This window comes from Lacrimispora xylanolytica, assembly GCF_026723765.1.
Classification (GTDB): Bacteria; Bacillota; Clostridia; order Lachnospirales; family Lachnospiraceae; genus Lacrimispora; species Lacrimispora xylanolytica.
Window position 1 is genome coordinate 4,350,001 of sequence record NZ_CP113524.1, and the last position, 57,671, is coordinate 4,407,671.

Here is a 57,671-nt window from a genome sequence, read left to right on the forward strand (position 1 = left end):
TCATCGTAAAATCATTTTCACCGTCACCAATTGCCATGGTCTGAGCCCTGTCGATTCCTAAAAGGTCTGCTAGGCGGTGAATGGCTTCCCCTTTTGATGCGCCAAGGGCATTGATCTCCAGATTGTTTGGAATGGAGGAGGTGACCAGAATATCAGCCTGCTTATTTAACTCAGCTCTTAATCTGGCCCGGCCTTCCATGTCAGGGAAGAACAGATTGATTTTTTCTACTGGCTTACGAATGTTTCTTACATAGTCTATGATACTGGGATGGAGGTCCCTGGTTTTTTTGACCAGATCCTGCAATGCATCTGTCAGGCAATAGTCAGATAGATTCTCAAAGAATTTAGGTTCTGTGATACCTCTTCCTTCTATATAAGGATCATACATGACGGGATAGTTGTCTACGAACTTTAAAAGCTCCATCGCTTTTTCCCATGTCAGCATTCTGGTATCCAGCACAGTATTTTCCTTTAAGTCATGTATGACTGCACCATTGGTTGCTATGGCATACCGGATACCGTCTATATCTTTTATCTCAGATGGTATGCCGTCTGCGGTCCGACCAGTGCAGGGAACTACTAATATTCCATTTTGAATACATTCAGTAAGTGCCTTACGGTTCTCTTTTGAAAGCTGCTTTTTACTGTTCAGTAATGTTCCGTCCAAATCTAGTGCAATAAGCTTAATGTCCAATTTTATACTCCATTAATATATGAAATGTTCTTCTTTTAAAACCAGAAGTCCGTCTTTATCGTACTTGGAAGAAAAGAGGTTTTTGATCCGTTTTCCAAAGGATGGCTTTTCTGCCCGGTCTGCGGCTTCCTCTATGAGACTCTCTGCTGATGTTCTACTTAATGAGATACCGTCTTCTTCCATGATTTCTATTCGCTCATATAGGGCAAGCATGCTCTTGCCTGTAATGCTGCAATCAATCTCATTGGCATAACGACAGGCATATTGGGCAAATTCATCAATGTCCATTTCTTCATCAGACACGTAGGAAGCTGCTTCCTCCCGCACGGTCTGGCTTACTTCCTGGCTGTATGGCTCATTGTGAGAATCCTTTTTATTTCTGGAGAAAAGCTTTTTACGAGGAGCGGGGTTTTCTTCTACGGGTTCCTGGGGTTCATACGCTTCATCTGGAAGATAATTGTTTTCTTCCTCATAGCTGTAATCTTCCTGATATTCTTCCTCATAATCTCCCTGAGACTGGTAGGAAGCCTGGTCCTGGTAATTGGACTCCTGATAATCGGTCTCCTGATTAGAGGTATTGCCGAAACGCTTCTTTTCTCTATAGGGCATTTCCGTCTGAGGATGTGGAGCAGCCTGGTAGTCCGTAAGCTGTTCCCTTAAAATCTCCGGCTGGGAGACAGGACGTTTTGACGGGGATACAGGATCAACCTCTCCGCTTCCAATGCATTCGAACTTACTGGCAAGAGCGGGGTGTTCCCTATGTAAGGTCTCCATCTGCTTTGGATTGTCAATAAGGACTACGATCATTCCGCTTGTATCCTGGCTCATGATATGGTTCAGCTCATTTAAGGCTTCGAGAGTAAGGTCTCCGGCTTCCTCAATTACAAGGTCTTTTCCAGCAAGCTTCTCTGCGCAGGCTAATACTCCACGCTTGGATAATTTGGAACCGGTGATTTTTGCTACCGGATTGTTGACACCATTTTCCTTATGAATCTGCTTTAAGGCTTCCACTGCCATGGAAAGTCCTTTTTCAGGAGTTCTTGCCTCTATCATAAGATGATTCCGTACCGGAATATCATCTGGTTCATCTTCTTCTTCCTCTTCATAGAGGTCCTCAAACTGAAGGTGGTCCGCGGAAGCGGAGTGGAGCTCTTCCTGAACTGGTTCAAAAAAGCTATGGTTTGAGTTTTCTATTTCTGAGGCGTATGAATCATAGGCTGGCTCAGCCTGGGGGAAATATTCTTCCTCTTCTTCTGCGGTTATGGCAGACTGCTCACCTTCGAACTCCCCGTTTTCGTAAACGTCAATATTTTCCTGATAATTGCCGTCCTCTTGATGATAGTCGGATTCTTCCATGGCGTATTGGGACATATCAGGCTCTTCTTTTTCATACTGAAGATTGTTATATTCCTCTGCAGCGTACTGGGAGTTCCCGGGGTCCTCTTCGCCATACTGGTAGATGCCAGGTTCCTCGGAGAGGTACTGAGCATTCTCAGGCTCTTCTTCCTCATACTGATAGGCACCAGATTCTTCTGTATCAAACTGGGGCATCTGAGAATCTTCCTCAGTATCGAAGCGGGAAATTGTTGGTTCTTCCATGCTGTATGGGGAAATCTCGGAAACATTAAGGGATGGGTCTGTAAAATCTTCTTCGATAACAGGCTCCGAATGGGTTTCCATGCCTTTCGGTCTTTTTACAGAGGTCATGGGACGTCCGACTCTTCGGATGTCTTCTAAGACTCTTGTATGCTCCAGTTTTGTCTCGGGCTGAAGCACCGGTTCATCGTAGGAAATCTTTGATAATTCTCTTGCAAGACTCTCCTGGACAGCGGCTTCCTCTATGGACGCTTCCAGATTAGAGACCATGGGAGTTTCCTGGTAGAGAAATTCAGGCTCCTCTTTCGGAGCTGGTTCTTCATCGTAATATTCTTCCTCTGGCTCTGCATCTTCTGTGGGCATGCCATTTCCATATCTTTGTTCTACGGCACGAAGTCTTGCTTCGTACTTGTCCCTGTTTTCTACAAGGTCCATCTGATAATGGGTGAGAGGGGCATATTTTATCTTAAGGTCCATGGCCTTATCCACGTATTTACCAAGGCCGAACATGAGCATGATACGGTCGCAGGTTTCCACACAGCGATCGGGCATGCCAGCCAGGCTGTATAATTCCGCCAGCTCATAAAGCCATTTCTCGTCAAGCTCTACACTTGTGTAGGACTCCAGGGAATGGATGAGCTGCTGAGCCGGTGCACCTTTTGATTTTAAGATCATGTAACGCAAAAGCTGCTGCCTTGGGTCCTCGGAGGCAAGATCACCGAACTCTTTGTAATAAGCTTCGGCTTCTTCGATGTTGCCTTCCTTGATGGCCAGCTCAGCCAGCTTATATAACAGGCGCTTTCCAATGGGAGCGCGCTCGTAAGCCTGCAGAAGAATGTCCTTGGCTTCCTGATATTCTTTATTTTTCTCATAGACCATGGCTACCATGGACAGTAGATTGGTGTTGCGCACTCTTCTCCAGTCGATCGTATCGGCTATCTTCATAGCCGTCTCATAGTCGTTTTTGCCGACCAGTTTTTTAATCTGTTCAACCTTTATATTAAACTCGTACTTATCCATTCTTTGCATCTCCTAACAAGGCAAATGAGTTACAGTTCGACCCTGCCTTCCAGGGCCCGTAACAATGTTACCTCATCTATGTACTCTAAGTCTCCTCCAACGGGTACTCCGCTGGCTATACGGGTAACTCTGATTCCTGTCGGTTTGATCAGCTTGCTGATATACATGGCTGTTGTCTCGCCTTCAAGACTGGAATTGGTAGCAATGATCACCTCTTCCACGTCTCCCTGCAGTCTCTGCATCAATTCCTTCAGCTTTATGTCTCCAGGTCCGATTCCAAGCATTGGGGAAATGGCTCCGTGAAGGACATGGTAAACGCCTTCAAACTTTCCGGTTTTTTCATAGGCAGCTAAGTCTCTTGTATCTTCCACTACCATGATCACCTTATGACTGCGCTTCTCGCTCATACAGATGGGACATCGTTCCTTGTCCGTCAGGGTAAAGCATTCCTTGCAGTAATGTACATTGCGTTTTGCTTCTGTAATGGATGAAGCAAGGCCTGCCACTTGTTCCTCCGGCATATTGATGATGTGAAATGCCAGACGCTGTGCGGATTTACTGCCAATGCCCGGTAGCTTTGACAGCTCTTCGATTAACTTCGTTATCTGACTGCTATAGTAATCCATAATTAGAACGGAAAGCCTCCGCCTAAACCGCCAAGCCCTCCGGTAAGCTTAGCCATGGCAGAACTGTTCTCTTCCTCCATCTCACGGAAGGCTTCGTTGGTAGCTGCCATAATCAGGTCCTCTAACATCTCGATATCCTCAGGATCAACAACTTCCTGAGACAGCTTTACTGATGTTACTTCTTTTTTTCCGGAAACAGTAACGCTTACGGCTCCGCCGCCTGCTTTCGCGGTGTATTCCTTTTCCTCAAGGGCCTTTGTCGTCTCTTCCATCTGACGCTGCATCTTCTGTGCCTGCTTCATTAAATTGTTCATATTGCCAGGCATTGCGCCTGGAAAACCGCCACGTTTTGCCATGGGATCTGTCCTCCTGATTTTCCTGTTCTATTATTCTTCTATTGTAATATCCATTAATATGTTTGTCTTTAGTTCTTCGTCGCTGACGTAAATGGTATCCAGGCGTTCGCCTCCGCCGCGAATTCTTGTCTTAAAGTCGATGGACTTTTTGTAATGGTCTTCTACATACCCTTTTAACTCTGAGATCACAGCTTCTCTGCTTCCGATCATGTAACTGTTCTGATCATCAAAAACGATGCAAAGACAGCTTTCTCCGGCTGGTTCCACCACTGTTTCCCGGAAGCTGGCCCTGTTGGGGCCTCCTAATTCCCGGGTAATCTTTCCCCATTCGCTTCGGATCAGATTTAAGTCTTCCAGCTGTCCTTTCGGAAGTGAGACACGCTCTGCTGGAGTCATCTCCTCTTTAAGAGGTACATCTTTTTGCACAGCGGCTACCGTTACGCCCTGCTCTAACTGCTTTTCTATGGACTTGATTCTCTCAATGAGGGAGTCTAAGTTTTCTTCCATCTGGGGACGGGTCAGCTTTATGAGTGCGACCTCAATGAGTACCCGTTTCTGGGAGGCATAGCGAAGCTGATTGGATAGATCTGAAAATACACGGATATACCGCAGCAAGGTTTCCTGATCGATCCGGTTACTGTCCTCTTTTAGGATGTTCTGGTTTTCTGTTGACATATCAAGCAGGTTATCTGTATCATCAACAGATTTTAAAATGAGAAGATTTCTCATATACCAGATAAAGTCTACCACAAACTGACCAAGCTCTCTACCCTGTATTACCATTTCCTCTAAAGTAGAGATGCAATCCTTTGTCCGGTTCTCTGTGATGGCACGGAACAAGGTTCCGAAAACAGTGATATCCACAGCACCAAGGACATCCAGAACATTGTCGTAGGTAAGTACCTCTCCATAGTGAAAGGCAATGCACTGGTCTAACAGGCTTAAGGCATCTCTTAGAGCGCCGTCAGCCGCTTTTGCGATATAAGTAATGGCTTTGTCTTCCACCTGTATTTGTTCAGCGGCAGTAAGGGCCTTTAAATGGTCTGAAATGGTCTCCACCGTAATGCGCTTAAAATCATATCTCTGACAGCGGGACATTACGGTTACGGGAATCTTATGCACCTCAGTGGTGGCTAAGATGAATATCACGTAGGAGGGCGGCTCTTCCAGAGTCTTTAACAGTGCATTAAAGGCTCCTGTAGAAAGCATATGAACCTCATCGATGATATAAACCCGGTATTTGCCTTCTGTGGGAGGATACTGAACCTGGTCTCTGATCTCCCTGATGTTCTCAACGCCATTGTTGGAAGCGGCATCGATCTCTACTACGTTAAGGGAAGCACCGGCTGCAATGTTTTTGCAGGTTGGGCATTCTCCGCAGGGACTTCCATCCTCCGGGTGCTCACAGTTGACTGCCTTTGCAAAAATCTTTGCAATACTTGTTTTACCGGTTCCTCTGGTTCCGCAAAACAGATATGCATGCCCGATACGCCCGGAAACTATCTGGTTTTTTAATGTTTGTACGATATGGTCCTGTCCCTTTACATCTGTAAAAGACGGTGGGCGCCATTTCCGATACAATGCCGTATATGACATGCTGATTGACTCCTTATTCGTCCCCAAAGCTAATGCCTATCATCTTGGCTTCCCTGACGATAGAGCATTGAGGATCGACTGTTTTTAATTTTCCGGCAACACCAGAAAGCGGCATCTTAACGATATCATTGTTTTGCACCGCTACCATATTGCCGTATTCCTTGTTCTTAATAAGCAGGGCCGCTTCTGCTCCAAGCCTGGTGGAAAGCACACGGTCAAAGGGACATGGATCTCCGCCCCTTTGCATGTGGCCTGGCACAGTGACCCGTACCTCCTGGCCTGTCCGCTCCGTGATCATGGCTCCGATCTCGTAAGCAACTGATGGATAAACGACTCCGCTCTTTTTTTTCTCTTTCAGCTCTTTTTTACTGAGAGCTGCATTCTCTTTTGAAATGGCACCCTCGGCAACGGCAATGATGGAAAACTTTTTGCCGTTTTTCGTGCGGGTCTTTAAGGCCTCGATTACAACATCAAGATCATAGGGAATCTCCGGAAGGAGTATGATATCAGCTCCTCCTGCGATGCCGGCATAAAGAGTCAGCCAGCCTACCTTATGGCCCATGACCTCTACAATAAAGACTCTTCCGTGGGATGCGGCTGTAGTATGAATGCAGTCAATGGCATTGGTTGCCACGTTCATCGCACTCTCGAAACCAAAGGTCATATCCGTTCCCCATAAATCATTATCTATGGTTTTGGGGAGGGAAACTACGTTAAGCCCTTCTTCCCTGAGAAGATTGGCTGTCTTTTGGCTTCCGTTGCCTCCTAATACCACGAGGCATTCTAATTTCAATTTTTTATAGGTGTGCTTCATGGCCTCCACCTTATCAAGGCCATTGGCATCAGGGGTACGCATCAGTTTAAATGGCTGCCTTGAAGTGCCTAGAATGGTTCCGCCTTTTGTTAATATCCCGGAAAATTCTTCAGGTCTCATAATACGGTAATCGGTATAAATAAGGCCTTTGTAACCATCTTCAAAGCCTATGATCTCTATATCGTCGAACATCCGGTAAAGTGCTTTTGCCACGCCGCGCATGGTTGCGTTTAAGCTCTGGCAGTCTCCTCCGCTCGTCAGCATTCCAATTCTCATCATGAAAGCACACCCCTTCTTTGATTAGATTTGTCTTAGGGAAATAGGTACTATTATACCCATTTTATTCTCAATTATAATACAAAGGGGAATGGCGGGCAAGGGAAAACTTCATTATATAAGAAAAATAAGAATTTTGTAAAAATGAACTCCGGGAATTGTAAAAGACACCGCAAAACATAATATGTTTCCGGCGTCTGATGAATTTTATATTTAAATCCGTGCGTCTCACTTTGAACCGCTATCACAGGCGTTACCCTGATAGTTAACTCAGTCCAGGCACCCTCACGGCACACAGTAACATTCATTTAGTGCTGCTGCATTCCTGCCCTGACACGGTTCACGAAGTACTGTTGCGTAAGACCCAAACGTCATCGCCACTTTTCAGGGGCAGCCCTGCAATAGACAGCCCGAGGTGAGACATCACCCCTGCTAGAGCGGATTGCAGGTACAGGGCACCGCTATCTCCCCGGCTGCACGGAAGCTTTATGACATTTTAGTATATAACCGGAGTTAAGTATACATGGAAACATGGGGATTGTCAAGGATTTACAGGGGATTTGCCTCTTCCAGTTTCTGTTTTTTCTTTTCCCTCAGTTCCCGAAAAAAGTTTTTCATCATTTGGGAGCATTCGTCTAAAAGAACTCCGATTTCTGTCTCCACCTGATGGTTGAACCGTTCCTCATGAAGCATGTCCAAAATCGAGCCTGCGCAGCCTGCCTTGGGGTTCATACAGCCGATGACGACTCTTGGGATTCTGGCCTGGACGATGGCTCCGGCACACATGGGGCAGGGCTCTAAGGTCACGTACATGGTGCAGCCTTCTAATCTCCAGTCTCCCATGTATTTACATGCTTTTTTGATGGCATTGATCTCCGCGTGGGACAGAACATTCTGATCTATGGTACGGCGGTTATAGCCCCGGGCTATGATTTTATCTTCATAGACGATGACACAGCCAATGGGTACCTCGCCGATGTCACGTGCTTTTTTCGCCTGTAAGAGAGCAGCTCTCATATATTTTTCATCACTGGTCATGGTAATTCCTCTTTGCATTTTATTATGGTATAATGAAAGTATAACATGAAACAAAGGAATGGTGAAGCTATGAAACTTTGCGGACTTCAAAAAACTACGCTTCTTGACTATCCTGGCCATGTAGCCGCTACGATATTCCTTGGCGGCTGCAATTTCTTATGTCCTTTCTGCCATAACAGTCAGTTGATAAAAGGGGATGTGACGCCATCATTTTCAGAGAATGAGATGATGGAATTTCTTGAAAAACGAAAGGGGATATTGGAAGGAATCTGCATTACAGGCGGAGAGCCTACCTTGAATGGAGATTTAGAAGCTTTGATTGAAAAAATTAAGGATTTAGGTTATCTTGTGAAGCTGGATACCAACGGGTATCGGCCTGAGGTCTTAAAAGGGCTGGTTTCTCTGGGGCTTCTTGATTACGTTGCCATGGATATTAAGGCGGGGAAAGATAATTATCCAAAGGCCTCCGGTATTGCCGGAATCCGCATGGAGAAGGTAGAAGAAAGCGCTTCTTTTTTAATGGAAAAGCATGTCCCTTTTGAGTTTCGTACTACGGTGGTAAAAGGCATACATACTCAGAAGGACTTCGACGACATTGGAGCATGGCTTATGGGGCCCTCCCTTTTTTACCTTCAAAATTATGTGGAGTCTGAGGATGTTTTATGCCCCGGATATGAATCATTTACCAGAGAGGAATTGGAAGCTTTTCTCGGGAGCTTAAAACCATTTCTGCCAAATGCATCACTTCGGGGCGTTGAACTATAAGAACTGCACACAAGGGGGCTGATTAGCCCCCTATTTTTACATCTGTGTACCAGAAACCAAACCTTCCGTCTTCCACTGGCTGCTCTTTTGACAGAACAAAGTTAGGGAAGCCAAACATAGAAGCCATATACCGTTCATTGCTGTAATAATGACCTGGAACTCCTAAAAGATAACGTGGCATTCCATTTTCATTGAAAAGCTTTGCCAGAATTAAGTAACGGTAATTATAATATCCGTGGAGCAGGAAGCTGTTGTTTCCATACACCCAGGCGTCTCTTGGCAACAGGCCGATGTCCTGGGGCTTGATGGTTAAGATCTCACAGCCTTCTTCATAGTCAAAGGCAAGAATTCTGGTATGTTCCCGTCTCATTCTATCCCATACAATATCATGAGGACTTTCTTCCTGACCTTCATTCCTTAAAAGCCGCTCTAAATCAGCCGGATTGCCAAGCTTTGGAGCGTCCGGGTGCTGCACTGGTTCCTCTTTTAGCGGCGCATCGACCCGGTAAAGCAGGGTTCTGCCAGGGGAAGGAGAGTCTTCGTAGGATATGGCCTCGGCAGGTACTGCTTCTGCTTCCATCTGACCAGTATTATTTTCATAAGCCAAGGTATCAAATGTATCCTGGCTTTCCTCATCCGGGTCGCTCCACTCCTGGGAAACGGGGCCGGTAGCTCCGGTACGGTTTGCCTGAGGCACGCCAGGGGTCGGACCTGTGGAAGATGGCGGCTGCTGCCACCAGCCTGGAATCGGGCCAGTTGTTACGGGACGGGAGCCCGGAACCGGACCTGTACTAAAGGGAGAGGATTCTCCATCCCAGCCAACGGTGGGACCTGTTATTGTGGGACCTGGAGGCGTAGGGCCTGTGGTCCGCGGACCGGTCCCTGGAATCGGGCCTATGAATACTGGATTCGTAACCGGTACTGGTCCTGTAGGGATGGGACGGGTTATTGTCATTGGACCTGTTAAAGTTGGAATTGGCTCATTTACAGGCATTGGAGAAGGTCCTGTCGCACCTGCGGTTGGACCGGTCATTCCTCGATTTGGACCAGTCATTCCCTGAGTTGGGCCGGTCATTCCTCGATTCGGGCCAGTCATTCCTTGAGTTGGGCCAGTCATTCCTCGGGTGGGGCCAGTCATTCCCTGGGTCGGCCCGGTCATTCCTCGATTCGGGCCAGTCATTCCCTGGGTCGGCCCGGTCATTCCTCGATTCGGGCCAGTCATTCCCTGGGTCGGCCCGGTCATTCCTTGGGCGGGGCCGGTCATTCCTCGGGCGGGGCCGGTCATTCCAGGCATACCACCTTGCTGCTGAGCATCCAACATGGACTCTGAATCCCCAACTATGTAGCCTTCGTTATTTTGCATTTCCAAAGAGTCAGCTCCGGAGTCATTTTCCAGAGCATCCTTTATTGCATCACTTTCCAGAGAGGCAACCAGGTTCTCCTCCCCTACTGCATCCTCAGCCTGCTGCTGGGATGTGTCTTTATTTTCTGATGTTTCACTGGACTGCAGTGGAAACTCTTCTTCTATCTCCCGTACAGCCTTTTTTATCTGCTCTTCTGAAATTGCGGGCCGGTCGTCATTTTGATTGGCCGGAGATGCTTTTTTTAATTCCACTTCTGCCGCATGGGATACTGCATCCTCCCATATGGTCGTATAGGAACGCCATGTATTTTTTACGTCGTGGATGGTCAGTCCGAAGCACTGATCCACGGCAATACCGGAATGCTCAATATCACTTGCTGATACTGCCGCTCTGAATTCACCAGAACCACCTCGAATGAAAATATTACCGAGGTAGATTTCCTGCTCTCCGGCTAATAAGTACACCCCTATATCATTGCCACCCACATATACCCGTTTCACACTTACCGTAATCTTGCATTGGATTCCTCTCGTCTCTATCTTGGCAAATCCGATGTTTTTTCCTTTGACTCCGCCTTCATAGGCGTAAATATATGAGATTAGTCTTCGATAGTTAGACATGCCACCACTCCTTTATAATTATTTTATGCAAAATGCCATTGCATGTATGACATAAAAATGTTATCCTGTTGAAAGAATAAAATAAAAATTTTTTCCAATCTTACGGAGGAATAAAAAAATGAAGCTTTATCGCGCCAAAGATTATTACGATATGAGCCGCAAAGCTGCCAATATTATCTCAGCTCAGGTAATCATGAAACCAAACTGTGTGCTGGGTCTGGCAACGGGTTCCACACCGGTTGGTATCTACAAACAGCTGATTGAATGGTACAATAAGGGGGATCTGGACTTTTCCAGAGTCAAGACTGCGAATCTTGATGAATACAAAGGACTTACCAAAGACAATGACCAGAGTTATTATTACTTTATGCGTGAAAACCTTTTTCGCCACGTAAATATTAACGAAGCGAATACCAATATTCCAGATGGCACAGAGACAGACGCGATCAAGGAAGCCGCCCGATATGAGGAAGCCATTAAGGAACTGGGCGGCATTGACTTACAGCTCTTAGGACTGGGACACAATGGTCACATCGGTTTTAATGAACCTTCTAACATCTTCCCAAAGGATACTCATATTGTCGATCTTCAGGAGAGCACCATTGAGGCCAACAAACGCTTTTTCGATTCCATTGACCAGGTTCCAAGACAGGCTTATACCATGGGGATCGGCACCATCATGAGTGCTAAAAAGATTCTTCTAGTTGTCAGCGGGGAGGATAAAGCACAGATTCTTCACGATGTCATCAAAGGCCCGGTAAGCCCAAGTGTTCCTGCTTCGATTCTGCAGCTTCATCCAGACGTGATCATCGTAGCCGATGAGGCAGCGTTATCTAAATTTTAGCCCTGTCTTTCTTGACTTATAGACAGCTGAATGATATGATACTTTAAATTCTTTTAAAAGGAGGTGAGACAAAATGAACCATATTTCCATCGAATTCACTACATTATGGCAAAATATTCAATTCATTACTGTGATTTTCTGTAATTTCGCACTGTCCGTGTATAAGTGCGCCCATTTTTACGAAAATCCCAGCGTCTCACCTCAGATTTTGTCTGACATCCGGTAATTAATTTTGCTGATGAATGACTGATTTTCTGCCCGGACGCCATAGGTGCCGGGTTTTTTTGTGGGTTTTTCGAGAAATAAGAGTACATAACGGACTTCAACTTGTTTAAATACCGCTTATTTAACTGCAAAATGGAGGAATCTCATTCATGAATCAGAAAAAAAATATTCTTTCCGGCTATGGCTCCCTTCTAAAGGCCATACGCTCTACCATGTTTATTTGTACCAAACAAATTTTTGACGGCGGCTTTCTGTTCGTAGCAGGAGGCTATATGATTCAGGCCGTCCAGTTTGTCATGCTGATTTTTATCTGGAAGTCCTTAAATCAGGGGGAGGAGCTACTTACCTATACCTTGATGGCTACCATACTGCACCAGGAGCTAAATATCATTTCCCCCGCCACATCTTCTCTTTGGGAGGGCTCGGTCATCGGTCGTTTTTTAAGGCCCATGCCGGTGGAGGCAAGCTTTATTGCGGAAACGATCGGAAAATGGTGGATACCTAATTTCCTGTTTTTCGGACTGCCCCTGTGGCTTTTGGCGCCATTTATTGGCATCAGCCCTTGGCCTGCTTCCCTGCACCATGGGATACTGGCTTTTATCAGCCTCCTATTGGCTGCTTCTCTTGGCTTTGCCATTGACCTTATTTTCGCTTCTTTTGCCATGCATTTAAAAAATGGCTGCTTTGCCGCTTTGGCCATAAGAGAAGCTATATTTGCTCTGCTCTCCGGGGAGATGATTCCCTTTACCCTGTTTCCCAAGGCAGTGGGAACCATCTTTTCCCTTATGCCTCTTGGTTCCATTGGCCATGGGCCGCTTACCATATATACAGGGCTTGCAGATAATCCGGGTTTCGTTTTGGGGCTTCAGGTTTTTTGGAATCTTACTATCTGGACCGGGGCAATTTTATTTTTCAGAAAAAGCAAAGAAAGGATGATTTCTTTTGGTGGATAATTTAAAAACGGTTTTACGTCTGTATCGACGATACGCTGTCATGGATCTTCTTTGGCTCCTTCGGGATACCAGATATTTTTTCATACAGGTTTTATCGGATGGGATCAGCGGTGGCTGCACCGTCGCCGGTGTCTATCTCCTGTCCTTAAACTTTGAGCATTTCGCAGGAATGGGGCGAAATGAAATATTATTTATGATGGGGTACGCCCTGTTTGTGGAAGGAATCTTTAATCTGTTCTTTATCGGCAACAATTCTGGATTTATCAGCCGGGTCGTGGGCAGAGGTCAGCTTGATCACATAATGATTCAGCCAGTGCCTCTTTGGGCAGAGCTTTTGACCCAGGGATTTTGCCCATTTTCCGGTTCACCCCTCTTTTTCATGGGAGCCGGGCTTTCTTTATACGGTGCTTTCAAGGTTGGAATTACGATGTATGGAACCTGGCTTTTATTATTTCTTCTATACGGCATTTGCTCCTGCCTGCTGATTATGGCATTTCTTTATATCCTCTCTTCCATGGCCTTTTATGCGCCAGCGGCTGCGGAGGAAATTTCCATGGTGGGGAAAGATATGTTTTCTTCTCTTAAAACATATCCCCTGGGAAATATGAACCCAGTGGTAAAAAGACTATTCTTAACCGTTCTTCCCATCGGGCTAACCGCCTGGTTTCCCTCCCTCTTACTTTTAGAGGCAGGGGCAGGAGGCGTGGCCTCACTTCGACTTTTGCCGGCACTCTATCTTCCGGCAGCAACGGCAGTTTTTTCACTGCTTGCTTTATTTTTATTCAGGAAAGGAATGAAACATTATGAACGATATGGTTCTCCAAGGTACTCCGGCTTTGGTTTTAGATAACGTAACAAAAACATATTCTCAATGGCAAAGAAGCGGGAAAGCAAAGGATATTATTAAAAATCTTCTAAAGCCTGAAAAAAAGGTGGTCACAGCCTTAGATCAGGTCTCCCTGACCATAGGACAGGGGGAATTTGTGGCTTATGCCGGGGCAAATGGCGCCGGTAAAAGTACCACCATAAAAATATTATCCGGCATACTTACACCAACAAGCGGTCAGGTGACTGTACTGGGCTTAAGTCCTTTAAAGGACCGGATTGCTCTTATGAACCGGGTGGGAGTTCTTTTTGGACAGCGGACAGAATTGTGGTGGGACCACCCGGTCATTACAAGCTTCCAGTGGAAAAAGGATGTCTGGAATATTCCCGATGAGGTTTACGAGAGAAATCTTCAAATGGCTACAGAGCTTTTGGATCTGTCTGATATCCTGAAAACGTTTGCCAGGGAGCTGAGTCTGGGCCAGCGGATGCGGGCAGATATTGCCATGCTTCTTTTGCATGGGCCTGACCTTATTTTTCTCGATGAACCTACGTTGGGGCTTGATGTTCTAGCCAAGCAGCAGATGATCGGCTTCTTAAAGAGACTGAACAAGGAGCAGGGGACTACGGTAGTCGTTACCAGCCACGACATGGATGACTTAGAGGAAATGGCCCAGCGGGTGGTTCTGTTAAACAAGGGTAACATTGCCTTTGATGGGGATTTTAACGAGCTTAGAGATGTGATGGGCGGCTTCTACCGGATCTTAATTACCACTCAGCCCGGAATGCCTCCCCTCTCTCTTTTGGATATGAAGCTTTTAAAGTCTGAGAACGATGTTCATGAGTATGAATTCGACCGGACGAAGCTTCCGATTCATGAGGTTTTGGGAAATCTGTCTAAATTCAGCCAGATTCGTGATGTGGAGATTAAAAAGGCTCCCATTGAAGATGTAGTCGCCAATCTCTATTTAAGCTGGAAGGAAAAATAGTAGTTGGATTTTCCTGGGAAATAGTGTAGAATATCAATAAAAAATGGGAAACGGAGACGAATTATGGCATATACATTTACGAAAGATTTAGAGACTGGAAACCAGTTAATCGACAACGAGCACCGTCAGCTGATTGATGCAATCAATAACCTTTTAACCGCATGTTCCACCGGAAAGGGACGTACGGAGCTTGCTAACACTACAAAGTTCTTACAGGACTATACAGCCAAGCATTTCAGCGATGAGGAAAAGCTGCAGCTTCAGAGCCAGTATCCTGACTATGCTAACCACAAGCGCTATCACGAGGATTTTAAGAAAGTGGTTGCCGGCATCTGCCAGAAGCTTGAAAAGGACGGCCCTACCATCTCACTGGTTGGAGAAGTCAACAGCGCCATTGCTGGATGGCTGATCAATCACATTAAAAAAGAAGATGTTAAGGTTGCTAACCATTTAAAAAGCAAAGCTTAATACATACTTTTTGTAAAACAGCAGATTCCATTGGGCTACCCATTGGAATCTGCTGTTTTTTATATTTATAATAATTTTTTTCCTCTTCTCTTTTAATCCTCATTGCTTTTTGATAGAATAGAATTTATGTATAAACTACTACACACTCTCAGAAAGAAGGTACATGATTATGAAGGATCCAAACTGCGCATACTGCATGAAGGGCGATCTGGTTGCAAAATTCGGTTACCCCATTTGTGAAATGGAAACAGGTTTTTTATATTTATTTAAGGAGCAGAGCAAAAAGGGCAGAGTCATTCTGGCCTATAAGGATCATGTCAGTGAAATGATCGATATCAGCGACGAAGAAAGAAATGCATTCTTTGGAGAGGTCTCCAAGGTCGCAAAAGCCATTCATAAGGTATTCCACCCGGATAAAGTCAACTACGGGGCTTATGGAGACACCGGCTGCCACCTCCATATGCACATCGTTCCCAAGTATAACGGGGGAGATGAATGGGGCGGTACCTTTACTATGAACCCGGACAAGGTCTATCTTACTGATAAGGAATATGAGGAAATGGCTGAGGCTATCCGGGAAGCATTATAGGCACAGCTGCGCTCCGTCTGAAAGAAAGGGTCATACCATGTTAGAAGAAATCAGAAACCAGGCTCTAAAGGCTGCAAAGGAGCTTTTGGAAGCCGCACATTTAAAAAAGGGTGACTTAGTGGTGATCGGATGCTCATCCAGTGAAATCGCCAATCATCAGATCGGCTCTCATTCCAGTGAAGAGATTGGAAAAGAAGTCTTTACGGCAATCCATCAGGTGTTCTCTGACCAAGGGATTTATGTGGCTGCTCAGTGCTGCGAGCATTTAAACCGAGCCTTAATTCTGGAGGAAGAGGCGGCTGAACGTTATGGCTACGAACCAGTGAATGTACTTCCTCAGCTTAAGGCAGGAGGTTCTCTTGCAACTGCAGCCTATCATACGTTTTCTCACCCTGTGGCTGTGGAATGGATCAGGGCTCATGCTGGACTTGATATTGGAGATACTCTGATTGGCATGCATTTGCGCGCCGTTGCAGTTCCTGTACGAATCGATACCAAATACATCGGCTCTGCACGTGTGATTGCCGCACGTACCAGAGCCAAGTACATCGGTGGAGTGCGTGCCTGTTATGACGATACCATTGGATAAGGTTACGCATTAAAATCATATGGAGTAAGAAAAAATACGCCTTGGTGCGGAAGCTTTTAAAAGTTCCGATCAAAGCGTATTTTTTACTCTTTATTTAAGAATCATTGATTGGTTTTATTATTTGGTCGCGTACATAAAGAACCAGTATCCATATGGAGAGTGCCAGGTTCCCTTAATGTCTGTATTCTGCATATAATAATCATTTGCATATACAAGCGGGGAAACGGCTGCATCTTCCATAATGATCTTCTCTGCTAAATGAAGCTTCTCATAATGCTCTGCCTTATCCGCAGTATCTCTGGCCTGATTTAAAGCAGCATCGAATTCCGGGTTGTTATACTTACCATCATTGTTTCCGCTTTCAGAAGAAAGAACGTTCAGCATATTAGATGGGTCATCGTAATCGTATACCCAGCCGCCACGGCAGATCTGGAAGTCACCGGCACGACGGGTTGGGGTGAAGGTGGACCATTCTACGATCTTAATATCCATCTTTACACCAAGCTCGCTCCATGCGTTCTGTAAATACTCTGCAACTGCCTTGTTGTAACCTGCATCGTTTGTCATGTATTCAATCACTGGGAAGCCATCACCGTTCGGATATCCTGCTTCTGCTAAAAGTGCTTTAGCTTTCTTTACATCTTCTTCATGATTTTCGATATCAAAGAAATCTCCGCCGTTGAGTTTACGGGTCTCTTCTTCAAATGAGGAACCGTCTTCCTTGTCAGAAATTCCAGGTCCTACAAAGTTAGCTGCTGGAGAAGCTGTTTCCATCATCAGCGTATTTGCAATGTAAGCACGGTCTACGGCAAGGCTTAATGCGCGGCGTACTTTCACATTATCAAAAGGTGCCTTCTGAGTGTTGAAAATAGTATAAGAAGTAGCCATACGTGGTTCAATGTGGAACTCAGGGTTGCCCTTTAAGCTTGGAATCTCTTCTGTAGGTACATCACGGATCATCTGGATTTCTCCGGTACGATATGCGCTGTAAGCTGCGTTAGAGTCTTCCATCAGTACAAATTTGATGGTGTTAACGGTAACTTTATCTGCATTCCAGTAGTTTTCATTTTTTGCAAATGTGATGTGTGAACCGGGAACCCATTCGATCATCTTTAAAGGTCCGTTGGAAATATAGGAATCAGGGCTTAAAGACCACTGGTCACCCTTAGCTTCTACTACATCTTTTTTTACTGGTACCATACTTGCATGGGTAACAATTTTATCAAAATAAACGCATGGAGCGGAAAGCTCTACGACAAAGGTCTTAGGATCTGGTGCGGAAACACCAAGTGAATCAAGATTTCCTTTTGCGGCATCTTCGTATCCTTTTACCATGGAAAGCATGTCTGCTGCATATGGTGCTGCAGTCATTGGATCTGCCAGGTGCTTAAAGGAATATACAAAATCATCAGCCGTAAGGTCAGAACCGTCGCTCCACTTTAAACCTTCTCTTAAATGGAAGGTATAAGTGAGACCATCATCACTTACGTCAAATTTTTCTGCCTGTCCGGGAATGATGTTATTCTTCTCATCAACCGTCATCAGGGTCTCGAATGCGTGCAGAATCATGTTTGCACCATCCATGGAAGAGTTTAATGCCGGATCAATTGTTTCCGGATCTGGTCCGATCTGTACAGCCAGATCGAGGCCGCCAGCTGTGGTTCCTGCTGCTTCTGTGCCTTGGGTATTGTTGTTCTGGGCGCCGGATTTACCGGAACCGCCACATGCTGTTAAAACAACACTGGAAGCAAGAACAGCCGCTAATACGAGTGCCGTTTTCTTCATATTTCTTTCCTCCAAATTCTTTATCTTACGTCCGTCAATCGCAGACAACGCAGTTATTAGCATATCATAGAAAATAACTCTTTGCAACGAGGTAATTATGCCATTTCTCCTTTGTATAGTAGAGTGTTACCGTGATAACGTATAAAAGGGCCAGGCATCTTCCGAAGAAAAATGTCTGGCCCACGAGGACACATTGATTGATAATTAACGATATGATGTTTTTAACGCTTTTAAAAGGACCTTAGGATCATTGAAATAAGGCGTAACAGGACATACTTTTTTCTTTATCCCCATAAGGGTATAAACTGCCATTCTGGCGGCTCGAACCGAGTATTCTTCGGTAAATACCATATCATCAGGAATCTCTACGAACTGACTGACCATGGCAAAGTTTGTGGAGCCTTTGGGGACTACATTAGGACGGTCCGCCATCTTTCTTGGCTGGAACTGAGCATCCACATAAGGCATCATACATGGAATTACATTAACTACGTCATGAAGCAGCTCGTCTTTTTTATCTTCCATATGAAGGTGATGAAGAAGTTCGATAAACATCTCTTCTCCGGTACAGTCCTTCATTGGTTTTTTCACGAAATTGCCTTCCTCACTGGTATAAAGGCCGTAACCCCAGAAAATAGTCTGATCCATGGGCTGGTTTGTAAAATGGGGCTGAGCTGCCACTACAATGCTTAAGAGCCAGTTGGAATCCTTAAAGGTCATAAGCGCACCGCTTCCCGGAACATTGCCGGAGTACCGCTCTATCATTTTAAGAAGCTTATTTCCTTTGCTTGTCACGGTAAAGCTTTCCCAGTTCGTCTCATGAACATCTCCAAAGAAGGGATATGGATTTCCAAGTCCCTGCTTCTTAACCGCTACCTTGCTCCACAGCTCCCCTGAAATTGGGCGAAGTACGGGCTCTGGGGCTGGCGTGTGAAGATCTCCCAGAGTGGCACTGTCGGTCATGCAGGCATTTGTCATAATGCAGATATCCCGATCGGAGAGCTCCACGGTTCGTTCTATGCCATAATCTTTTAGGTGAAGGGCTTTTACCGTAATTCCTTCCCCTTGTGCGAACTCAATATCCTTAACAACACAATTTTCTGCAAATACCACGCCCTGCTTTCTTAAATATAATTCTAAGGGGCGGATTACGCTGTCATATTGGTTGTATGGAGTCCTTGTTACGCCTTCTAAGGTATCAATTCTTGAAAATTCCAGAATCATTCGTCTCATATAGCGGCGGAATTCAAAAAGGCTGCTCCATTTCTGGAATGCAAAGGTAGTCTGCCACATATACCAGAAATTCGTAGTGAAGAAATGAGGCATGTCAGCAAACCATTCTTCTATGGTCATGTCATCAAGCTTTTCTTCTGGCGTGTTCATGAGACGAAACAATGCCAATCGTTCTTTTTGGGTAAAGCCCATGGATTTCACATCCAGGATGTTACCTTCTTTATCAATGAGTCTGGCTTTTGCATTTGTTGGGTGGGCGTGGTCGAAATTTAAGATATCATCTGTCACACTGCGACCGGGGTTCTCCAGGGAGGGAATCGTACGAAACAGCTCCCAGAAGTTCTCATACGTTTCTTCATTGAGCATACGGCCGCCCCGGCAGACAAAGCCTTTTTCCGGCGTTCCGATTCCGTCATTGCTTCCACCTAATATGTGCATACCTTCATAGATGGTAATCTGGTTTCCCGGCATGCTGCAGTCCCTGATGAGATAGGCAGCACCTGCAAGGCTCCCCAGGCCGCCTCCTATAAAGTAGGCTTTTTTATTTTCTGCCTGGGGGGTTTCCTCTTTCTGGCCCTTTTTGCTTTTGTAATAATCGTATGTCTTTTTGGCGGCTATGCCGGTGGCGGCTGCGGCTGCACCTAAGACAAGCATTTTCCCAATTTTCTTTTTTTGTTTCATATGCATCACTCCATTCTATAGCTTATTCACTTCATTGCGTTTCTATTATCATACTTCATTTTTACTCCATCATACATAGGGTTTTTTAATTCCTTGTTACACTAGAAAGAGTCTGACTTGTCAGACTCTGGCGCTGACGCGCGTCACTTTAGTGACATCTTCCTCTTAGGCGTCATGTGCATCCTGCAGGTCGTGCTTTTTGTTATATAGGGGAGTTCGTAGAACTTTCCTATATAATAAAAACGGCACCATGCTAATGGTGCCGAAGGTCAGGCTTTTTACGCCTTTTTATATCTGTTTCATTTGAGTAAAGCAGTTACTTAAACCTGCAAATTCTTTTAATGTTAAGGTTTCTCCACGAACGGATGGGGAAAGTCCCATTTGTTCTATGGCCTCTATGATCTGTTCCTTGGTAAAGGAGACCTCAGGGGAATTGTTTAATCCATTTTGAAGGGTCTTTCTTCTCTGGTTAAAGGAAGCGCGGATGAGGCGGAACATGAGATCCGGCTCCATTACCTCTACAGGAGAAGTTTTATGTCTTGTAAGACGAATCACCGCAGAACCCACTCCCGGACGGGGCATAAAGCAGTTTGGCGGAACATTGGCAACGATATATGGCTCTGCATAATACTGGACTGCAAGGGATAGGGCGCCGTAGTCCTTAGACCCTGGGCCGACCTGCATCCGGTCTGCGACTTCCTTTTGAACCATTACGGTTATATTGTCAATGGGGACGCCGCCTTCAAAGAGTCCCATAATAATGGGGGTGGTAATATAGTAAGGAAGATTTGCCACTACCTTAATGGGGCGTCCTCCGTTATAGTCCTGGGCGATTTTATTTATGTCAACCTTAAGGATATCATCGTGTATGACTGTCACATTATCATAATCTGCAAGGGTCTCTTTCAGAATGGGGATTAAATTGGAATCGATTTCTACGGCAACCACATGGCCCGCATTCTCTGCCAAATACTGTGTCATGGTTCCGATTCCCGGTCCGATTTCTAACACGCAGTCTTCCTTTGTTACTCCTGCCGCAAGTATGATCTTATCCAGTACATGGGTGTCAATTAAAAAATTCTGTCCAAACTTTTTCTGGAACATGAATTCGTATTTTTGAATGATCTCAATCGTTTTTTGGGGATTTCCCAGTGTTGCCATTCTTGTCCTCCGCTTTCTTTCCTGTTACCTGATTCGGTACATGGTTCTTGCATTTTGGTTGGTGATCTTTATGACTTCTTCTTCGGATATGCCTTTGATCTCGCTGATTTCCTTTACCACGTAGGTAAGATTTAAGGAAGAGTTCCGCTTTCCTCTGTTTGGCACCGGTGCCAGGTACGGGCAGTCTGTTTCCAGCACCAGCTGTTCCATTGGCATATATTCTACCACTTCTTTCAGCTTCTTTGCATTCTTAAAGGTAAGAACGCCGCCGATTCCCAGATAGAACCCCATGTTCAAGTATTCTCTCGCCATCTCTTTTCCATAGGAAAAGCAGTGGATGACGCCTCCCAGCTCCTGGGATTTTTCTGCCTTCATGATATCCAGAGTATCTTTGGCCGCATCTCTGCTGTGAATGATGATGGGAAGGCTCACTTCTCTTGCCAGGTCAAGCTGGCGTATGAACCATTTTTTCTGTATTTCACGGTCTGGCTCATCCCAGTAGTAGTCAAGACCGATTTCTCCGATGGCTACAATCTTTGGGTGGGAGGATTGTTCCTTTAACCATATCATTCCCTCTTCGTCAAGTTCTCCGGTCTCGTTTGGGTGCACACCGATGGCACCGTAAACATTGGGATACTTGTCTACCATATTCATGGTATTCTGAGAAGTTTTTATGCTGGCTCCCACATTGGTCACCGCTTCTATGCCGTGGAGGGCAAGGCTGTTTAACAGCTCTTCCCTGTCCTCCTCAAATGCCTCATCATCATAATGGGCGTGTGTATCAAAAATCATGGTATCTCCTCATTTATAATTTTACAATTAAAAGGTAAATAAGATAGAGTAAAAGAAGGTGGACTGGATAGAACCAGTAGAATAACTTATCCAAACTCCTTTTCCCTCTTTCTCCGTTGTAATTGCGGATCGGGAACAGGGCCAATGCCCCGGCGCCTAAGCAGTAAAGGCTTTGCAGTGCCGCCACAAAACCAGATAAAAGACTTTGTAATTTGGGCTTATCCCGATATACGTAAAAGATCAGTATTAATACAATACCAATAATATTATAGTCACATTTTATTAATACAGACGCGCCACAGCCAACTACAATGGCCAGAACCTGCTTTAATGGGTCGCCAAATGCCTTCTGGTAAGCGGTCAGGACCCAAAGTCCGATGAGCAGGGTAAATAACACATTCTGGTACTCCGGGTGAAACCATTCCCCTGAAATTGCCAAGTCAAAGGGTACTTCAGAAACCAGAGCAAATATTAGAAGCCTGAAGCTATAACGCTTTACATTTCTGGTATGAATAAAGCCTTGTACCAGAAGAAAACAAAAGATGGGGAACGAAATTCTTCCTATGACACGAAGGGCAAAGTCAAGATATCCCCATAGCTTTACCTGGGTAATCCCCATAAAGGTCTGAGTTAAGTCCATATTAGGGTTCTTAAATATTCCATTTTCTATTAATACTGCACCGATGTGGTCAATGAACATGGTGACCACAGCAATAAGCTTAAGGGTATATCCGGTGAATCCTTCTCTTGTGGGGCTTGTTGTCTCCTGCATGGAATTCTCCTTTTTAATACAACAGACCGGATTTCAAAAACCCGGCCTGCCTTGTTTACGTTTTTTTATCGTCTGATGTTCCCTTATATTAGCAGATTTCTGCTCCTGCCGGCATGGTCTTCTCCGGAACCATAAGGGATAGATTGCCTTCTGCATCTTCCGCACATAAAAGCATGCCTTCGGATACAACACCAGCCAATTTGGCCGGCTTTAAGTTTACCACAACCATTACCTTTTTGCCAACCATTTCTTCTGGAGAATAGTGAGCTTTAATGCCGCTTACGATCTGCTTTACCTGGCTTCCGATGCGTACCTGGGAGCAGAGAAGCTTTTTGGATTTCGGCACTGCTTCACAGGCAATGATCTCTCCTACCTGGAATTGAAGCTTTGCAAAATCATCGTATTCAATTTCTGCCTTAGGCTCAATGTCTATCACATCTCCGGACTCTACGGCTGACTCTTTGGCCTCTTCTACCGGAGCGAACAGGGCATCTACCTTATCCATTACTTCCTTGATGTCCATACGGGCAAAAAGGATCTCAGGCTGTTCTGTTACCTTGCCTCCTGACGGATAAAGTCCAAACTCGCTCATCTGGGACAGCTCTCTCTTTTCGGTGTTAAGCTGGCTTAAAATCTTCTTTGAGGTTTCCGGCATAAAGGAATCAAGAAGGGAAGCTCCAATGGTAATTGCTTCTGTTAAATGGAATAACACGGTTTCCAGACGGGCTTTCTTTTCCTCGTCCTTTGCAAGTGTCCAGGGTGCGGTCTCGTCAATATATTTGTTGCTTCTTCTGAAAATATTAAAGATATGAGTGATGGCATCAGCCACACGAAGCTTCTCCATCTTCTCCTGAACCTTTTTCACCTCGTCAAGTACCACTGCTTTTAAGTCTTCATCAAATGCATCGGAATCCTTTCCGTTTGTTACCACGCCGCCAAAGTATTTATTGGACATGGAAATGGTACGGTTTACAAGGTTTCCAAGAATATTGGCAAGGTCAGAATTCATGCGCTCGACCATAAGCTCCCAGGAGATCACGCCATCATTTTCAAAGGGCATCTCATGAAGCACAAAGTAGCGGACGGCATCCACACCAAAGAAATCCACTAAGGTATCGGCATAAAGAACATTTCCCTTTGATTTACTCATCTTTCCATCGCCCTGTAACAGCCATGGATGGCCGAATACCTGCTTTGGAAGAGGAATATTGAGTGCCATCAGGAAAATAGGCCAGTAAATGGTATGGAAGCGGATGATGTCCTTACCGATAAGGTGTAAGTCTGCCGGCCAAAGCTTCTGATACTGCTCGGTGCTGTTTCCATCACAGTCATAGCCGATTCCTGTAATATAGTTTGTCAAAGCATCCAGCCATACATACGTTACATGCTTTGGATCAAAGCTGACTGGAATACCCCAGGTAAATGTTGTTCTGGATACGCAAAGGTCCTGAAGTCCTGGAAGCAGGAAGTTGTTCATCATCTCATTTTTTCTGGAAACCGGCTGGATAAACTCCGGGTTCTCATTAATATGAGCGATGAGACGGTCCGCATATTTACTCATGCGGAAAAAGTATGCCTCTTCCTTGGCAGGCTTCACTTCGCCGCCGCAGTCCGGGCACTTTCCATCCACCAGCTGAGACTCGGTAAAGAAGGATTCGCAGGGAGTACAGTAAAGGCCTTCATAATGTCCTTTATAGATATCGCCCTGATCATAAAGCTTTTTAAAGATCTTCTGAACCTGCTTTTCATGGTATTCATCGGTGGTACGGATGAATTTATCATAGGAGGTATTCATTAAATCCCAGATTCCTCTGATTCCATCGGCTGCCTGATCTACGAATTCCTTTGGAGTCACTCCGGCTGCTTTCGCCTTTTCTTCGATCTTTTGTCCATGCTCATCGGTTCCTGTCTGGAAAAATACATCGTAGCCCTCGGCTCTTTTATAGCGGGCAATGGCATCTGCCAATACAGCTTCATAAGTATTACCAATATGAGGCTTTCCGGATGCATAGGCAATGGCGGTTGTAATATAATAAGGTTTTTTGTTTGATTCTTTACACATGTTCTTCCCTCCTGGTTCTATCATGAGTTGCTACGGAAATTAGGCTGCTTTCTCCAAAGAAAAACCCGTCTTAAAATATCCTCTCGGAAATTTAAAGACGGGCGATTATCCCGTGATACCACTTTAATTTATCCATGCCTTACAGCATGGACCTTACCGGCTGCATACGCACTCAGAATCTTCATAATTCCTAAGCTGCTTATACAGTCTGACACGATAACGGGTGTAACCGTCGGAATCTAAAAGCATGTAATATGCCAGTTCGGTTCCGCTGCTCCAAGGCCATATTGGGAAATAAGTCCAAGCTTCCTTTTCAGCATACGGAAGTCTCTGCACATGAACCTTATCTCTTACTCTTCTTTTCTCAGCATTCTCATATAGATCATTGTTAGTAATCCTAGTGTAATGGCTTCGAAGAAGTTTGTCAAGCAGGGAACCTTCTTAATTCCCTGTTTAGTCATGACTTTTTCATTTCCCACATATAAATATTAATAGTGAATTACGGAGGAATCATATATGACAAACAAATTTTTTAAAAGAGGCCGATGGCTGATTTCCATTTTCCTGGTGGTCTCCCTGCTTTGTTCGTGCACGCCGCCGCCAAAGTCAGCCGCTACCCCCTCTGGTACGGGATATGAGCATTACAATGCTGCTGATGTATCCATGCAGAAAAATTTTGATCTGTTTACGGACGATTTATTCCGAAATGAAATAAGCAACTCTGGGATCAGCTTTCATTTTACCATGGCAGATCCGGCTTCCCGGGGGCTTAAAACGGTTCCTCTGACGCTGGGGGACTTTTCCCTGGATAACATGAAGAAAAACTCAAAGGATCTGGCTGAGCTAAAGAAAAAACTGAATCAGTTTAATCCCAGAAAACTGACAAAGGATCAGCGCCTGACTTATCAGATTCTTTACTCCTACATAGATACAGAGATGGCTTCGGAAGGCCTGGAGCTTTATACTCAGCCGCTTACTACAACCATTGGCATTCAGGCACAGCTTCCTGTCCTATTTGCGGAATACGCCTTCTACAAAAAGGACGATGTGGACCATTATCTGTCACTGCTTTCTACCATTGATGATTATTATTCACAGATTCTGGAGTTTGAAAAGCAAAAATCAGAAGCCGGTCTCTTTATGTCAGATTCTGCTGCGGATCATGTTTTAAAATCATGTGAAGCTTATTTGATTCAGCCGGACCACAGCTTTCTCTCAGAGACCTTTAACACCAGGATCGATGCTTTAAATGATCTGACCCCGGAAGAAAAAGCTGCTTACAAAGAAAAGAATTTAAAGGTCCTTGAGGAGCATTTTGTTCCGGCCTATAAAAACCTGATTAATGGAATTACTGCCCTTATGGGGACCGGAAAGAATGACAAAGGTCTTTCCTGGTATCCGGAAGGGAAGAAATATTTTGAGTACCTGGTCAATTCAAATACCGGAACCTCTTATGATTCCGTAGACAGCTTAAAAAAAGCCATTGAAAAACAGATTACCTCTGACATTAAGGCTCTTGGTCAGATTACGAAGGAGAATCCAAAGGTTCTCGATCAGCTTGATACTTATTCCTTTAATGTAACGAAACCGGAAGATATTTTAGAGTCCTTAAAATCTCAGATCGCCAAGGACTTTCCTGAGCTTCCAAAGAACCAGTACACGGTCAAATATGTTCCGAAAGCCCTGGAATCTTCCTTAAGCCCTGCCTTTTATCTGGTACCGCCTATTGACCGGTACGAAGATAATATTATCTATATTAATGGTAATCCAAGGTTTCAAAATGACGATCTTTATACCACTCTGGCCCATGAAGGATATCCGGGACACTTGTACCAGAATGTTTACTTCCTGAGCAAAAGCCCCAACGACTTAAGAAGTATTTTATCCTTCTCAAGCTATTCGGAAGGGTGGGCCACCTACGTAGAAAATTACTCTTATACCCTTGACAACGGACTGGACCCGGATCTTGGAAAGCTCCTGGCACACAACTCTGCGGTTACTTTGGGGATTTATGCGTATCTTGATATCTGCATTAATTATGAAGGTTGGGATAAGGAGCAGACAGCGAAGTACCTTAGTACCTTCTACAATGTGGAGAAAACGGATATCGTGGATTCCATTTATAACAGCCTGGTAGAGAATCCAACCAACTACATGGAGTACTATGTGGGATATTTAGAAATCATGGAAATGAGAAATGCCGCCGAGAAAATCTTAAAAGACAAATTCAATTTAAAAGAGTTTCATACCTTTTTACTGGATATTGGTCCAGCACCATTTTCCGTCATACTGCCGGAGTTTCGTAACTGGCTTGGTAAAGAGCTCAGATCCAGCTAATATTAAGTTTAACAAAAACAAACCTTACGAATAAGAGGCAGGAGCATGTTACCTATGCTCCTGCCTCTTTTATGTTCCAGATCTTATCAAATGAGTTTTCAGACACACCCTAACCAATCTGTTTATAGTCTTTTACGTATTCCAGCAAATCATTATCACCCTGCTTCACCTTCTCGCCGGAATAATTCTTTCCATTTACCAGAACCTTTAATTTATCCAATGAAAAATTCTCTATAAAGGTATTGCCCACTGCAGTCAGAGTAACTAAATCATTCCCTCCTTTTGCAGGCATCTTGGATAGATCCAGCGTACCTTTGCCATCTTTTGATTCGTATTTAACAACGGTTGTTCCTTCTTCCAGAACACCGTATTCAATCAGCTTATCCACCAAAGCCTCTGCCGTGAGCTTGTCCACTGCATCCATAGCCTGGTTAAGGCCAGTACCATCGCTATTCTTGCTATATACAGAGATGATTTCCATTGGTTCCACGTTAGGATCCGGAACCTTGTCACTTGCGCCACCGGTAGAAGCCTCTGCCTGGGGAATTGGTGCCGTTGTCTCCATCTTAGGCTGTGTTGGTGTACACGCTGACAGGGACATCATCATTATAACGCTCATTAACATCACGATGAATTTTCTCATAATTGCGTATTGCCTCCTTAAACTCTCTTAAAGGCTCCGAAACCAGTGGTTAAGATTGGTCAGAGCTTTGATCAAAACTTCTATCTCATCTTCGCCTAGTGAATCGACAATGCCCCGAATCATCTCCTGATGAAATTTGGCATGGTGTTCAAAGGCTTGTTTCCCTTTTTCTGAAAGTGAAATGTAAACCACTCGCCGGTCCTCTTTCCCTCTTTGGCGGGTCACATACCCTTTCTTTACAAGGCTGTTCATGGCTATGGTAAGCGTCCCAACCGTAACAGACAGCTCTCTGGCAATGGTCGACATATTTTTAGGTTCTCCGACGCCGATCGCTTCTATTACATGCATATCATTATTCGTAATATTATTAAATTCCTGGGTAATGATAGCCTGTTGTTCAATATCCATAATATCCCGAAACAGTCTTACCAATACTTCGTTAAGAGTTCCGTAAGTATCCACGTTAATCCCTTTCATATTGTTATGACAATAAAAGCTTCCTCGTAATTATACATGATTATGTATTTATAGACAACCACTTGAATTCTTATGAAATTCTTAAAATGGAGATGAAATAATCCCTTTTATACCAAAATACGGCTTAAAATGACACTGGCTGCAATTCCTGCAATGGTTGCTGTCAAAGCACCGGTAAGGGCATACCTGGTTTTACGTATTTTTACGGTTCCGAAATAAACACTTAAGCAATAAAATAAGGTCTCTGTACAGCTCATAATTATGGAGGTAACCATACCGATATAAGAGTCTGTGCCATATTTTTTAAAGATATCTAACACCAGTCCAATGGCTGCTGAGTTGGATACCATACGGATTAAAATTACAGGGACCACTGGAGCCGGTAAATACAAAAGGGATGCCGGCTTAGTCAGCAGGCCGGAAAGAAAATCAAGAAAGCCAGAAGCGCGAAGGACTCCAACCGCTGTCATAAGACCGATTAAAGTGGGAAGGATACCTGCTACCGTCTTCATCCCATCTTTTGCACCATTTATAAAATCATCAAAAACAGGACGTTTTGATAAAATACCAAAACCAACAATATAAAAGATGATTAAAGGCACCAGTGCCTCTGACAAAAACATTAAAAATCTCATTATTTCTCCCGGGTTTCCTTGATTATTACATTCTATTCCAAATCTTTCCTTTTCATTCAATAGGTTTCAAGGTAAAATATATATGAAAGCAAAAGAAAATGGAAAGGAGCCAACCTATGAGTTTACTATTTTTACAGTATCCGCCCTGCAGCACCTGTAAAAACGCAAAAAAGTGGCTGGATGCGCACAATATATCTTATGAAGCAAGGAATATAAAAGAAGAAAACCCAAAGGAACATGAGCTTTTAGAATGGATTAAAAAAAGCGGTCTTCCCATAAAGAAGTTCTTTAACACCAGCGGCAATATCTATAAGGAACAGAATCTAAAAGAAGCCCTTCCAGGAATGAGTGAAGAAGAACAGATCCGGCTTCTTGCAACCAATGGTATGCTGGTGAAGCGGCCGCTGATCATTGGGGAGGATTTTGTTTTAACTGGTTTTAAAGAGGAAGAATGGTTAAAGAACTTGATTTCCTGAGATTAAAATAAAAATTCCTGATAAAACGGGAGTTATAATACAGCTGCTGTTTTGTCAGGAATTTCTTCTTATTCATCTGGTTTTTCATATGTTTCCTATTATAATACCACCCTGATTTAGAATATCGCCTTTCATCTGATGGGTAAGTTATTGGAAGAATGAAATGTGATTTTCCGGTTGATCTCTGGAATATCATTGATTTCATGATCCTTTTGATAACTTTTTATCTTTCTTTCAGCCCGATGCGAATCCGTGGCTCCTTCCGATGGAGATATGAATGGAAGAAAACAAAGGGTATCATCTTCATGCCAGATTTTTGTCTCTGGTATCTTAGCTTTACTTATACGGTATTTTTCAGCTTTACCGGCACAAACTCCAATGGATGTCACGGAAAAAATGACACAAATCACCATGGATACCATAAATGGCTTATGCAGATAATATACTAATCTTCGATATTTGCTCCGAAGTTTAAGTTGTCTGTTTAAAACAGTGGTTGCTCCCCGGCGTCTCATCTCTGCCATGATCGTCTGGAATTCACCAGGCGGAGGAGAAGGGGGATCCGGTGTTATTTCCGGGTGCTGCTGCATATAATCAAGCAGATATGCTTCCATTTTCTCCTGGGAAGCCTTACTCTTTTTGTTACATTTTAAAATGGAACATTTATTATGATTGTCTCTTCCCTGCTCCATGTCTGCACCTCTTAAATACAAGTTATCCTTAAGTCTTCATACTCTTTGGGGTTGACTTTTTACCGTCAGCGTTTACTATTAATAGTATATCGAATCTGGGAGGCAACGCTTTATGAAAAAAATCGTGTTAACCGGCGGAGGCACTGCTGGTCATGTTACCCCGAACCTGGCTCTGATTCCCTCTTTAAAAGAGAGAAATTATGACATTCACTATATAGGTTCCTATCAGGGAATCGAGCGGAAACTCATAGAGGGAGCTGGTATTGCCTACATCGGCATCTCCTCCGGTAAATTCCGCCGGTACTTTGACCCCAAAAATTTTACTGACCCATTCCGCGTCATAAAAGGATATGGGGAAGCATTAAAATTTCTTAAAAATTACAGACCGGATGTCGTATTCTCTAAAGGTGGTTTTGTAGCAGTTCCTGTTGTACTGGCTGCCAAACGTTTAAAGATACCCGTTATCATTCACGAATCCGATATGACACCAGGTCTTGCTAATAAGCTGTGTATTCCTGCTGCAACAAATGTCTGCTGCAATTTCCCGGAAACACTGGCCTATCTTCCAAAAGAAAAAGCCATTTTAACAGGCTCCCCCATTCGCAAAGAATTGTTACAGGGGGATCGTCTTAAGGGGTTAAGTTTTGCCAAGCTCTCCGAAACCCGTCCTGTGATATTAATCATCGGAGGCAGTCTCGGTTCCGTAACAGTCAACAATGCAGTAAGAGAAATACTTCCCAAGCTTTTAAAGGATTTCCAGATCATACATATCTGTGGAAAAGGCAATCTGGATGAGAGCCTTATAAGTACCACTGGATATGTACAATATGAGTATGTAGATGCTCCTTTAAAGCATTTATTTGCTGCTGCTGATCTGATGATATCAAGAGCCGGAGCAAACGCTATCTGTGAAATACTTGCCCTTAGAAAGCCAAACATTCTGATTCCTCTTTCTGCCGCTGCCAGCAGAGGTGATCAGATTTTAAACGCAAGATCCTTTCATAAGCAGGGATTCAGCTTTCTCCTGGAAGAGGAAAATCTATCAGGAGACTCCCTTCTTAAGGCCGTATCCGAAACGTATCAGAACAGGAAATCTTACATTTCAAATATGGAACAGAGTGAACAGCATAACGCTATTGATGCCATAGTAGAAATGGTTGAATCCCTGACCGGAAAATAATTTATGTATCAAAGCTGGGTCCAAGAATCCTTTTTAGACAGACTCTTGTCCGGTATATCCGGGAGCGGCATACCGTTCCCGGAATCCCTAACAATTCACAAATCTCTGGAATCGTAAGCTGTTTTAAGAAATAAAGGACAGCCATCTCTTTCCACTCTTCCCTCATATTAGATATTTCACTTGTGATCATTAAAACAGCCTCCTCTTCAAGAATCATATCAAGGGGATCTGTAATCACATAGCTTGCAAGCAATGCTACCTCATTGGCTGCATCCTCCTGGTTCAAGCTTACTTTTTCATAGTGTCCATTTTTTCGGAGGCAGTCGATTGATTTACTCTTTAGTATCTTAATCAGCATACTTTTCTTTCGCGTTTCAGTCCAGGTCAGCGAATAGTTTTCAAAGTATGCAATAAATGTTTCCTGTACGACATCATCCAGTTCCATATCCGGAACGTGGAGTGTCTTTGCAATCCGTCGAAGCAAGCCCTGGTACTCCCCATAAATGGATTGCAACAACATATTTTCATCTTTATGTATGCTCATTGATAATGCCCCTCTGATTACAGGGCGCTCCTAATAGCGGCTCCTGTCTGTGCTAAGTCTTCCGGACTTGCCTTGCCCGATACCCATGAAACCATAACAGGGCCTTCCTCATAACGAGGAATTAAATGTACGTGAAAATGAAAAACAGTCTGACCTGCTTCTTTTCCGTTATTCTGCACAACATTGAATCCGGCACAGCCTAATGTGGTTTTCATGGCGTTCCCAATTTTTGCTGCCAACGGAAGGACCTTGGCTGCTGTCGCTCCGTCAAGCTCACAAAGATCTTTGTAATGATGTTTTGGAAGAATCAGGGCATGCCCTTTTGTAGCCGGTCCTAAATCCATAATAACGCGAAATGTATCATCCTCATACAGTGTTTCTGAAGGTATGTCCCCATTTGCAATTTTGCAGAAAATGCAATCATCTTCTCTCACACTCTCACCTCCTTCCCAAAAGTATTATTCCCAATTTTCCATGCGTCCAGGCCTTTTCGGCTTACGATACAGAACAATCCCCATTAAAATACCCACGAAAAGTCCCGCAATGTGAGCTGCATTATCTACACCTGTGCTGGAAAAGCCAAAATACAGGGAACACACAATGACCACAACAAGCTGCCGGGTGCTTAGATCTTCCAGCCTTCCCCGGTTTACCACTACTGCATATAAAAGACCACCGATGACACCAAAGATTGCTCCGGAAGCTCCCGCAGAAACGATCAGCCGATAATCTCCAAGATTAACAATCATGGAGATTATATTCGCGCCTACTCCGCAGATCAGATAAAAAAAGAAATACTTCACATGTCCCAGGGCTCTTTCCAGGTTATCACCCAAAATAAACAAAATGAGCATATTGTTCATAATATGATTGATTCCAAAATGCATAAAAATAGAAGTAAAGAGGCGGTAATACTCACCGCCCTCTACGACTAGAGGCGCATACATGGCTCCATGGGAAACCATGAACTGCGTATTCTCTGTGGAGCCTGTCATTTCCAGATACAGGAAATAAATAACATTTAAAATGATAAATCCCATATTGACAAATGCCTTTTTTCGCCTGTATAAGTCTTCCATCACAGTTCTCCTCCTAAAATAATATAATTATTTTAGCACAAATTAACATATTATGTAAATATAAACGCGAAATTTGCGATAAAAATTTCATCTCCCTTATTTAACGTTACGGTTTCATTGGTTTCCAGCATCCTGCCGTTTACTGATGTTCCGTTGGTGGAGTTTAAATCACATAACTGATATTCTTCCCCTTCCCGGTCAATTTTAGCATGAATTCTGCTTATGGTTTCGCTTTCCAGGACATAGTCCACCAATCCCTCCTGTTTTCCAATAAGATATGGAACATAGGATATGGTGATATCCGGAACTTCTGATCCCACCGCCCTTAGATACCGGGTATTATTATCTGCTGTAGTGTCTGTTAGCAGAACCGTCTGTAAAATTATCTCCTCGTCTTTTTCTTCCGGCTGGTTAGCTGGCTCTTCATCTTCCTCTAGAAATGCCATCTGCCAATCGTATTCCTTTTCTGGAGCGTAATCCATCTTATCTTTTATGTAACTGTCACTTTTTTTATTATCCTTTTTGTAATAGTCCCTGTCGCTATGATTCGTTTTGTAATTGTCCTTAATGTTACTATCCTTAGTGTTACTATCTTTTTTGTTACTACCCTTTTTGCTACTGACTTGCTTTATATTGTCCTTCTTATTATCTCTTTTTAAGCTGTCTTTTTTTACACCATTCATCTTATCACTGGAATGATTTTTATTATCCCATTTAGTTATATCTGGCTTTGCTCCCGCCTTATTTATATCTCGTGTTTTGTTTGTTTCAATCTCAACAGCTTCTCCCTCTGACGCCCTCTCTTTGGCTGAATCATTCCTTCCGCCGAAAAAAAGAAGTACTGCCAAAGAAAGGCAGCCTGCACCAAAAGGAACGTACCAGAACTGGAACACTCCGCGAATTCCTGATACCAGCCACAATATAAGAACCGGAACTGCTATGGCAACTGAAATCAGTAAAAGAACTCTTACCAGGCTGTATTCCGAATTTATCTCAGACTGATTCTCAGGAATTATTGTTTCGTACCTCTCTTCGTCCTTGACTGCGAGCTGGGGTGATATTACGCCATGGTACTCTTCTTCATCTAATATATGGTTTTTATCCATTGAAGCACCATATTTAAGGTCATTTGATTTATTTTCTGTGATTTCAAGAAGGTCATCGATCCCGTAATTGTCTTTCAGACTTTCCTGATAAAGTCCATAAGCCATGACCACACATTCCTTGTCCTGATGATTGACCTTGCCCAGAAGATACCTAAGAAGCTCAGTCATCTCCTGAGAAAAGGTTCCCTTTCTTCCAGGTATGAGGCAAAGAAACACCTTAAAACGCTCAGGGTCCACATATATATATTCCGGATCCAGCAAAATCTGATCTTCCTTTAACAGATATGCTTCCAATCTTGAAAGGGTGCGGGCAATTCCGCCAATGAGCGTTCTAAGCTCTTCTTCTCCCAGGCTCTTGTACTCCAAAATACGGCTTAAGGACTGCTTCGAGGTAATCTCATAATAACATGACCGTTGTCCGTCCAGGCTTTTTATATGAAATTCTAAAAGTCCCTCAATGGAGTTTTTTTCCAGCATCTGCGATTCAAATCCTTTATATTCTGGTATGTCGGGGTTTATAATCAAATAATTATGCTTCATTTCCCGCCTGTATGTAATTTTCATCTTATTCCTCCTGCTCCAAAAGAGTGGCCATTCTTATAAAATTTTCCGGATCATATACGTTTTTCTCCAGGGAAAACTTCCACGTTCCTCCTGCTCCTGAAGCCTTTACCTTTTTTCCGGTTATGGGATTTCCAGAAAGTTTTAAGTCGAACTCATACCTGTCCCAATAAAACGGTTTTCCTGCCCTTTTTTCTGCCCATGAAATTGCCTCAGCTTCAGGCTCGGACTCATTATGCCTAAGTCTTTGGACTGCCTCTGATATGGCCATCGCCCCAACGGTCCTGTCTCTGACATAGTACGCGGTCTGAATTGAAGCCAGCAAAGCCCACAAAACAACCGCCATGACAATGGCAGCTTCCACGGTAAAGCTTCCTGATACCTGACATTTCATAACATCACCAATCCTATCCAGGCTGGAAGAAGAAACGGTAGAAATGGAATGGTGACCTTCTTCACATCGTTTCCCTTTAAGCGAAAAAAGATGTAAATTCCCATGCAGACAAATCCACTTAAGAATACACCGTAAACCAACAGCTTTAGATTTATTAATAGATTAAGAAACAGACCGCTGACCGTAAAAAACCATCCATCTCCTTCCCCAATGGCTCCATCTGAAATCCGACTGATTCCCACCATGAGAAGCCCTATGAGACAGCTTAAGGGTCTGTCACCTATTCCTTGTCCAGAAATTATGATAAATAGAATGCCTGATGTTCCAGCCGCGAACAAAAGCCAGACACTTATGGTTTTACTTCTTCCATCCTGAAATGCAGAATAGACTAAAAATATGGTAAATACGATTTTACTTATGCCTTCAGGCATGTTTAGACCTCCTATTGCGAACAATATGAGCACGCTCCCAAATGGCGCACAGATTCAATGGGAACGGCAGAAACATAGGATATAATTGAAGAACAATTCTTATCCCCATGATACTTTTCTCCTGACGGCATGATATAGACAGGGCTGTTTCCCTCCTTAGAGGGCTGGCATCGGCTACAGGGTTTGTAGGTACTGCCGGATAAGTTTCTCATTTGCACCAGTTCACTTCGTGCTATCTGTTCTAAGTTGTTATATAAGTAGTGGCATGTTCTTGACTTGTGGTATCTTGTACTTCCCTTTCCAATATAGACAATTTCTTCAGATTCCAATGCCTTAGCCTCCTCCATACCCTTTTTTCCAATCCAGGCCCTGCGCGTGGACCTGGCTGTCATAGGCACGCTTTTTAAGCTAAACACCGAAAAAGGCAGCTTGACCCGATAATCCATAATAAGGTCAATGGTTTCCCCGTCCCGAAGAACTGAGGATCTGGCAAAGGAGATTGCTTCCAGGCGGCTTACATCTGCTTTGTCTTCTACTCTCTTTCTCACATAAAAAAGCACACCTTCTCCTGCAAGACTCTCAAGAATCTCTTTTTGAATCCCTTTTGTATTGGAGGTGGTTTCCTGCTCGTTCTGTTTTCCATTCTCAAGGAGATAAGCATACTGGCTTAAGTCTTCCCCAGCCTCTTCAAGAGCTGTTTGAACCTGCCGGTTTATATTCATGATGACCATAGGCATCATCATTATAATCATGAAAAAAACAAATAAAGGAAGTGCCATAGCGGCTTCAATCGTCAGACTGCCCTCCCGCTTGGAGCTAAAGGCAGATGATAATACCCTTTTTACAGAAGGCCGTCCTTTAGAGACGGGGATTTGTACCTGGAGAGTAACAATTTTTTTATTCTTTTTTCCTGCTGGCCGCCTGAAAAAGGGCATGATCATCTGCCTCCTTCCTTTAATATGCTTTCTCTGTTCTGACATCCAATGGATAATAGGGATTGCTGCCTCCAAAAAACAGGTGTTTCGCTTTTACATTTCCTTTTATCTCTGCCTGATAGACGCAGTTTTCCATACGAAAATCCCCTTGGCTTTTACATAGGTTCCACTGGATCATGTCCATAAGACGATAATTTTGCACCTTCTGATCGGAAAGAAACATTAAAAGCTTTAAGTATCCTGTGTAGTCGATTCCCTTATCTCCTGCCTTACCACCAGAAGATTTCCCCGTTTTACCTAACTCCAACAAACTGGATAACGTTAAATTCCAGGTTTCCCTTGATTTTATAAAAGCGGTCTTTTTTCCCTCCAGCAGCATTTTTACATCTACGATTGCCTCACCCAATGCCCATACTGTCATGATAAAAAATGCGATTACTCCAGTAAGAGGAGCGAGACCAGTGACGCCGGTAATCACACTGGCTAACGCGTTGGCTTCCTGCCTTTTCTCGCTGTCTGAAAGGATATGGATCAGGTTCATACCTTCCCGAATTGCTACCAGTTCTGTGACTACCCTTTTTAAATTATCCTCATCATTTGTTTTTCCGGATATGAGATATTCCAGCTCATACTTAAACTCTTTTTCTTCTTCCGAGCAGAAATTTGTCAGAAACCTGCTGCAATACTCTTCAAAAACAAGGCGTTCCAGAAGATTAATTGAAGCGCCTTCTAAAGCACTCATAGAAGCAGAAGGAAAGGAATCACTGTTTACCATCCCTTTGGAAACCTGACTGCCTTCTGGAAGTACAAGGTTTAATAATCCCTGTTCCGCAAATCCTTCTATTTGCTCTAATATTCTCTGTTTCTCAGGGTCCTTTACGCCATTTGAGTAGGATAGCACCGATATTTGAATCCGGTTCCAGATATCCTCTACAGATCCCCACAGTTCACTAAAATCTGGTCCGGAATCTTCCTCATCGTCATACACCCAATTGTCAATAGTATCTTCTACCTCTTCGGCTCTTTCCATGGCCTGCTGGATCACGGTCTTTTGAATATCCATATGCTCTGGAAGCGCTTCCACCTGGTTTCTTCTAGGCCCATCCTGATTTACATAAGTTTCATAGCTATTTGCTTCCTCTGCCATGGCTTTTTGCATCTCTGGACTGATATTTTTTGATAGTGCTTCATTTTTACGTTTTGTCTCATCCAGATTCTTTTTTAATTGGTCTGCCCGCTTTCCATATGTGGTGACCAGGGAGGGAATCCGATCCATCTCTCTTTTTAGTTTCTGGGCGCTCTCTCTAAATCCACTGCCATTATAATTTCCTAACTGCCTTTGGGCCGTCTCCCAGTAATCCTTCTGCGCCCTTAAACAGTCATTGATGTCTTCTAACGCCCGTTCCAGACGCACAGCCTCCTTTGTGTGCCCGGAATAAGACTGAGACAGACTTTCAACGGAAGATGCTTCTTTTAAATTTTTTAGTAAATCTGCTGCACCGTCAGCATCAGGCATATCCTTTATAATTCCATACTTCATGTAATCAAGAATCTCCTTATCCAGATGGGAGCCGCCATCGTCCGTAATCGACACTCGGTCAGATACCTCCGCTGATTCCATCGCCATACCATACCAGCCAGAGCTGTCCATGTATGGTTCCATAAATTGATTCCAGGAATCTTTTATCTCCTTTTCATCCTTTGCTTCAAGGAGAAACAGACGGTATTGATCCCATGCCTCCCTGTGATATTCACTGAATACGGAATCCATGGCAGAATCTGCTGCAAGCTTTAAGTAGCATCTTGCCCCAGCCATACGTGCGGACTCGATTAGTCCGCACATAAGGCTGAAGATGCACAATAGCGCCAGGCTTAAGAACACTGTGATTTGCCCGCTCTTCTGCATTAGTACACCTCTTTTGACTGATTATCAATTTGCTTAAACGTAAGTTCAAGAAGCGCATTAATCCTGTCCTTAAAAATAATAACAAGGCCAATTAGTACCACGAGAATTAAGACCACTTCAATTACACCTACGCCGTCTTCTTCTCTTAAAAAATCCAGGAACTGATTCTTAAGAAATGCTATCATCCTCTCACCCCCTTTCTAATAAAATGACAGAAATGCCGGAAGCACAATCATGGCCATCACCACTCCCAGCATGAGCAGAAGGGGAATTAACAGCTTGGTCCCGGCCTCCTCCCCCAGCTTTTTCGCCAGGTTTTTTCTTTGCTCAAATGCTGATATCATCTCAAGCTCCAGCGACTGGCGAAGTTGTCTGCTTCCATTTTTCTGACTCTGTTCCAAAAGCGCAGAAAGCTTTAAATATGACTGAAGGCCGCACCGCCTTCCAAACTCGCCAAATGCTCTGCTCTCTGATACTCCGCTACTAAGCTGGGAGACCGTCTTCATCATCTCTTCGTAAACAGGTCTCACTCCCCTTTTGCCTTCCTTTACACCAGCGTCATAGCCTGCCACGATTCGTTCCCAGGAATTTCTTAAAGTAAGGCCCGCGCCAATATAAACCACCAGCTTTGATACGACCTCAGAATAATCCAGCAGAAGCTGCTGCTCCCTCTTTTTTGCCAGATGCTGTTTATCCGAATTCACCTTTGCATGCAAGAGAAGCGCCATGAATAATCCAAGAAATGGAAACAGGCGGTGGCTGCTATCCTTTTCTATGGAATAAGTAAGAAGCTGGCCATCATATTCATTGGGTAATCGTAGATAATCTTCTGTTTGCTGTTTTTGATCTTCCTTTTGAGCCCAGGTTAAGAATTCTTCCTCCGTCTTCTCCTGCAAGGAACGGTCAGGAGGATATACCATAACTGGAAAGCGATATGTATGTTCATGGACCCCATCGGATACGAGAGCACGCAGTATGACAGATTCTCCTGTCTCAGCTGCCTGCTGATTATGTACTTTCCCAAGAGAATCTACCAGATCCGGATTGTCCGTTTCCCATCGAATTTTGATTCCATAGTCACTTAAGCTTGTTTTTAGATTCAAATTCTTTCTTATCTTTAAAAGAGATTCATTTTCCCCAAGCATCTGTTCTTCTAGCTTTGGTTTCATAGTTTCAAACAGCTTTTTTGCCTCTTCTTCCGAATAGATTCGCTCCCCAACTGGTATTTTAACTGGTATCTTTTTATCAGACCTTTCCTTATCAAGACCTGATATTTCCACCTCATACGTAGTTTCCCCCTGCCCAGGTCCTGCTCGTTTTAATTCTTTGCCACTCGCCCCTCCTCTTCCTCCCAAAACAGAAGTAAGCTCTATCAGGACATAAAGGAAAATACCTGCTGCCACACAGATGATCTGCGTTTTTGTAATGGCAAGATTCCATTTCCTACAATATTTCTTAAACATGATTTCTCCTTATATTTCAATGCTCATGATCTTCTTTGAGATAAAAAATGCAGATACATACAGCACCATACAGATGGTCATTACAATTCTGCCAATGGCTGTGGTATACATCACATGAAAGAACCCAGGTGATGTGATATCAATATAAATCACAATAAAGAAAGGAATCATGTTCATGACCTTTTGCTCGAACTGTTTCGACGCCGACATGGTAAGTATCTCCTGACGGACAGATACCTTGTCCCGGATAACATTAGAGGTATGGCTGATAATGGAAACCAGCTCTCCTCCGCTTCGCTTTGCCGCACCAAAGACTTCTGCAAAATTCTTCACATCATCAAGACCACTGCGGGCTGCAAACTCTGACAGAGCCTGTTCCACGGAACGGTTGATCTTTATCTGATTTTCAATATGCTTAAACTCCCTGGTAATCAGCCCGTTCTCACCAAAAAGCAGAGTCAGCTCTCTTACAGAAGAGGCAAAGGCATTCTCCACAGAGTAGCCTGCACTTAAAAATGAGGCTAATAGTAAAATCCCTTCCTTAAATTCAACATTAAGCTGCTGCAGTCTTTTTTCTTTTTCTTCCTTACGTTTTAAGAGAGGATAAAGGATTCCAAATGGAATCAGAATGAGAAAGACTATAACATTTCGGTAAAAGACATATGCAAAAACGCCAGCCAGAGCCAGCCCCTGTGAGCCATATATGCACCACTGGGCAAATGTTAAATCGTAATGATCATAGTTCAACGCCTGCTGCTTTGAGTTTTTCGGTATTTTGAAGGTCACCCACCTTGTTAAGTCTTCCCTGAACCCTTTTTTTGTTGTCCTCTTTTTTGCTGTCCACGTTTTCATAATCCTCTTCAAACCGGTACAGCGGGTTAAGCCTGATTTCTCCATTTTCATAACCTGACACCTCCATAATGGACAGGACCCGCCTGCTTTTATCTCGTAATCTCCCCAGGTGTATTAAAATATCAATGGCTGCTGCTATCTGGCTCCTCACTGCCGGAAGAGGGATATCAGCGCCCATTAGCACCATGGTTTCCAGCCTTGACAACATATCTTTGGGACTGTTTCCATGTCCCGTACTTAAGCTGCCGTCATGCCCCGTATTCATAGCTGATATCATATCCAAGGCTTCTTTTCCCCTGACCTCTCCGATAATAATCCGGTCGGGATTCATTCGAAGGGAAGCTTTAATTAAATCTCCAATAGTAATTTCCCCTTCCCCTTCTCCGTTTGCCCCTCTCGTCTCAAGCCTGACCAGATTCTTAATTTGGGTGATCTTAAGCTCAGCCGAATCCTCAATGGTCACAATTCTTTCATCCTTTGGAATATAAGATGAGAGAGCATTTAGAAATGTACTTTTCCCGGAGTTGGTTCCACCGCAGACAAAGATGTTATACCCGGCTTCCACGATTGCCTTTAAAAATTCTGCGGACTCTTTTGTAAGTGAACCATAAGATAAGAGCTTTTCCATGGTGATTGGCTCAGGAAACTTTCGGATGGTGACTGCAGGTCCGTCCAGGGCAATGGGCGGAAGCACAACATGAACTCTGGAGCCGTCAGAAAGCCTTGCATCGGCAATGGGCCTTGATACATTCACCGTACGGTTCACCCGGCTCACAATCTGCTGAATGGTATCCTCAAGCTGTTCCTGACTGTCAAAGGTCCTTCCCCACAGCTCCATGGAGCCATTTCTCTCTACAAAGACCCGGTCGGCTCCGTTGACCATAATTTCTGTGATATGACGGTCATCAACAAGCTCCTGAAGAGCACCTAAGCGGCGAAAGGAATCAAAAAGCCTGCACCGAAGCTCTACCTTCTCCTTTAACGGCAGAAAATGCTCCTGCCCATATTCAAGAATCTTTCGGTCTATGATGGCATACAGCTCTTCATCCATAACCTGCTGCTGTTCATTCAGCTCTCTTACAATCTCCTCCCGCATCCTCTTTCGCATCTCTTCTTCCATACTTCCCTCCCTTACGGCTGCTTCCTTAACAGCTGCCTTGTATAATCTCCCAGCTCACTCCAAAGAAGCTGTTCTAAGTAAGAATCCCTTCGCCCAAAGCTTGAGTGATATGGAAGCTTTAATTTCTCAATTCTTTTTGTAACAGCCTCGTGGCCGGAGACAGAAAGATACTCCTCAAACTCTTCTATCTTAGCGACTGAAACGCAGTCTTCCTTAACCGGCATATAAATGACGTCACAGGCCTCCAGTATTTCTGCTGCTTTTTTACCAAACTGGCCCAGATCCAGGATTATGGTCTCATAGGGACTTTCTCTTGCAATTCTCCTGACCAGGTCAGCTGCTTCCCCCGCCCCTATCTGGTTTAAATCCTCCGGATACCGGACAGGCGCCACATAATCCAGTTCTCCCCAGGTATAAACAAGAGACCCAAGTCTGATCCAGCTGTATTTTTCCTGGCTGTAATAGTAAAATAAATCGGATAAGCCTCCCTTAAATTCCTCACCAATCAACGTTCCAAGGCCGGAGCAATCCTCAAAGTTTAAGTAAAGGACCTTTAAATCTCTGGATAAAAGCTGACCCATAGTCAGAGAAAAGGAAGTTTTTAAGCACCGGTTAATAGGAGAGTAGATTCCTATCACCCTTCCGGTCCTGGATATGACTCTGCCCCCGGCCTCTTCGTCACTGGTTAAATAGGCTTCCATCACATCCCGCATGATGCTGTCTGCCGCCTGATATTTATAAATTCCCTTTGATGATTCATCAATAGGGCCATTCTCTCCGTCACACAGATAAAATACCTGCCCTGCCGAAAGACCATTCAGTTCCTCCCTGGAAATGTCTGACTGTATCAGCAACAGATCAATCTCATGGTCCTTTCCATAGCTCATAAGCCTTTCTAACGTGGTAAAGGCAAGGGCTTTAAAGGGAGCCTGTTTCCTCTCGTTGATAAAATCTGCAAGCCGCTCCGCATAAAAAAAATCCTCATCATAAACTGCTAAAATACGTTCTGCCAAATAAAATCCTCCTTTGTGACTGCTACCACGCCAGGGCAAGAAGAGTCCCCAGAAAAAGACACAGGCCAAAAGGAATGACCATATCATACCCATCCCGTTCCGGACGGTAGTAAGCAGTTATTTTACCTGTTTGGATTACATACCTGATATAGGTTAGAAGATGGGAAAAACGGGATATAAAGCCGCCGCTTCCCATTAATTTAATCAGGGACCAGAATGCCCCAATAAGAAAACCATAAAAAATTGCCATTGCGCCGGATGAAAGGCCAAGATATCCGCAGATGAGGGCTGCCATCTTAATATCTCCTGCACCAATCATGCGGAAAAGAAATAAAACAAAGAAAACCGCTGTTACCAAAAGCATCCGGAACAGAAAAAATGCAGGCTCCTTTAAAAAACTGCTGGGACTGGATAGCTGCCCAGCTTCAAGCCCGGTAAGAATCAAACCGTTTCCCATGCCGAGTATCACCCACCAATTAGGAATTTTGTGTTCCCGGACATCAAAATAAGCCCCTGCCCCTAAATGAAGCAGCAAAATAAAATGCCCAATAATGCACTCCCCCCTTACCTGCTTAATATCTTAACGTTGGAAAATATGCTGGATTATCAGCTCTTGAAAATAAAATATGTTTCACCATTCATTGAAAATTGAAATGAAGTATACAGAACGTATACTGGAATATAATTCCATTATGCACAAGGTAAGATTAATTGTCAACTCTTTTTTTCAGAAACCAAAAGACGAGCCTTATGGCTAGGTACCCCAGATATTTTATGTGTATTATTATATATTTATTAATTTTATCAAACTTTTTCCGTATTTTGAGGCAAATTAACCAATATTTCACCCCCAAAGCATTGACGTTTCTTTACCAGAATGGTAAGATATTGTTAGTTTATTTTTTTAAACCAAAGGAGGAACCCCTCATGGAAGGGCAGGACTTTCATATACTTTTTAAGGACTGTATGCCCATTTTCATCGCCCTTGGAGATGAAGTAAGACTGACCATTGTAGAGGCACTTGCCCGTAATGGTCTTTATGACAGCATGGGAAATGATGTCTCAGCTTCCGATGGCCCCATCCGCGGAAAGGTGGGCATGAATGTAAAAGATATCACAGAGAAAACAAACCTTTCCCGTCCGGCGGTCTCCCATCATTTAAAAATCTTAAAAGAGGCCGGTCTTATTGACGTCAGACAGGAAGGAACTGCAAATTTTTATTACCTGACCATTGGAGACACCACGAAAAAACTTTGTTCCCTGGGGCAGCATATGCAGATGATGTTAGACCGAATCCCATGATTTTACGGGCATTACAGGTAAAATATGAATAAAAACCCATTTTCCAGTTATAATGAAACTAACAGATATTATGTAAATTTCAAGAAATGGAGATGGTAAAATGAAGCATGCGACTTTAAAAAAACGCCTGACTGAATCAGAAGAGGAACGTAGATTAAGATACGAAATTGAATGTTCCAAAACAGCAATTGAAGCTGCCAGGAACCACTTTGAGCACGTAGTGGATCCGACCCTTATTGATTGCTATATCTATGAACTGAATGCAGCACAGCTGCGTTATCAGTTTCTCCTGCGCCGTTTTAAAAGCTGGGAGATTTAGTGTGCTATTTTAATGATCACGGAGGAGTGAGCAAATGGCTGAAGAAAAAAAGGAAATCGGGACAGGTTTTATAACAGAGGTAGACCGCTATCTCTTCAACAACGGGAAACATTATGAAATCTACGAGAAGCTGGGTGCTCACCCAAGGACTTACAACAAAGAGGAAGGGATGTATTTTGCAGTATGGGCGCCCCACGCAAAGCAAATCGGAGTGGTAGGTGATTTCAACGGCTGGAATCCGGATGAAAATCCAATGACCTGTCTGGCTGACTCAGGAATCTGGGAGGCCTTTGTTCCGGGGCTTTCTACCGGGGCGCTTTATAAGTATGCAATTACCACGGAAAGCGGCAAGCTTCTTTTTAAAGCAGACCCTTATGCCTTTGAGGCAGAATACCGTCCTCAGACAGCTTCTGTGACTGCCGATTTATCCGGCTATGAGTGGAACGATACCTCGTGGATGGCGAAACGAAAGAAGGCCGATCCCATGGATGGTCCGGTCAGTATCTATGAGGTTCACTTAGGCTCTTGGCGTAAGAAGAACCGGGACGAAAAAGATGGCTATTATACATATGTGGAGGCTGCCCACGAGCTTTCAGACTACGTGGAACAGATGGGCTATACTCACGTGGAGCTTCTGGGGATTGCAGAGCATCCTTATGATGGCTCCTGGGGGTATCAGGTGACCGGATATTTTGCTCCCACCTCACGGTACGGCACGGCAAAGGAATTCATGTACTTTGTTGATTACATGCATCAAAAAGGGATTGGCGTTATCTTAGACTGGGTTCCGGCTCATTTTCCAAAGGACGCCCACGGACTTTCCGACTTTGACGGTAAGCCATGCTACGAATATTCTGACCCAAGAAAAGGAGAGCATCCGGATTGGGGAACAAAGGTCTTTGATTACAGCAAGTATGAGGTGGATAATTTCCTCATTGCCAATGCCCTTTACTGGGTGGAAAAATTCCATGTAGACGGACTCCGGGTGGATGCGGTGGCTTCCATGCTCTATCTTGACTATGGAAGGTCTGACGGAGAATGGGTCCCAAATAAACACGGCCGCAATGAAAATCTGGAAGCCATTGAATTTTTCAAGCACTTAAACAGCATTATCAAAGACAGAGGCAACGGTGCCATGGTGATCGCGGAGGAATCCACCGCCTGGCCCAAGGTCACAGATGATCCCAAAAACGACGGTCTTGGCTTTACCTTTAAATGGAACATGGGCTGGATGCATGATTTTTTAGAATACATGAAGCTGGACCCTTATTTCAGAAAATACAATCACCATAAGATGACCTTTGGTCTTACATATTTTACCAGCGAGAAATATATACTTGTATTATCCCATGATGAAGTGGTGCATTTAAAATGCTCTATGATCGAGAAAATGCCTGGACTTCTGGAGGATAAATTTTCCAACTTAAAAGTAGGCTATACCTTTATGCTTGGCCATCCAGGCAAGAAGCTTTTGTTTATGGGACAGGATTTCGGACAGTTCCATGAATGGGACGAAAAGACAGCTCTTGACTGGTATCTGGCAGATGAGCCTCTTGGAAAAGACCTAAAGGACTATGTCAGGGATCTTCTCCACCTGTATAAGGAATATCCTGCGCTTTATGAGAGGGATTATGACTGGGAGGGCTTCTCCTGGATCAATGCCAATGACAGTGAACAGAGTATCTTTAGCTTTGTCCGGTATAGTAAAGACAAGAAAGACAGTCTTTTGTTTGTTCTTAACTTTACACCGGTAGAGCGAAAGAACTACCGGGCAGGTGTTCCAAAAAAGGGAAGCTATCACCTGGTCCTTAATGAAAGCCACGGTCTTTACCAGCCGGAAGATAAAGCACCCGCCGTTCCTTCTGAGGAAAAGGAGTGGGATGGAAAAAACTATTCCATCGCCTGTCCACTGAAGCCTTACGGTGTGGCTGTTTACCGTTTCAAAGGATAAATTTTAGATATTTTATATAATATACCACTGTTTTTTCTATACTTTTTATCTATATTGTAGTAAAATAATACTATATAGTTCCGACATATTTGGGGATGCAAAGATGGAAGGAGAGGTATTTTATGGGAGCAGAACTAATTGCTACGACCGCAACAAAGAAGGTCTACCGGGATGGGGATAAGGCGATTAAGGTATTTAATGAAGATTTCCCTAAGGCAGAGGTACTAAATGAAGCTTTGATTACCGCCAGAGTTGAGGAAACCGGTGGAATAAAGGTTCCTAAGGTGCTGGAAGTCAGTGTTTTTGAAGGCAAGTGGTCCATTACTTACGAATTTATTGAAGGGAAGACATTAAAGCAGCTCATGGATGAGAATCCGGAAAAGCTGCCGGAATATATGGATCTGATGGTGGATCTCCACCTGAATATCATGTCAAAGCAGTGTCCTCTTCTCAATAAATTAAAAGATAAGATGATAAGACAGATCGGAGATATTGATGAACTGACAGATTCCATCCGATATGATATGCATACACGGCTTGACGGAATGCCAAAGCATACCAAGCTGTGCCACGGTGATTTCAATCCAAGCAATATCATTGTAAAAGACGACCAGACCATGTATGTCCTGGACTGGGTACACGCTACCCAGGGAAACGCCAGCGCAGATGTTGCGAGAACGTATCTCCTCTTCTGCCTCCAGGATCAGAAAAAAGCTGATATGTACATAGATGTCTTTTGTAGAAAAACAGGAACCGCCAAAAAATACGTCCAGTCCTGGCTCCCCATTGTGGCAACCGCCCAGCTTTCAAAGAAACGTCCGGAAGAAGCAGAGCTTTTGCATCGGTGGGCCAACGTGTTCGAATATCAATAAAATATGGAATCAAAAAACCGGGCCATCCTATGAAGGGATGGTCCGGCCTTTTATTATCATTGAGGCTCCTTGGACATTGCTTCGTTTTCCTGTTTCAGTTCCTCATACAGATCGTAAAATCTCCATTTGCAATTGGTATCTGTAATTACCGCTTTTAATTGAATTTTAGGTACACCTGCCCGTCTTAAATTCATTAAAAACTCGTCCACCCTGCGGTTTGAGAAGTTTTTCATTACTAAAATCTCCTCATTTACCGGAGGACAGGCTTCAAAGGCAATCTCTTCAAACCCTTCAATTCCAGCAAGATACCCTACGGTCTGGTTCATCTGCTCACTGGAAATATTGCGGATTCGAATGCCCATGCGAATGAGCACTCCTTTCAGCTTCGCTGCTTTCGTATCATTTCCGCCCTGCTTTTCCTGTTCCGGCTGATAATACAGGACCATTTCCTTAGACACTGCCATAATTATCCCTCCTGCTTCTTTCTTATAACAGGTGTTTTCTTAATTCTTCCCCGCTGAGAGAACTTAAATACGCAGGTGCAATATCAAAAACTGTTTTACAGCCCTTCTGTCCTTCCTGGTTTAAGCGGTAAGCGGCACGGGCATAGGCAGCCAGTACGGAAGAAGTGAATTCCGGATTGGAATCCAGCTTTAAGCTGTATTCAATGACATGGCTGTTTTCATCCTCCCAGCCAGTGGTTCCGGTTCTGATGACAAAACCGCCGTGAGGAATTCCCTTATGATCCTTTAGAAGCTCTTCTTCACTGATAAAATGAACGGTGGTGTCGTAGTCAGAAAAATAGTTTGGCATGGTCACGATTTCTTCCCGGATCCGGTCTAAGTCAGCTCCGTCCTCTGCCACTACAAAGCATTCTCTTGTATGCTTTTGTCTTACTGACAGCTCTGGATTCTTTCCTTCCCGAACCTTTTGTAACGCCTCTTCCACTGGAATGGTATACTGTCTGGCATCCTTTACACCATCAATTCTACGAATCGCATCGGAATGGCCCTGGCTCACTCCTCTTCCCCAGAACGTATAATCATGTCCTCCCGGAAGTACAGCCCCGGCATACAAACGGTTTAAGGAAAACATACCCGGATCCCAGCCAACAGAGATAATTCCTACCTTACCGCCCTCTAAAGCAGCTTCATCCACTGCCTTAAAGTGCTCCGGAATCTTGGCGTGTGTGTCAAAGCTGTCAACCACATTAAAATGTTTTGCAAGCTCTGGAGTCTGCACCGGAAGATCGGTAGCACTTCCACCGCATAAAATTAAAACATCGATGGAATCCTTTTTTGACATAATCTCATCATAAGAAAATACCTTAACTCCTTCGGTCAGAAGCTTTAATGATTCCGGGGCTCTTCTGGTAAATACAGCTTTTAGCTCCATGTCAGGATTATGCTTAATGGCACATTCCACTCCCTTACCAAGATTTCCATATCCTACAATACCTATTTTTATTGTCATACGTTCCACAGCCTTTCTAAAAATTTGATTCCTATTATAACCTTAAAACACTAAAGTGTAAATATTCGTTTGATTTCCGGGCAAAAAAAACGCAGACAGTACGAAAAGCCTGCCTGCGGATCCTTTTATTTGATTAAGCAAATACTGCCTCAGGTACATCCATAGCAGTGGTCTCATATTTATCCAGAATCACCTTCTGAATGGTGTCTCTGGTTCCGGAATTAATCGGATGAGCGATATCCCGGTATTCACCATCTGCCGCCTTTCGGCTGGGCATTGCTATAAATAGTCCTTTTTCTCCTTCAATAACTTTAATGTCATGAATAACGAATTCGTTATCCAATGTGATTGATACTATGGCCTTCATCTTTCCCTCTTTTTCAATACGTCGTACTCTTACATCTGTAATCTGCATGTTCTTCCCCTTCCCGTCACATTTACTATAATGTGTATCGTTCGTTTTTCTCCAAGACAATCTTTACATTGTCCGTTGTTCCTATATAGGTGGTATTGGCACGGATGGTATCCCGGCTTTCTACGATACAGTTTTCAATCACCGTATTGTCGCCTATATAGACGTCATTTAAAATAATGGAGTTTTTAATGACGCAGTTGTTGCCGACATAGGCCTTTTTATAAAGGACTGAATTCTCGACAACGCCGTTGACAATGCTGCCGCTGGACACCAGGCTGTTTTTTACAGATGCACCTGGGTTGTATTTTGCAGGCGGCAGATCATCGATCTTTGAGTAAACATCCGGATACTGACGGAAGAAATAATTTCTTACTTCCGGTTTTAAGAAATCCATATTGGTCTTGTAGTAGGATTCCACGGATGCGATATTTCTCCAGTAATCGTTCATCTTATAAGCATATATTCTTTTCAAATTCCGATATCGTACCAGAATGTCACTCACAAAATCATAGCGGTCCTCCATGGCGCACTGCTCAATCAGTTCAATAAGCTGACGCCTGCGGATGACATAAATGCCGCAGGAAACCGTATTAGAGGAAGCCACCATAGGCTTCTCTTCAAAATCTGTAATCCTGCCATCCTGATTGGTCTTTACCAGGCCGAAACGTGTGATATCTTCTCCCGCAGGCAGCTCTGTGCATACTACGGTAATATCTGATTTCTTCTCTATATGATATTCAAGTACCTTGCCGTAATCCAGTTTGTAGATGCCGTCTCCTGCGGCAATGACTACGTAAGGTTCATGACTGTTCTTTAAAAATGTAAGGTTTTGAAACAGGGCATCCGCAGTCCCCCTGTACCAGTCACTGCTATCTGCAGTTATGGTTGGAGTGAATACGAATAATCCGCCCTGCTTTCTTCCGAAATCCCACCATTTGGAGGAACTTAAATGAAGATGCAGGGACCTGGAATTATACTGAGTTAATACTGCTACATTCTGAATATGGGAATTGGTCATATTGCTGAGAGCAAAATCGATGCTCCTGTAATTCCCTGCAATAGGCATGGCTGCAATGGCCCTTCTGTTGGACAGCTCACGCATCCGTTTACTGTTCCCGCCTGCTAATACAATTCCGATTGCTCTCATCGCATGCCACCTGCCTTTATGATATAATCTCCGCTGGCCAGTTCTCCGTCTTTATAATCTTCAGGGACGGTGATCCCCACGATTGCTGTATTCTTGCCTATGGTCACCTGATCCGGGATGATAGAATTCTCCCCTATCGTTACCAGATCAAACTGATAGACCTTTGGATCATACTTGCTCTTTTCATAGTCTCCGGTACCAATTTTCACACCGGTTCCCACTGTCACATTCTCAGCAATAATAGCCTTTGTGATCTCTGCGTCTTCCCCGATCACGCACTCTCTCATAATGATAGAATCCTTTATGACCGCACCTTTTTTAATGATAACGCCGGCACCGATGACGGAATTTCTTACCTCTCCGTAAATCTCGGTTCCTTCTCCCACAATGCTTCTGTCTATGACAGCTTCCTCGGAGACGTACTGGGGCGGAATAATGTCGCTTTTTGTATAAATCTTCCAGTACTCTTCATAAAGATTAAATTCAGGAATGATATCAATCAGCTCCATATTGGCTTCCCAATAGGAACCTAACGTACCTACATCCTTCCAATAACCGTTGTATTCGTAGGCAAAGACCCGCTTTCCCTCTTCAAAACAATGGGGTATGATATGTTTTCCAAAATCACACCCGGGTACGTCAGACATACGAATCAGTGCTTCTTTTAATGCTTTCCAGCTAAATATGTATATTCCCATGGAAGCCAGATTACTTCTTGGACTTGCGGGCTTTTCCTCAAATTCCGTAATCCGGTTGCTTTCATCTGTGATTAGTATCCCAAACCGGCTTGCCTCTTCAATAGGCACCGGCATAGCAGCAATGGTGATATCTGCATTATTCGCTTTGTGATATTCCAGCATGACCTCATAATCCATCTTATAGATGTGGTCTCCAGATAAAATGAGGACGTAATCGGGATTGTAGGTCTCCATATATTCCAGGTTCTGATATATGGCATTTGCTGTACCGGTATACCAGTCACTTCCCTTGCTCCGTTCATAAGGAGGTAAAATAGTGACTCCGCCCACATTCCGGTCAAGATCCCAGGGAATGCCGATGCCGATATGAGTATTCAGGCGCAATGGCTGATACTGGGTAAGTACTCCTACCGTATCAACTCCTGAATTGATGCAGTTGCTAAGCGGGAAATCAATGATTCGGTATTTACCGCCAAAGGACACTGCTGGTTTGGCCACTTTTTGCGTAAGCACACCTAAGCGACTGCCTTGTCCGCCTGCCAAAAGCATGGCTATCATCTCTTTTTTAATCACGTTATCACCTCTTGCTGTAATTATTGTGACTACATTATACCATACTTTGCTTTAATAGTGAACAAATATTTCATTTTATCTTATAGTTTTTTGTGCATTTTCCGACATTTTTCGTGCTTTTTACAAATTTTTGACGTTTTTAGGCGTATCTAATGTTTTTACACCCAGCACCCCTTGAATAGAATCTTAAAATACAGTATAATCTTAATAAGTATGCGAACATGTAAAAGGAGAATCTATTATGGATTTAATCACGGTAAGAGAGATATATAAAAAGCAGGAAACATTTCTTAATTCCCAGGTTACGGTCGGAGGCTGGGTAAGAAGTCTGCGGGATTCCAAATCCTTTGGATTCATCGTATTAAACGACGGATCTTATTTTGAAACCCTTCAGGTGGTCTATCACGATACCATGGAGAATTTTTCAGAAATCAGCAAGTTAAACGTTGGCGCTGCCGTAATCGTAACCGGAACTTTAGTTCCTACTCCGGATGCCAAGCAGCCCTTTGAGATACAGGCCACAGAGGTTACCGTAGAAGGCACCTCATCCCCGGATTATCCTCTTCAGAAAAAGCGCCACAGCTTTGAATATTTAAGAACCATCTCCCATTTACGCCCAAGAACCAATACCTTCCAGGCCGTATTCCGGGTTCGATCCTTAATTGCTTATGCCATTCACCAGTTTTTCCAGGAGAGAGATTTCGTTTACGTTCATACTCCCCTGATCACCGGAAGTGACTGCGAAGGCGCCGGCGAGATGTTCCAGGTTACCACTATGGATTTAAATAACATTCCTAAGACAGAGGAAGGAACCATTGATTTTACCCAGGATTTCTTTGGTAAGCCTACCAACTTAACCGTAAGCGGTCAGTTAAATGGTGAGACCTATGCCATGGCATTCCGTAACATCTATACCTTTGGCCCTACCTTCCGTGCGGAAAATTCAAACACCACCCGCCATGCCGCTGAATTCTGGATGATTGAGCCGGAGATGGCATTTGCAGATTTAAATGACAACATGGCTCTTGCTGAGTCCATGCTAAAATACGTAATCCGCTATGTTCTTGAGCACGCACCAGAAGAGATGAACTTCTTTAACCAGTTTGTGGACAAGGATCTTTTAAACCGGTTGAACCACGTTTTAAATTCTGAATTCGCTCATGTTACTTATACAGAAGCGGTAGAGCTTCTTACCCAGCATAATGATGAGTTCGATTATAAAGTGTTCTGGGGATGCGATTTACAGACAGAACACGAGCGCTATTTAACAGAGCAGCTTTATAAAAAGCCAGTATTTGTTACGGATTATCCAAAGGAAATCAAGGCATTTTATATGAAGCTTAATGAGGATAATAAGACCGTAGCAGCCGTGGACTGTCTCGTTCCAGGCATCGGTGAGATCATCGGCGGCAGTCAGAGAGAGGATAACTACGACAAACTGGTGGCTCGTATGGACGAGCTGGGACTTAACAAGGAAGATTATGACTTCTACCTTGACTTAAGAAAATACGGCTCCACACGCCATGCAGGCTTTGGTTTAGGCTTTGAGCGCTGTGTGATGTATCTGACCGGAATGGCCAATATCCGTGACGTAGTTCCATTCCCAAGAACCGTTAACAACTGCGAACTTTAAGCCTGTACCACAAATTCCCTACCAGTCCGGCAGGGAATTTGTGGTATCTTTTCACATAGGACCAGCGAGGTAACGAGAATGAAATTTATACATATTGCAGATGTTCACTGGGGCATGAGTCCTGACAGCGACAAGCCCTGGAGCAAGGAACGGTGCCAGGATATTAAGGACACCTTTGCAAAGGCAGTTCATCAGGCAAAGGTCCTGGAAGCCGATTGCCTTTTCATTTCCGGAGACTTATTCCACCGGCAGCCACTTGCCAGGGATTTAAAGGAGGTCAACTACCTCTTTTCCACCATCCCTTCCGTGCATGTGGTCATTATCGCAGGAAATCATGACCGAATCCGCAAAAATTCAGCTATCTTAAGCTTTACCTGGGCGCCTAATGTAACTTATTTCATGGGGGAAGAGCTGGAAAGCGTTTATTTCAAGGAGATCAACACAGAGGTCTATGGGTTCAGCTATTATTCGTCTGAAATCCCGGAAAACCGTCTTGATCATCTAAAAGTACCAAACAACGGCAGAATCCACGTGCTTTTAGGCCATGGCGGAGATGCCAACCATATCCCATTTGATAAGGGAGCCATGTCAAACCTGGACTTCTCCTACATTGCCATGGGCCACATTCACAGACCTGAGATTCTCATTGAGAACCGTATGGCATTTTCCGGTTCCTTAGAGCCACTTGATAAGACGGAGTCAGGGCCTCACGGTATGATTATGGGAGAGATTAACGAAGTGACCCGTATGGTCTCCTATTTAAAGTTTATCCCAATTGCCAAGCTACAGTATGTTTCTCTGGCGGTGAATGTGACCACAGCCACCACCAATACAGAGCTTGCGATGAAGATCACCCAGGAGATTCAAAACCGGGGCACTGAAAATATCTTCCGTTTCCGCATACGTGGTATGAGGGACCCTGATATTTCCTTTGACTTAGATATGCTCTCCACCCGGTTTAAGATTATGGAGATCATAGACGAATCCGAGCCCCAATATGACTTTTCCGCGCTCTTTGCCGAGCATTCCAGTGACATGATCGGATTTTATATTCAGGCCCTTCAAAAGCCTGAGATGAGCCCTATGGAAAAGAAAGCCCTCTATTACGGCATCAATGCACTGCTTCGCACTACGGACGAAAGGAGCTGATCCCATGAAAATACTGGACATATATATCAATGGCTTTGGAAAATTCCATGGCAGGAATCTGACGTTCCAGAATGGGCTTAACATCGTCTACGGAAAGAACGAAGCAGGAAAATCCACCATACATACCTTTATCCGCGGCATGCTTTTTGGCATTGAACGCCAGAGGGGAAGAGCTTCTAAAAATGATCTCTACACCAAGTTTGAGCCATGGGAAAACAGCGGCACTTACGAAGGGCAGATCCGGTTAGAGCATAAGGAGCACATCTACCGGATTGAAAGGACCTTTCAGAAGAACAAAAAGGAATTTAAGATTGTGGACGAAACCGCAGGCAGGGAGATTGAGCCTACCAAAGCATTCTTAGATGACCTTTTATGCGGACTGAGTGAAACTACCTATATTAATACCGTGAGCATCAGCCAGCTAAAGAGTGCGACCGATGAAGGTATGGTTTCCGAGCTTAAAAATTACATCGCTAATTTAAACAATACGGGAAGCCTTGCCTTAAACATTACAAAGGCTGCGTCATTTTTAAAATCCCAGAAAAAAGAGCTGGAATCCCAGATGGTTCCTGAGGCTGCCCGCACCTATACCTCTTTACTCAGCGAGATTCGAAACACAGAACGGGAGATATCCTCTCCGGAGTTTGAAAACCAGATCAATGAATTTCAAAAGCTGCGGGAAGATGTTAAGACTTCCTTAGAAGATCTCCAGAAGGAAAAGGAAGAGCTGATTAAAAAGGTCGCAAGAGGAAAACAGGTCTTAAGCAGCAACCAGTTTACAGATCAGGACTCCATAAATGCATATTCTTTAAAAGCTCAGGAAAACTTTGATGAATATATGAGAGCCAAGGAAGCGTCAGGTAAAAAGCCCAGAAAGGTATTTTCTGTCCTTTCCCTTATCCTTGCTACGGCACTATTATGCGGAGTGGGAGGCCTTTATTACCTGGGTGAGTCGAATTACTTAACCGCTAATTACGGTCTTGATCTTCTGCTTCTTATGAGCGTGTTCATGGGTACTGCCATTATCTTTTACCTCATCGGGCTGATTCTCTTTTTAAAGCTGAAGCAAAGTCAGAAGGATATGGAAATGAGCGCCAAGATTTTGCAGGAAATTCTTTCCAGACATCTTGGAAGTACAGATATTTCAACGGATGCCATGCGTGCGTTTCAGTCCAGAATGGCGGAGTTTACCCGCTTGTCGTCTGCTGTGATTAAATCTGAGGCCGCCATTACCCAGAAGCAGGCTGAGATTGAAGAGCTTCAAAAGAAGCAGGAGACCTGCGGAGAGACCATTGAGAAGCAGCAAAAAAGCCAATGGGAGCTGGAGAGAAAGCTGGAGCACTTATCAAGCTGTAAAACTCAGGCAGAGGGACTCAAGCATATTTTAGAGGAAAATGATCGGATCCGGGAAGAGGTTTCTGCCATTGATTTAGCCCTTGAGACCATGACCGGCTTATCTTCTACCATCCGGGATTCCTTCGGGCTTTATCTAAACCGAGCTGCCTCTGATCTCATTAAGGGCATTACAGGTGGTATCTATACCAGCATGAGCGTGGATGAGAATCTAAATGTATTTCTTAATACCAAAACAAAGCTGGTGCCACTGGAGCAGGTCAGCAGCGGAACTATGGACCAGGTTTATTTAGCCCTTCGACTTGCTGCCGCTACTCTGATTCAGGAAGGTACGGAGCGCATGCCAATGATCTTTGACGACAGCTTTGTGCTTTATGATGATGACAGACTTAGGACCGCCCTAAAGTGGCTGGTGAATGCCTATTCTGATCAGATTATTATATTCACCTGTCATCAGAGAGAGGCTCAGATGCTGACGGCTAACTTGATTCCTTATCATTTGATTGAGATATAAAAAGATACGATAGAACAAAGAGAAGTACTATATAAAAATATAGATACTACATAAGTAGATAGATACTATATAAGAAGACAAGGGGAGTGTTGCAAAATGATATGAGATATTTATCATTTCATATCAGGAGCAATACTCCTGTTCTTTTTTACAAAAGGGGATGGTACAAAATTAGCGTAACTTAATTTTGCACCATCCCCTAGTTTAATTTTTTATATTCCAGACTAATTTGACTGATTATGTTTTGATTCAGGCTTTACTACTCTCGCTTTTATTTAGCATAGCCAAAACAACTCCAACCACCACACCAACCAGGGCAGGAACGATCCAGCCAAGCCCAGCAGCATAGATAGGAAGCTTGGACATTATCTGATGCAGTACGGTCACTCCAGCCTGTTCCAGAGATAACAGGACGCTTATCACGCCTGTAAAGCTGATGGACCAGACGTATACTGACCGCCACCGTTTTCCATCCTGGAACCCGAAGGAGAGTAAGATCAGCACAATGGCTACCGGATAAATCGCACTTAATACGGGAACCGATATCTGCAGAATTTTAGTCAGACCTACATTGGAAATCACAAAGCTTGACAGTGCAAATATAACGGCCCAGGTCCGGTAACCGATTCCCGGAACTATGGTACAAAAATATTTGCTGCAACAGCTGATTAAACCAATACAGGTATTTAAGCAGGCAATAAAAAATACCACTGCCAGCATCACAAGACCAGTTTTTCCATACAAGAAGCTGACTGCCTGGTTCAGGGTCTGGGCACCGTTTTGGGCCGGGCCAAAGGCACCGCCCGTCACCGCCCCAACATGAGCCAGAGCGCCGTAAACCAGAAGAAGAATTCCTCCTGCCACAAATCCTGCATGGATAGTCTCTCCCACTACTACAGAATCCTTTTTCACTCCCATTCCCTTAATATTAAGAGAAATCACGATTCCGAAATTAAGAGCTGCAATGGTATCCATAGTGAGGTAGCCATCTAAAAAGCCCTTGACCAAGGGTCCTGACGCATATTCCTTTATGGGTGTTCCATAAAGCCCTGGCGGCTTTATGAGACTGCCGGCAAAAATAACTACGATGAGCACCAGAAGCACTGGAGTAAGAACCTTTCCAAGACGTTCCGTCAGCTTATCCGGATTAAGGGCCACCACAAATGCAATTACAAAGAATGCGGCAGAATAAAAGATCTGTGCGACCTGCAGATTGCCGCTTCCCAAAAACGGAACCACAGCCATCTCAAAAGAAGTACTGGCTGTCCTTGGAATGGCAAGGCAGGGACCGATGGATAAGTAATTTAACAAGGTGAAAACAAATGCAAACCTGGGGTGTACCCGTTCTGCCAGATAAAAAAATCCCCCTGCTCTTGCTACGGCAACCACTCCCAGTACCGGAAAGCCAATGGCAGTAATCGCAAAGCCGATCATAGCTGTCCAGGTGCTGGTTCCTGCCAGGGAACCTAAAAAGGGCGGAAATATAAGATTTCCCGCCCCGAAAAACATGGAGAAGAGTGTGAGACCAATTAAGATCCGTTTCTGAACCGATAATTTATCCATCTCTCCCCCAATTACCGATCACCTGCGCGGTAGCGCTCCACCACACGGTTAATTCTGGTTGTTGGATTTAAAAGATCACTTAAGGATGCATCATGGTTTAAATTATCTATAATCAGGGCAATGTATTTGCTC

General features: G+C 43.9%; 57 protein-coding genes, 1 other RNA gene and 1 other annotated feature (2 of these 59 only partly in view). Of the genes, 18 read left to right on the plus strand and 40 right to left on the minus strand.

The features are described from left to right. The 8 genes from OW255_RS20025 to tadA all read right to left on the minus strand — a co-directional run. Positions 1-694: the 5' portion of a Cof-type HAD-IIB family hydrolase gene (locus OW255_RS20025; protein ID WP_024838040.1), read on the minus strand. The gene continues 140 nt to the left of window position 1, outside the view; the window shows 694 of its 834 coding nt (coding positions 1-694); it begins with the start codon at positions 692-694; its stop codon lies beyond the left edge, outside the window. A 12-nt stretch (positions 695-706) separates the two neighbouring features. Further along, on the minus strand, positions 707-3,310 hold the full coding sequence (locus OW255_RS20030; RefSeq protein WP_268115130.1) for a tetratricopeptide repeat protein: 2,604 nt from the start codon (positions 3,308-3,310) through the stop codon (positions 707-709). A gap of 29 nt (positions 3,311-3,339) precedes the next feature. After that, positions 3,340-3,936, minus strand: coding sequence for a recombination mediator RecR (recR, locus tag OW255_RS20035; protein WP_024838038.1), 597 nt, complete (start codon positions 3,934-3,936; stop codon positions 3,340-3,342). A gap of 2 nt (positions 3,937-3,938) precedes the next feature. Continuing rightward, positions 3,939-4,292 carry a YbaB/EbfC family nucleoid-associated protein gene (locus OW255_RS20040; RefSeq protein WP_024838037.1) on the minus strand — a complete coding sequence of 118 codons (354 nt, stop codon included), beginning with the start codon at positions 4,290-4,292 and terminating at the stop codon, positions 3,939-3,941. 30 nt (positions 4,293-4,322) lie between these two features. Then, positions 4,323-5,888: a DNA polymerase III subunit gamma/tau gene (dnaX, locus tag OW255_RS20045; RefSeq protein WP_268115131.1), complete on the minus strand. Its 1,566-nt coding sequence runs from the start codon at positions 5,886-5,888 to the stop codon at positions 4,323-4,325. Positions 5,889-5,901: 13 nt separating this feature from the next. Next, positions 5,902-6,981 (minus strand): 6-phosphofructokinase, encoded by a 1,080-nt coding sequence (locus OW255_RS20050; RefSeq protein ID WP_268115132.1) that lies wholly within the window; start codon positions 6,979-6,981, stop codon positions 5,902-5,904. Between the two features lie 216 nt (positions 6,982-7,197). Beyond that, positions 7,198-7,459, minus strand: an RNA gene (gene ffs / locus OW255_RS20055) — signal recognition particle sRNA large type. 68 nt (positions 7,460-7,527) lie between these two features. Further along, complete coding sequence (gene tadA / locus OW255_RS20060; RefSeq protein WP_268115133.1) at positions 7,528-8,016, minus strand: tRNA adenosine(34) deaminase TadA; 489 nt, start codon at positions 8,014-8,016, stop codon at positions 7,528-7,530. Between the two features lie 69 nt (positions 8,017-8,085). Here tadA and OW255_RS20065 point away from each other — a divergent pair, with 69 nt between their 5' ends. Next, positions 8,086-8,781 carry an anaerobic ribonucleoside-triphosphate reductase activating protein gene (locus OW255_RS20065; RefSeq protein WP_268116642.1) on the plus strand — a complete coding sequence of 232 codons (696 nt, stop codon included), beginning with the start codon at positions 8,086-8,088 and terminating at the stop codon, positions 8,779-8,781. Positions 8,782-8,803: 22 nt separating this feature from the next. Here OW255_RS20065 and OW255_RS20070 read toward each other — a convergent pair whose 3' ends face one another. Then, on the minus strand, positions 8,804-10,765 hold the full coding sequence (locus OW255_RS20070; RefSeq protein ID WP_268115134.1) for a DUF6128 domain-containing protein: 1,962 nt from the start codon (positions 10,763-10,765) through the stop codon (positions 8,804-8,806). Between the two features lie 118 nt (positions 10,766-10,883). On the opposite strand from OW255_RS20070, the gene nagB reads away from it, so the two are divergent. The 7 genes from nagB (at position 10,884) to OW255_RS20105 (ending at position 16,247) form a co-directional block, all read left to right on the plus strand. Next, a complete protein-coding gene (gene nagB, locus OW255_RS20075) occupies positions 10,884-11,609 on the plus strand; it encodes a glucosamine-6-phosphate deaminase (protein WP_268115135.1) in 726 nt (241 codons plus the stop codon). A gap of 374 nt (positions 11,610-11,983) precedes the next feature. Further along, positions 11,984-12,787 (plus strand): hypothetical protein, encoded by an 804-nt coding sequence (locus tag OW255_RS20080; RefSeq protein ID WP_268115136.1) that lies wholly within the window; start codon positions 11,984-11,986, stop codon positions 12,785-12,787. Beyond that, the gene (locus OW255_RS20085; protein ID WP_268115137.1) at positions 12,780-13,637 is read left to right on the plus strand and encodes an ABC-2 family transporter protein; all 858 of its coding nucleotides are present in this window, start codon (positions 12,780-12,782) and stop codon (positions 13,635-13,637) included. The genes OW255_RS20080 and OW255_RS20085 overlap by 8 nt, the downstream gene beginning before the upstream one ends. Continuing rightward, the gene (locus tag OW255_RS20090; protein ID WP_268115138.1) at positions 13,591-14,601 is read left to right on the plus strand and encodes an ABC transporter ATP-binding protein; all 1,011 of its coding nucleotides are present in this window, start codon (positions 13,591-13,593) and stop codon (positions 14,599-14,601) included. The genes OW255_RS20085 and OW255_RS20090 overlap by 47 nt, the downstream gene beginning before the upstream one ends. A 63-nt stretch (positions 14,602-14,664) precedes the next feature. After that, a complete protein-coding gene (locus OW255_RS20095) occupies positions 14,665-15,069 on the plus strand; it encodes a bacteriohemerythrin (RefSeq protein ID WP_024838027.1) in 405 nt (134 codons plus the stop codon). Positions 15,070-15,238: 169 nt separating this feature from the next. Further along, entirely contained in the window at positions 15,239-15,658 is a 420-nt protein-coding gene (locus OW255_RS20100) for an HIT family protein (RefSeq protein WP_035317730.1), read from the plus strand. 37 nt (positions 15,659-15,695) lie between these two features. Beyond that, the gene (locus OW255_RS20105) at positions 15,696-16,247 is read left to right on the plus strand and encodes a TIGR01440 family protein (RefSeq protein ID WP_024838025.1); all 552 of its coding nucleotides are present in this window, start codon (positions 15,696-15,698) and stop codon (positions 16,245-16,247) included. 117 nt (positions 16,248-16,364) lie between these two features. Here OW255_RS20105 and OW255_RS20110 read toward each other — a convergent pair whose 3' ends face one another. The 6 genes from OW255_RS20110 to metG form a co-directional block, all read right to left on the minus strand. Then, a complete protein-coding gene (locus OW255_RS20110; RefSeq protein WP_268115139.1) occupies positions 16,365-18,032 on the minus strand; it encodes a peptide ABC transporter substrate-binding protein in 1,668 nt (555 codons plus the stop codon). A gap of 204 nt (positions 18,033-18,236) precedes the next feature. Then, on the minus strand, positions 18,237-19,946 hold the full coding sequence (locus tag OW255_RS20115) for an oleate hydratase (RefSeq protein ID WP_024838023.1): 1,710 nt from the start codon (positions 19,944-19,946) through the stop codon (positions 18,237-18,239). A 288-nt stretch (positions 19,947-20,234) separates the two neighbouring features. Further along, the gene (gene rsmA, locus OW255_RS20120) at positions 20,235-21,107 is read right to left on the minus strand and encodes a 16S rRNA (adenine(1518)-N(6)/adenine(1519)-N(6))-dimethyltransferase RsmA (RefSeq protein WP_024838022.1); all 873 of its coding nucleotides are present in this window, start codon (positions 21,105-21,107) and stop codon (positions 20,235-20,237) included. 24 nt (positions 21,108-21,131) lie between these two features. After that, complete coding sequence (locus OW255_RS20125) at positions 21,132-21,899, minus strand: TatD family hydrolase (RefSeq protein WP_024838021.1); 768 nt, start codon at positions 21,897-21,899, stop codon at positions 21,132-21,134. A 13-nt stretch (positions 21,900-21,912) separates the two neighbouring features. Further along, positions 21,913-22,671 carry a TraX family protein gene (locus tag OW255_RS20130; RefSeq protein ID WP_024838020.1) on the minus strand — a complete coding sequence of 253 codons (759 nt, stop codon included), beginning with the start codon at positions 22,669-22,671 and terminating at the stop codon, positions 21,913-21,915. Between the two features lie 88 nt (positions 22,672-22,759). Next, the gene (metG, locus tag OW255_RS20135; protein ID WP_268115140.1) at positions 22,760-24,733 is read right to left on the minus strand and encodes a methionine--tRNA ligase; all 1,974 of its coding nucleotides are present in this window, start codon (positions 24,731-24,733) and stop codon (positions 22,760-22,762) included. Between the two features lie 90 nt (positions 24,734-24,823). Beyond that, positions 24,824-25,108 (minus strand) — a binding site (T-box leader). A 141-nt stretch (positions 25,109-25,249) separates the two neighbouring features. Between metG and OW255_RS20140 the strand changes: the two genes are divergently transcribed. Then, positions 25,250-27,070 (plus strand): DUF885 domain-containing protein, encoded by a 1,821-nt coding sequence (locus OW255_RS20140; RefSeq protein WP_268115141.1) that lies wholly within the window; start codon positions 25,250-25,252, stop codon positions 27,068-27,070. A gap of 109 nt (positions 27,071-27,179) precedes the next feature. Here OW255_RS20140 and OW255_RS20145 read toward each other — a convergent pair whose 3' ends face one another. The 3 genes from OW255_RS20145 to OW255_RS20155 form a co-directional block, all read right to left on the minus strand. Continuing rightward, a complete protein-coding gene (locus OW255_RS20145) occupies positions 27,180-27,713 on the minus strand; it encodes a GerMN domain-containing protein (protein ID WP_024838017.1) in 534 nt (177 codons plus the stop codon). A gap of 27 nt (positions 27,714-27,740) precedes the next feature. Then, positions 27,741-28,190, minus strand: coding sequence for a MarR family winged helix-turn-helix transcriptional regulator (locus OW255_RS20150; protein WP_024838016.1), 450 nt, complete (start codon positions 28,188-28,190; stop codon positions 27,741-27,743). A gap of 107 nt (positions 28,191-28,297) precedes the next feature. Then, positions 28,298-28,825 carry a spore maturation protein gene (locus OW255_RS20155; RefSeq protein WP_024838015.1) on the minus strand — a complete coding sequence of 176 codons (528 nt, stop codon included), beginning with the start codon at positions 28,823-28,825 and terminating at the stop codon, positions 28,298-28,300. 116 nt (positions 28,826-28,941) lie between these two features. On the opposite strand from OW255_RS20155, the gene OW255_RS20160 reads away from it, so the two are divergent. Beyond that, positions 28,942-29,301: an arsenate reductase family protein gene (locus tag OW255_RS20160; protein WP_268115142.1), complete on the plus strand. Its 360-nt coding sequence runs from the start codon at positions 28,942-28,944 to the stop codon at positions 29,299-29,301. A gap of 131 nt (positions 29,302-29,432) precedes the next feature. On the opposite strand, the gene OW255_RS20165 is transcribed toward OW255_RS20160, so the two are convergent. Then, complete coding sequence (locus OW255_RS20165; RefSeq protein ID WP_024838013.1) at positions 29,433-29,993, minus strand: hypothetical protein; 561 nt, start codon at positions 29,991-29,993, stop codon at positions 29,433-29,435. A gap of 112 nt (positions 29,994-30,105) precedes the next feature. Here OW255_RS20165 and OW255_RS20170 point away from each other — a divergent pair, with 112 nt between their 5' ends. Continuing rightward, positions 30,106-31,173 carry an undecaprenyldiphospho-muramoylpentapeptide beta-N-acetylglucosaminyltransferase gene (locus OW255_RS20170; protein ID WP_024838012.1) on the plus strand — a complete coding sequence of 356 codons (1,068 nt, stop codon included), beginning with the start codon at positions 30,106-30,108 and terminating at the stop codon, positions 31,171-31,173. A 1-nt stretch (position 31,174) separates the two neighbouring features. On the opposite strand, the gene OW255_RS20175 is transcribed toward OW255_RS20170, so the two are convergent. From OW255_RS20175 to OW255_RS20240, 14 genes are read right to left on the minus strand one after another with little or no spacing between them, the layout of a single operon-like run. Continuing rightward, positions 31,175-31,717, minus strand: coding sequence for an RNA polymerase sigma factor (locus tag OW255_RS20175; RefSeq protein ID WP_024838011.1), 543 nt, complete (start codon positions 31,715-31,717; stop codon positions 31,175-31,177). Between the two features lie 17 nt (positions 31,718-31,734). Beyond that, on the minus strand, positions 31,735-32,151 hold the full coding sequence (locus OW255_RS20180) for an HIT family protein (RefSeq protein ID WP_268115143.1): 417 nt from the start codon (positions 32,149-32,151) through the stop codon (positions 31,735-31,737). A 24-nt stretch (positions 32,152-32,175) separates the two neighbouring features. After that, entirely contained in the window at positions 32,176-32,796 is a 621-nt protein-coding gene (locus OW255_RS20185; RefSeq protein WP_268116643.1) for a rhomboid family intramembrane serine protease, read from the minus strand. 50 nt (positions 32,797-32,846) lie between these two features. After that, positions 32,847-34,466 carry a DUF6382 domain-containing protein gene (locus tag OW255_RS20190; RefSeq protein WP_268115144.1) on the minus strand — a complete coding sequence of 540 codons (1,620 nt, stop codon included), beginning with the start codon at positions 34,464-34,466 and terminating at the stop codon, positions 32,847-32,849. Between the two features lies 1 nt (position 34,467). Then, on the minus strand, positions 34,468-34,827 hold the full coding sequence (locus OW255_RS20195) for a hypothetical protein (protein ID WP_268115145.1): 360 nt from the start codon (positions 34,825-34,827) through the stop codon (positions 34,468-34,470). A gap of 26 nt (positions 34,828-34,853) precedes the next feature. Beyond that, positions 34,854-35,288 (minus strand): prepilin peptidase, encoded by a 435-nt coding sequence (locus OW255_RS20200; protein ID WP_268115146.1) that lies wholly within the window; start codon positions 35,286-35,288, stop codon positions 34,854-34,856. 11 nt (positions 35,289-35,299) lie between these two features. Further along, positions 35,300-36,223 carry a hypothetical protein gene (locus OW255_RS20205; RefSeq protein WP_268115147.1) on the minus strand — a complete coding sequence of 308 codons (924 nt, stop codon included), beginning with the start codon at positions 36,221-36,223 and terminating at the stop codon, positions 35,300-35,302. 19 nt (positions 36,224-36,242) lie between these two features. Then, positions 36,243-38,129 carry a DUF5702 domain-containing protein gene (locus OW255_RS20210; protein ID WP_268115148.1) on the minus strand — a complete coding sequence of 629 codons (1,887 nt, stop codon included), beginning with the start codon at positions 38,127-38,129 and terminating at the stop codon, positions 36,243-36,245. Beyond that, on the minus strand, positions 38,129-38,314 hold the full coding sequence (locus tag OW255_RS20215) for a Flp1 family type IVb pilin (protein WP_024838003.1): 186 nt from the start codon (positions 38,312-38,314) through the stop codon (positions 38,129-38,131). Before OW255_RS20215 ends, OW255_RS20210 begins: the two co-directional genes overlap by 1 nt. A 15-nt stretch (positions 38,315-38,329) precedes the next feature. Then, positions 38,330-39,592 (minus strand): immunoglobulin-like domain-containing protein, encoded by a 1,263-nt coding sequence (locus OW255_RS20220; protein WP_024838002.1) that lies wholly within the window; start codon positions 39,590-39,592, stop codon positions 38,330-38,332. A gap of 9 nt (positions 39,593-39,601) precedes the next feature. Further along, positions 39,602-40,339, minus strand: coding sequence for a type II secretion system F family protein (locus OW255_RS20225; protein ID WP_268115149.1), 738 nt, complete (start codon positions 40,337-40,339; stop codon positions 39,602-39,604). Continuing rightward, a complete protein-coding gene (locus OW255_RS20230) occupies positions 40,329-41,564 on the minus strand; it encodes a CpaF family protein (protein ID WP_268115150.1) in 1,236 nt (411 codons plus the stop codon). The genes OW255_RS20225 and OW255_RS20230 overlap by 11 nt, the downstream gene beginning before the upstream one ends. 11 nt (positions 41,565-41,575) lie before the next feature. After that, positions 41,576-42,577 (minus strand): P-loop NTPase family protein, encoded by a 1,002-nt coding sequence (locus OW255_RS20235; protein ID WP_268115151.1) that lies wholly within the window; start codon positions 42,575-42,577, stop codon positions 41,576-41,578. Positions 42,578-42,599: 22 nt separating this feature from the next. Further along, on the minus strand, positions 42,600-43,112 hold the full coding sequence (locus OW255_RS20240) for an A24 family peptidase (RefSeq protein WP_024837998.1): 513 nt from the start codon (positions 43,110-43,112) through the stop codon (positions 42,600-42,602). Between the two features lie 392 nt (positions 43,113-43,504). Between OW255_RS20240 and OW255_RS20245 the strand changes: the two genes are divergently transcribed. From OW255_RS20245 to OW255_RS20260, 4 genes are all read left to right on the plus strand, one after another. Further along, positions 43,505-43,879 carry an ArsR/SmtB family transcription factor gene (locus tag OW255_RS20245; RefSeq protein WP_024837997.1) on the plus strand — a complete coding sequence of 125 codons (375 nt, stop codon included), beginning with the start codon at positions 43,505-43,507 and terminating at the stop codon, positions 43,877-43,879. Positions 43,880-43,979: 100 nt separating this feature from the next. After that, the gene (locus tag OW255_RS20250; protein ID WP_024837996.1) at positions 43,980-44,198 is read left to right on the plus strand and encodes a YaaL family protein; all 219 of its coding nucleotides are present in this window, start codon (positions 43,980-43,982) and stop codon (positions 44,196-44,198) included. 34 nt (positions 44,199-44,232) lie between these two features. After that, positions 44,233-46,149, plus strand: a complete 1,917-nt coding sequence (glgB, locus tag OW255_RS20255; protein ID WP_024837995.1) for a 1,4-alpha-glucan branching protein GlgB — start codon at positions 44,233-44,235, stop codon at positions 46,147-46,149. 122 nt (positions 46,150-46,271) lie between these two features. Then, complete coding sequence (locus OW255_RS20260; RefSeq protein WP_024837994.1) at positions 46,272-47,021, plus strand: phosphotransferase family protein; 750 nt, start codon at positions 46,272-46,274, stop codon at positions 47,019-47,021. Between the two features lie 56 nt (positions 47,022-47,077). Here OW255_RS20260 and OW255_RS20265 read toward each other — a convergent pair whose 3' ends face one another. The 5 genes from OW255_RS20265 to OW255_RS20285 form a co-directional block, all read right to left on the minus strand. Next, on the minus strand, positions 47,078-47,485 hold the full coding sequence (locus OW255_RS20265) for a DUF3783 domain-containing protein (protein ID WP_268115152.1): 408 nt from the start codon (positions 47,483-47,485) through the stop codon (positions 47,078-47,080). A 22-nt stretch (positions 47,486-47,507) separates the two neighbouring features. Next, the gene (locus OW255_RS20270; protein ID WP_268115153.1) at positions 47,508-48,494 is read right to left on the minus strand and encodes a diaminopimelate dehydrogenase; all 987 of its coding nucleotides are present in this window, start codon (positions 48,492-48,494) and stop codon (positions 47,508-47,510) included. 133 nt (positions 48,495-48,627) lie between these two features. After that, positions 48,628-48,909, minus strand: coding sequence for a septation regulator SpoVG (gene spoVG, locus OW255_RS20275; RefSeq protein ID WP_024837991.1), 282 nt, complete (start codon positions 48,907-48,909; stop codon positions 48,628-48,630). Positions 48,910-48,934: 25 nt separating this feature from the next. Next, entirely contained in the window at positions 48,935-50,056 is a 1,122-nt protein-coding gene (gene glgD / locus OW255_RS20280; RefSeq protein ID WP_024837990.1) for a glucose-1-phosphate adenylyltransferase subunit GlgD, read from the minus strand. Continuing rightward, complete coding sequence (locus tag OW255_RS20285) at positions 50,053-51,327, minus strand: glucose-1-phosphate adenylyltransferase (protein ID WP_024837989.1); 1,275 nt, start codon at positions 51,325-51,327, stop codon at positions 50,053-50,055. The genes glgD and OW255_RS20285 overlap by 4 nt, the downstream gene beginning before the upstream one ends. Positions 51,328-51,568: 241 nt before the next feature. Between OW255_RS20285 and asnS the strand changes: the two genes are divergently transcribed. From asnS to OW255_RS20300, 3 genes are all read left to right on the plus strand, one after another. Next, a complete protein-coding gene (asnS, locus tag OW255_RS20290; protein ID WP_024837988.1) occupies positions 51,569-52,960 on the plus strand; it encodes an asparagine--tRNA ligase in 1,392 nt (463 codons plus the stop codon). 78 nt (positions 52,961-53,038) lie between these two features. After that, complete coding sequence (locus OW255_RS20295) at positions 53,039-54,109, plus strand: metallophosphoesterase family protein (protein WP_268115154.1); 1,071 nt, start codon at positions 53,039-53,041, stop codon at positions 54,107-54,109. A 4-nt stretch (positions 54,110-54,113) separates the two neighbouring features. Then, positions 54,114-55,976 carry an ATP-binding protein gene (locus tag OW255_RS20300; protein WP_268115155.1) on the plus strand — a complete coding sequence of 621 codons (1,863 nt, stop codon included), beginning with the start codon at positions 54,114-54,116 and terminating at the stop codon, positions 55,974-55,976. 249 nt (positions 55,977-56,225) lie between these two features. On the opposite strand, the gene brnQ is transcribed toward OW255_RS20300, so the two are convergent. Further along, positions 56,226-57,539: a branched-chain amino acid transport system II carrier protein gene (gene brnQ / locus OW255_RS20305; RefSeq protein ID WP_268115156.1), complete on the minus strand. Its 1,314-nt coding sequence runs from the start codon at positions 57,537-57,539 to the stop codon at positions 56,226-56,228. Between the two features lie 11 nt (positions 57,540-57,550). After that, positions 57,551-57,671: the 3' portion of a ribose-phosphate pyrophosphokinase gene (locus OW255_RS20310; protein WP_268115157.1), read on the minus strand. Its footprint extends 1,058 nt past the window's final position; only the last 121 of its 1,179 coding nucleotides appear in the window; its start codon lies beyond the right edge, outside the window; its stop codon occupies positions 57,551-57,553.

What these genes read in the sequence shown, in the direction of transcription:
- OW255_RS20105 (WP_024838025.1), top strand. Translation starts at nt 15,696, where the DNA reads ATGTTAGAAGAAATCAGAAACCAGGCTCTAAAGGCTGCAAAGGAGCTT.
- brnQ (WP_268115156.1), bottom strand. Translation starts at nt 57,539, where the DNA reads ATGGATAAATTATCGGTTCAGAAACGGATCTTAATTGGTCTCACACTC.
- OW255_RS20170 (WP_024838012.1), top strand. Translation starts at nt 30,106, where the DNA reads ATGAAAAAAATCGTGTTAACCGGCGGAGGCACTGCTGGTCATGTTACC.
- OW255_RS20215 (WP_024838003.1), bottom strand. Translation starts at nt 38,314, where the DNA reads ATGATAGCATTTCTTAAGAATCAGTTCCTGGATTTTTTAAGAGAAGAA.
- OW255_RS20090 (WP_268115138.1), top strand. Translation starts at nt 13,591, where the DNA reads ATGAACGATATGGTTCTCCAAGGTACTCCGGCTTTGGTTTTAGATAAC.
- OW255_RS20100 (WP_035317730.1), top strand. Translation starts at nt 15,239, where the DNA reads ATGAAGGATCCAAACTGCGCATACTGCATGAAGGGCGATCTGGTTGCA.
- asnS (WP_024837988.1), top strand. Translation starts at nt 51,569, where the DNA reads ATGGATTTAATCACGGTAAGAGAGATATATAAAAAGCAGGAAACATTT.
- OW255_RS20200 (WP_268115146.1), bottom strand. Translation starts at nt 35,288, where the DNA reads ATGCCTGAAGGCATAAGTAAAATCGTATTTACCATATTTTTAGTCTAT.
- OW255_RS20300 (WP_268115155.1), top strand. Translation starts at nt 54,114, where the DNA reads ATGAAAATACTGGACATATATATCAATGGCTTTGGAAAATTCCATGGC.
- OW255_RS20130 (WP_024838020.1), bottom strand. Translation starts at nt 22,671, where the DNA reads ATGCAGGAGACAACAAGCCCCACAAGAGAAGGATTCACCGGATATACC.
- OW255_RS20115 (WP_024838023.1), bottom strand. Translation starts at nt 19,946, where the DNA reads ATGAAACAAAAAAAGAAAATTGGGAAAATGCTTGTCTTAGGTGCAGCC.
- OW255_RS20165 (WP_024838013.1), bottom strand. Translation starts at nt 29,993, where the DNA reads ATGGAGCAGGGAAGAGACAATCATAATAAATGTTCCATTTTAAAATGT.
- rsmA (WP_024838022.1), bottom strand. Translation starts at nt 21,107, where the DNA reads ATGGCAACACTGGGAAATCCCCAAAAAACGATTGAGATCATTCAAAAA.
- OW255_RS20050 (WP_268115132.1), bottom strand. Translation starts at nt 6,981, where the DNA reads ATGATGAGAATTGGAATGCTGACGAGCGGAGGAGACTGCCAGAGCTTA.
- metG (WP_268115140.1), bottom strand. Translation starts at nt 24,733, where the DNA reads ATGTGTAAAGAATCAAACAAAAAACCTTATTATATTACAACCGCCATT.
- OW255_RS20150 (WP_024838016.1), bottom strand. Translation starts at nt 28,190, where the DNA reads ATGAAAGGGATTAACGTGGATACTTACGGAACTCTTAACGAAGTATTG.
- OW255_RS20230 (WP_268115150.1), bottom strand. Translation starts at nt 41,564, where the DNA reads ATGGAAGAAGAGATGCGAAAGAGGATGCGGGAGGAGATTGTAAGAGAG.
- OW255_RS20040 (WP_024838037.1), bottom strand. Translation starts at nt 4,292, where the DNA reads ATGGCAAAACGTGGCGGTTTTCCAGGCGCAATGCCTGGCAATATGAAC.
- OW255_RS20155 (WP_024838015.1), bottom strand. Translation starts at nt 28,825, where the DNA reads ATGAGATTTTTAATGTTTTTGTCAGAGGCACTGGTGCCTTTAATCATC.
- OW255_RS20295 (WP_268115154.1), top strand. Translation starts at nt 53,039, where the DNA reads ATGAAATTTATACATATTGCAGATGTTCACTGGGGCATGAGTCCTGAC.
- OW255_RS20140 (WP_268115141.1), top strand. Translation starts at nt 25,250, where the DNA reads ATGACAAACAAATTTTTTAAAAGAGGCCGATGGCTGATTTCCATTTTC.
- OW255_RS20210 (WP_268115148.1), bottom strand. Translation starts at nt 38,129, where the DNA reads ATGCAGAAGAGCGGGCAAATCACAGTGTTCTTAAGCCTGGCGCTATTG.
- OW255_RS20070 (WP_268115134.1), bottom strand. Translation starts at nt 10,765, where the DNA reads ATGTCTAACTATCGAAGACTAATCTCATATATTTACGCCTATGAAGGC.
- OW255_RS20110 (WP_268115139.1), bottom strand. Translation starts at nt 18,032, where the DNA reads ATGAAGAAAACGGCACTCGTATTAGCGGCTGTTCTTGCTTCCAGTGTT.
- nagB (WP_268115135.1), top strand. Translation starts at nt 10,884, where the DNA reads ATGAAGCTTTATCGCGCCAAAGATTATTACGATATGAGCCGCAAAGCT.
- dnaX (WP_268115131.1), bottom strand. Translation starts at nt 5,888, where the DNA reads ATGTCATATACGGCATTGTATCGGAAATGGCGCCCACCGTCTTTTACA.
- OW255_RS20250 (WP_024837996.1), top strand. Translation starts at nt 43,980, where the DNA reads ATGAAGCATGCGACTTTAAAAAAACGCCTGACTGAATCAGAAGAGGAA.
- recR (WP_024838038.1), bottom strand. Translation starts at nt 3,936, where the DNA reads ATGGATTACTATAGCAGTCAGATAACGAAGTTAATCGAAGAGCTGTCA.
- glgB (WP_024837995.1), top strand. Translation starts at nt 44,233, where the DNA reads ATGGCTGAAGAAAAAAAGGAAATCGGGACAGGTTTTATAACAGAGGTA.
- OW255_RS20270 (WP_268115153.1), bottom strand. Translation starts at nt 48,494, where the DNA reads ATGACAATAAAAATAGGTATTGTAGGATATGGAAATCTTGGTAAGGGA.
- OW255_RS20190 (WP_268115144.1), bottom strand. Translation starts at nt 34,466, where the DNA reads ATGAAAATTACATACAGGCGGGAAATGAAGCATAATTATTTGATTATA.
- OW255_RS20175 (WP_024838011.1), bottom strand. Translation starts at nt 31,717, where the DNA reads ATGAGCATACATAAAGATGAAAATATGTTGTTGCAATCCATTTATGGG.
- OW255_RS20205 (WP_268115147.1), bottom strand. Translation starts at nt 36,223, where the DNA reads ATGCCCTTTTTCAGGCGGCCAGCAGGAAAAAAGAATAAAAAAATTGTT.
- OW255_RS20065 (WP_268116642.1), top strand. Translation starts at nt 8,086, where the DNA reads ATGAAACTTTGCGGACTTCAAAAAACTACGCTTCTTGACTATCCTGGC.
- OW255_RS20160 (WP_268115142.1), top strand. Translation starts at nt 28,942, where the DNA reads ATGAGTTTACTATTTTTACAGTATCCGCCCTGCAGCACCTGTAAAAAC.
- OW255_RS20245 (WP_024837997.1), top strand. Translation starts at nt 43,505, where the DNA reads ATGGAAGGGCAGGACTTTCATATACTTTTTAAGGACTGTATGCCCATT.
- tadA (WP_268115133.1), bottom strand. Translation starts at nt 8,016, where the DNA reads ATGACCAGTGATGAAAAATATATGAGAGCTGCTCTCTTACAGGCGAAA.
- spoVG (WP_024837991.1), bottom strand. Translation starts at nt 48,909, where the DNA reads ATGCAGATTACAGATGTAAGAGTACGACGTATTGAAAAAGAGGGAAAG.
- OW255_RS20185 (WP_268116643.1), bottom strand. Translation starts at nt 32,796, where the DNA reads ATGGAAGACTTATACAGGCGAAAAAAGGCATTTGTCAATATGGGATTT.
- glgD (WP_024837990.1), bottom strand. Translation starts at nt 50,056, where the DNA reads ATGAGAGCAATCGGAATTGTATTAGCAGGCGGGAACAGTAAACGGATG.
- OW255_RS20265 (WP_268115152.1), bottom strand. Translation starts at nt 47,485, where the DNA reads ATGGCAGTGTCTAAGGAAATGGTCCTGTATTATCAGCCGGAACAGGAA.
- OW255_RS20145 (WP_024838017.1), bottom strand. Translation starts at nt 27,713, where the DNA reads ATGAGAAAATTCATCGTGATGTTAATGAGCGTTATAATGATGATGTCC.
- OW255_RS20080 (WP_268115136.1), top strand. Translation starts at nt 11,984, where the DNA reads ATGAATCAGAAAAAAAATATTCTTTCCGGCTATGGCTCCCTTCTAAAG.
- OW255_RS20095 (WP_024838027.1), top strand. Translation starts at nt 14,665, where the DNA reads ATGGCATATACATTTACGAAAGATTTAGAGACTGGAAACCAGTTAATC.
- OW255_RS20220 (WP_024838002.1), bottom strand. Translation starts at nt 39,592, where the DNA reads ATGTTTAAGAAATATTGTAGGAAATGGAATCTTGCCATTACAAAAACG.
- OW255_RS20260 (WP_024837994.1), top strand. Translation starts at nt 46,272, where the DNA reads ATGGGAGCAGAACTAATTGCTACGACCGCAACAAAGAAGGTCTACCGG.
- OW255_RS20030 (WP_268115130.1), bottom strand. Translation starts at nt 3,310, where the DNA reads ATGGATAAGTACGAGTTTAATATAAAGGTTGAACAGATTAAAAAACTG.
- OW255_RS20125 (WP_024838021.1), bottom strand. Translation starts at nt 21,899, where the DNA reads ATGATTTTTGATACACACGCCCATTATGATGATGAGGCATTTGAGGAG.